Here is a 56,836-nt window from a genome sequence, read left to right on the forward strand (position 1 = left end):
ATAGTGAGGCAGCGGCAGCACGTTATGGTTTATCGGCCTTTGATATTTTGGTGGAGTTAGGTAAGCGTCGTATGGTCGGTGGACAAGAGGACATGATTGTCGATGTGGCGTTAGATTTGGTGCGTAAACAGCAAGGAGTGTAAGGTCATGGATAAAAAAGAAATTGCCCAAAAATTAGATGCTGCTGCTGTTAATGCACAAGCAGTAGAACAGTTTGCGACAGGCTTATTTGACTTAAAAGAAGCCTATGATATTCAACGTGAAGTCATCGCTCATCGAGTCCATCGTGGTTTTCCAATTTGCGGTATTAAGATGGGATTTACTAGTATCGCTAAAATGCGTCAAATGAATGTCCATAGCTTGATTTGGGGCTTGCTCACGACCGATATGTTAATTGAGGATGCGAGTACGATTAAACGTTCTAATTTTGTGCATCCTCGAGTAGAACCAGAGGTCTGCTATTTAATTAAGAAAGATATTGACCGTCCGCTCAATGCCTTAGAAGCCGTTGATTATATTGAAGCGGTAGCGCCAGCCCTAGAAATCATTGACTCTCGTTTCCGTGATTTTAAATTTGATTTAAATAATGTTGTTGCTGATAATTGCTCATCTTCAGGCGTTGTCGTAGGTTCGTGGTCTCGTGATTTTCATCATTTAACGAATGCCTACGTTGGTTTGAATATTAATGGTAAGCCTGTTCAAGCAGGTTCGACAGCGGCGATTTTAGGTAATCCTATGCGTTCAGTAGTGCAGGCCTCTGCTCTATTAGCAGAGCGAGGCGAGGTATTGCCAGCAGGCAGTCTATTGATGGCGGGAGCGGCTACTTCTGCAGAAGCCTTGAATGTTGGTGATTATGTTGAGGTAGAAATTAGCAAATTAGGTAGAGCTAGTTTCTACGTAGGGGAGTAGTGAATGAGTAAAGTAGAAGGTTTAATTGAAGGTTTTGTGAAGCCTCGAGGTAGTTTTCCTCACTTTAAACGTGCTGGTGATTTTATCTTTGTTTCTGGTACAAGCTCTCGCCGACCTGACAATAGTTTTGAAGGTGTTCAAGTTGATGAAATGGGAGTGACTAATCTTGATATTCGTGTTCAGACACGAGCGGTTATCACTAATATTAAAAACATTTTAGAAAAAGCAGGTGCCTCTTTAGAGGATCTTGTAGAAATGAATGTTTACTTAGTCAATATGAATGACTTTGGAGGCTTTAACGAAGTATGGTCGGAGTTCTTTGATTTTAATGGTCCTACACGTACTACGGTGGCTGTTCATCAATTACCGCATCCGCATTTACTGATTGAAATCAAAGCCGTTGCTTATAAGCCGATTGCATCGTAAGGAGATAAGAATGAATTTTAAATTTGGTTTACCTTTAAATTTTAATAAGTGGCTTGATGATAATAGTCATTTATTAAAACCTCCTGTAGGTAATCAGCAGATTTGGCAAAACTCTGATTATATGGTGACTGTTGTAGGCGGTCCAAATAAGCGAACAGACTTTCATGATGATCCTGTGGAAGAGTTTTTTTATCAATTCAAAGGTGAGGCTCATGTATTAGTTTGGGATCGAGGACAATACGAAAAAGTGCATCTACGTGAAGGAGATATTTGGTTAATGGCTCCTCATGTAATTCACTCGCCTCAGCGCCCTAATCCGGGTAGTTTATGTTTAGTTATTGAGCATAAACGTCCTAAAGAAAAACATGACGCTTTGCAGTGGAGTTGCGCATGTTGCGGTACGTTAATTAAACGTTATGAGATGTCTTTACAAAGTATCGTCAAAGATTTACCTCCTGTTTATGAGCAGTTTTATGCAACAACGACAGAAGAAAGAACGTGTCCAAATTGTCAGACAGTTCACCCTGGTCGTGAGTATGTGGAGTGGCATAAGACACTTTATGAAAACTTCAAACATTTGGAGTAAGCCGTATGAAGATAGATATTCATTCACATTTTTTTCCATTGATTTCTGAAGAGCTTGCTAATTCAGTGGATGCCGAACGTGCTGCGTGGATTCGATTAGATGATAAAGATCCTAACAAAGGAATGATTATGCTTAATGGTCGGGAGTTTAGACCAGTTTATCGTGCCTTATGGGATCCTGAGTTTCGTTTAAAAGAATTGGATGAGCAAGGGATTGATACACAAATTGTATGTTCTACACCGGTACTGTTTGGCTATAGTTGGGAAGCACAAAAAGCTTATGATTGGGCACAAAAAATGAATGATGAGGCGGTTGCGTTTTGTCAGAAGTATCCTAATCGCTTTAAAGCATTGTCTCAAGTACCTTTGCAAGATGTTAAGCTAGCCGCTCAAGAGGCATCAAGAGCGAAAGCTTTAGGTTGTGTAGGTGTACAGATTGGTAATCATGTCGGTGATAAGGATCTTAATCACCCTGATTTGATTGATTTTTTAATCCATTGTGCCGAAGAAGATATTCCTGTGTTTATCCATCCATGGGATATGATGGGTGGGCCTAATCGTATGAAGGAATGGATGCTACCTTGGTTGGTGGCGATGCCTGCTGAGACTCAATTGAGCATGTTAAGTCTTATCCTATCAGGTGCTTTGGAAAAGATTCCTGAGAAAGCAAAGATTTGTTTTGCGCATGGAGGAGGTAGCTTCCCTTACCTATTAGGCCGAGTGGATAATGCATGGAAGCATCGTGATATTGTAAGAAAAGATTGCCCAAGACCGCCTTCTGAGTATGCAAAACGATTACATACAGATGCAGCGGTATTCAATCAAGATGCATTAACGATGTTAACTAAGGTGATGGGTGTCGATAATGTGATGATGGGATCAGATTATCCATTCCCACTAGGTGAGCAGCCTATCGGCAGTTTAATTGCGGATAGTGTTTCTCTTAGTGCGGATGATAAGGCTAAATTGCTCTATCAAAATGCAGAGAAATTCTTTAATCTTAAATGATTATTTAGCCTAAAATGGCTTGAATGTCAGGAGACAAAATGATGAAATTAAGTAAATTAATTACTGGTTTAACGTTAGCATTGACTTCGTTAGCCGTAGGACAAGTAGCACATGCGAAAAACTTTCGCCTAGGTTTAGTGACACCTGCCACGCATGTATGGACAAAGGCCGCTGAAAGCTTTTCTAAGGATTTTGAAACGGCGAGTAATGGTGAACATAAAGTGACGGTATTCCCTGCGGGTCAATTAGGCAATGAAGCACAAATGCTTCAACAATTACAAACGGGCGCTTTAGATATGGCATTTTTGACAGCAGCTGAGCTAACTAATCGTCATGTGGATATGGGCATTCTTTTTGCTCCTTATCTCGTTAAGAATGTTGACCAAGTGCCTGCCTTATTGGCTTCTAAGCCTGCTCAAGACTTACTGACTGATTTACCTCGTAAAGCGGGTGTGGTTGGTGTTGCTTATGGTACGGGTGGTTTGCGTCAGATGATTAGTGTTAATGCGGTTCAATCTGTCGCAGATTTAAAAGGCAAGAAAATTCGCATTACACCGCAAGTGCCACTACAAGATTTTTATCGTAATCTAGGTGTTGCTCCAATCTCACTACCTTTATCAGGTGTTTTTGATGCCATGAGCAATAAGCAAGTTGACGGTACGGATATGGATCTGGAAATTATCGTCGGCCTTAAATTGTACGATATTGCGGATACCACATTATTATCCAATCATATGATGTGGCCAGTAGTTGGTGTGGTATCGGCTCGTGTATGGAGTACATTATCTGATTCAGATAAGAAAAATATTCAGGACATAATGAGTAAATATCTTGTCGAAACAGGTAGTATTTATAGTGCAAAAGAGAAAGAGTGGAAACAAGCTTTATTGGCGACAGGCAAAAATACTAAGGAAGTGGGGCCAGAGTTTTTCCAAGATGCTATTAATCAATGGGAGATGAAGTGGGAAAAACAAGCGCCTCTCTTAAAAGCGCTACGAGACGCTTCAAAAGAGATTAGCCAATAATTAATTTTATTCTTTACGCAAAGTAGTTAAGGTAGGGTGTTATGCGTAGTCAATTAAAAAAACTGTCCAATTATTTAGCCTCCTTTGAATTAGCTTTTGCTGGATTCTTGGTTGCTCTCATGACAATTCTGATAGTGATTAATGTGGTTACGCGAGCACTCAACCATGCCCTCTTTTGGGTGGATGAAGCGGCCATATTTGTCATGGTATGGGCCGTATTTTTGGGCTCTATTGTGTTGATGAAACGCCGTCAGATGGTAGCAGTAACACTTATTAAGGATTGGCTACCGCCATCCTTAAAACAGCTTTATGGCGTTATTTATGATTTGAGTATTTTGGTCTTTGCCATTTTATTATTGGTATTTTCTTGGATTTGGTATCAACCATATGATTTATGGTTGCATAACTTTGATGTGATGGAGTTTAGTGCTTCATCAATGAATTTCATTTATCAAGAAATCAGTAATACTCTGCGATGGCCAAAATATGTGGTCTGGTGGATTATTCCTTATATGGGTTTATCTTGTTTATTTCATTCCGCTGTCAATTTACTTAATGATCCGACAGGTAAATATGTGCTTGAGGAGGAAACAAAATGACACTAGTGATTTTTCTAGTATTAATGGCGTTGGCAATCCCTGTTGGTTTAGTGTTAGCGCTCACGGCAGTGTTCTATATTTGGAATAGTGATAATACTATCTTATTTCAGTCGTATGGTAGCCAATTTTTCTCAGCTATTGAGAATTACGGTTTATTAGCCATTCCGCTATTTATTTTGGTAGGCGAGCTGATGAATGAGGGAGGATTAACTCAGCGTTTGATTCAGTTTGCGCGTGTATTTTTTGGTGGTGTACGAGGAGGGTTGGCGTATATCAATTTATTGGCCAATATGATGATGGCAGCAATTTTGGGCTCTGCTGTAGCACAAATTGCCATTATGTCCCAAGCCATGGTGCCAGAGATGGAAAAAGAAGGGTATGACAAAACTGTCGCGACCTCCGTAACAGCGAGTGCTGGTATTCTAGGTGCGATTATTCCTCCTTCTATGATGTTTGTTATTTTTGGTGTGTTGGCACAAGTATCTATTGGGAATATGTTTGTAGCAGGCTTGATTCCGGGTATATTGCTGGGTTTAGGTATGTTGGTGGTGATTTTCTTCATTGGCTTAAAAAATCCCTATCCTAAAGGTCAATGGTTAACGCCAAAAGAAGCATTGAAAGCGACGCTAAATGCAATTCCTGCCTTACTGATTCCTGTGGTAATTATCCTAGGTATTTTGTTAGGCATTACAACACCGACAGAATCTGCTGGCGTAGCATGTTTAATTGCTTTACTCGTTGGATTGTTTGGCTACAAAGAATTAAAGATTTCGACGCTTCCTGCTTTGTTAAAAAGAACAGTCATTAGTACGAGTACAGTCGTATTTTTAATCGCAGCGGCAGGTGTGTTTGGTTGGACCATTACGTATGAGCAAATTCCAGAAAAAGTAGCCATGTGGATTACAGCATCTACCAATAATCCAATTGTCTTTTTATTCTTGGTATGTGCGTTATTAATGGCGATTGGTACCGTGTTGGATGGTATTGCGGCATTAATTTTGGTTGTACCTATCTTATTACCTATTGCAACGATGAATTATGGTATTGATACCTACCATTTTGGTGTTATCATTTGTATCGTGTTAGTTCTTGGCTTATTGACACCTCCCGTTGGCTCAGGTTTATTTGTGGCCTCTTCGATTACAGGGATTAAACCGGGCAAGTTATTCATTGGACTATTACCATTTTTATTGGTTGTCTCATTGATTGTGTGTTTATTGGTGATATTTCCAGTATTGACCACGGGATTGATTTAGTTTTCTTGATATAAGTAAATGGCCAGATATGAATGGTTTATTCATATCTGGCCATTTTATATTAAACGTTAGATTATTATTTCACTCTTAACTGCGCTTTAATATCTGTCTCGCCCGCCTCAAAAAGAGCGCGGGCTTTTTCTGCTTTAATTCGTGCTTCTTCGGCTTTTTGAGCACTAGCTGCCACGCGTTTTTCATAGACATTTAAGCGAGTGGATTGTAGTCTAGACGCATGATATCTGGCGTTGGCTTCGGCCTCTCTAGCTTGTCGAATAGTTATATCATTTGGGTTACGTGCGGCTTCTTAGACTTGGTTGAGTGCTTGTGCTTGTTACGGAGGCATTTAAACCAAGCGCCAGTAGGCAAAATAAACTTAATCGTATAATAACTTCCCAGTATATTTATAGTTTTGAGGGGCGTATTAGCATCACCCCTCTGTGTACACTACATTTTATACAATTGTCATTAGACTCGCATTACCGCCCGCTGCTGCGGTATTGGTACTGATGGATTGTTCATGTACCAAGGCAATTTCTGGGTAGTGTATGCCTTCATGGATAGCCGTGCTGGTTAAGCCGTAGGCGATAATAATAGGTCCCTGACGTTTACTTAAACGTAGATTCAATTCGCGTAATTTATCGCTATCACCTTCAAATAATGCCCCGTCTAATGCAGTCGTATCTATCTCTGTTTCTTTGATAAAACGCATCGATTGACGTAGGTTTGAATCGATGGACTTCATCCATTCACGCACTTCTGCGGTATCCATGAGAACCGCAGTATTTCCTGCTTGCAGTACTTGTTTGAGCTGAAGTGCTAAACCTTGCTCAGTTGCTGGGATAATAAGCATATTGCCACGAGGGATTAGGCGATATACATTGCTTTCACCTGTAGGGCCTGTTAATACGGCTTGTAGGCTATTCTTATCACCGAGCTTAAAAGGAGTAGGTAATGTTTGATTACCTAAGCTTAAGAGGCGGAATAAGTAGAGTGGACCACCTGCTTTAGGGCCTGTGCCTGATAGTCCTTGCCCCCCAAATGGTTGTACACCGACTACCGCGCCGACAATGTTGCGATTGACGTAAATATTACCAGCATGAATACTATTGGTCACGTGTTGAATGGTTTCATCAATACGAGAGTGAATACCAAAAGTCAGTCCGTAACCAGTGCTATTAATATCACTAATTAATTGATTAATATTCTCTCGTTTATAGCGTAATACATGTAAGACAGGGCCAAAGACTTCACGCTCTAAATCCGCTATGCTATTGAGTTCAATCAATGTCGGAGGGATAAATGTACCATTACTTGCGGAGTCTAATAACTGAATCTGCTCTACTTTTAGACCTTTGCTACGCATTTTGTCAATATGTTTTTGGATAATGCCTTGCGCTTGTGCATCAATCACAGGACCAATATCGGTTGATAATACATGAGGATTACCGACGCGAAGCTCTTTCATCGCACCTTTAATCATCGTGAGAACACGGTCAGCACTTTCTTCTTGTAAGCAAAGTACGCGCAATGCTGAACAACGTTGTCCTGCTGAGTCAAACGCAGAGTTTAAAACATCTGAGACCACTTGCTCAGCTAATGCTGATGAATCCACAATCATGGCATTTTGACCGCCTGTCTCTGCGATGAGTGGAATCGATTGCCCATGTTTATCAAGACGGCTTGAGAGTTTGCCGGCAATTAAACGTGCTACTTCCGTTGAGCCTGTAAACATAACTCCGTGGATAGCCTCACTCGAAATTAATTGGTCGCCTACTGTTTCACCTTGACCAGGGAGTAACTGCACGGCGTCAGTAGGAATGCCCGCTGCATGAAGAATAGCGATACCTTGAGCAGCAATTAAAGGCGTCTGCTCAGCAGGTTTGGCGAGTACGACATTACCTGCGGCTAATGCGGCAGCAACTTGTCCCATGAAAATCGCTAATGGGAAATTCCAAGGACTAATACACACCACTGTGCCAAGAGGGCGTTGTTGTTCAATATCAAAATGCTCTTCTATTTGATCAGCATAGTATCGTAAGAAATCAACTGCTTCACGGACTTCAGCAATCCCATTATTAAAGGATTTACCCGCCTCTCGTGTGATAAGACCGAGCAAGTTTTGCATATTTTCTTCTAGCAAGTTACCTGCACGGCGAAGTAGGGCAGCACGTTCGCTAATTGGTGTAGAGCGCCAGATGGGTGAGATTTGCTGTGCTCTTTCGATGGCTATTTGTACTTCTTCGGCTGTGGCTTCAATCACTTCACCGACTTGGTCTTTGTGATTAGCAGGATTTAATACAGTAACGGCACGTGTATTATCCCATTGGGCTAAGGTGCTAGGAGCGGCTTGCCATGTTGTATTGCCACTATTCAAAAGAGAGGCAGCGAGTGAACCAAGACGATGTTCGTTACTTAAATCTAAACCATTTGAGTTGGCGCGTTCACTAGCGCTTGTTTTATATAAATCGCGCGGTAGCGGGATTTTATCGTGTGGTGCACCGAGCGGAGAAATTTTGCTTGCTATATCAAGAGGGCTTTGTACAAGACTATTGAGGTCTACATTATCGCTAGCGATTTGATTAACGAAAGAAGTATTGGCGCCGTTTTCTAAAAGACGACGTACTAGATAGGCCAACAAGGTCTCGTGTGTACCCACTGGTGCATAGATGCGACAAGGGCGATTAAGTTTTTTATCGCCTACAACTTCTTCGTAAAGAGGCTCTCCCATGCCATGTAGGCATTGAAATTCGTATTGACCACGGTAATAATTATTGCCAGCGAGGTGGTAAATAGAAGCAAGTGTTTGTGCGTTGTGTGTAGCAAATTGCGGGAAAATTGCCTCAGGAACGGACAATAATTTTTTAGCACAAGCAAGATAAGAGACATCGGTGTAGACCTTGCGGGTATAAACAGGATATCCCTCTAAACCATCTAATTGTGCACGTTTAATCTCGCTATCCCAATAAGCACCTTTTACAAGACGAATCATGAGACGGTGATTGGTGCGACGTGCGAGGTCAATCACAAAATCAATGACAAAAGGGGCACGTTTTTGGTAGGCTTGAATCACAAAACCAATGCCGTTCCAGCCTTTGAGGGATTCGTGTTGGCATAGACCTTCTAATAAGTCGAGAGAAATTTCTAAGCGATCCGCTTCTTCGGCATCAATATTTAAACCGATATCATATTGACGGCATAATTGAGTGAGCTTTAATACGCGAGGGAAAAGCTCACTCATCACACGTTCATATTGCGCGCGTGAGTAGCGTGGGTGTAGGGCAGAAAGTTTGATAGAAATGCCGGGGCCCTCATAGATACCACGACCAGCAGACGCTTTACCAATGGCGTGAATAGCTTGTTCGTAATCACGATAATAGCGAGCGGCATCTTCTTCCGTCGTGGCAGCTTCACCGAGCATGTCGTAGCTATAACGGAATCCCTTTGCTTCGAATTTTTTACTATTAGCAAGTGCATCAGCGATAGTTTCACCTGTGACGAATTGTTCACCCATCATCCGCATAGCCATATCGACACCTTTACGAATGAGAGGTTCACCGCCTTTGGCAATCATGCGCGTTAGGGCATTAGAGAGATTATTTTCGCTATTGACCGCTACTAGCTTGCCGGTAATCATTAGACCCCAAGTGGCAGCGTTAACAAACATTGATGGCGAACCACCCATATGTGATTTCCAATCACCATGGCTAATTTTGTCGCGAATTAAGGCATCACGAGTGGCCCGGTCTGGAATACGTAATAATGCTTCTGCTAAGCACATTAGCGCTACCCCTTCTTGACTAGAAAGGGCAAACTCTTGAATAAGGCTTTCTACACCACCAGAAGGTGTTTTTTCTTTGAGTGCCTTCACAAGACTTAGAGCTAAGTCGCGAGTTTTTTCGGGTTCATTTAACGTGGCTTGTTGTAGTAAAAAAGGTACACACTCTGTTTCAGGACGACGATAGGCCGACGTAATGGCAGAGCGTAGGACAGATTGTGATTGGATGTCTTGACCGAACTCAAAGAAAGGAGGGTATTGTTGCGGTTCTTCAAGAGTTATGCCAATTTCGCTATTTAAAGAAGGCTCTGTGCTTTCACCTTTTAAATGGGCTAGCTCTTGCGGTAGTGTGCCTCGCTCAATTTGCTCTAAATAGGTTGTTAAGGCTTGTTTATGTAGCCAATGTGGTGTGCAATTGAGCTGTTGGGCACTTTTTTGTAGGCGTTCTTTGGTAGCGGTATCAACTTTGACACCTAGGGTTGTGTAATCGGTCATCACTTGCTCCCGTTGTGGAATATTAAACTTTTGTCAAGATTATGCTGTTTAGGGTTAAATTTGTATTAGGGTTTACCCTATATATTTAAAGTTAACCTATTATTTTTAAATAATTATTTTGATTTGTAAGTAAAAGGAGTGTCTAATGATTACAAACGGTGAAGTTTTAGAGTTGATAAGGTTTTCATGTCGAAAAGCTTGTTAAAATGATTAACTTTCTTATCTTATTTAAATAGTTATGATGTCAATGTCAGTACATCAGTCTGAATCTACAACCATACTTGAATTAGAAGATGTCAGTCTCGGTTATGGAGATAGAACGATTCTTTCTGGTTTAAATGTTCGTGTACGTAAGGGTGAGGTTGTTGCTCTTATCGGGGGTTCTGGCTCAGGGAAAACGACCTTATTGCGTGCGGCAACGGGTCAGATTGCTCCTCAAAAAGGTAAGGTGACTTTATATGGTCAAGACTTATCGAAGGTGACGCCAGAGAAAATGCGCTTATTACGTCAAAGAATGGGGGTTTTATTCCAACAAGGTGCATTGTTTACGGATTTAGGTGTTTTTGATAATGTGGCCTTCCCGCTTCGAGAATTAACTCAGGATAGTGAGGCACTTATTTTTGAAAAGGTTCTGAGTAAATTGGATGCCGTTGGATTGCGGTCAGCGGCACATCTTAAATTATCAGAGATTTCAGGGGGTATGGCACGTCGAGTGGCGTTAGCACGTTCAATAGTGTTGGAGCCTGAGTTGATTTTGTATGATGAGCCATTTGCAGGCCTAGACCCTATCTCTTTAGGTATGACGGCTAAATTAATTCGGGATACGGCGGATCGCTTGCATTGTGGCTCCGTATTGATTACGCATGATATTGAAGAGTCTTTCAATATTGTTGATTATGTCTATATGGTAGGACAGGGGCAGTTGCTTGTGGCGGGTACGCCGGATGAGTTGCGAGCTTCTGATAATCCTTATGTACAACAATTTTTGCGAGGTAGCCCACAGGGACCAGTGGTATTTGAGTATCCTGAGACACCACATTTTCAGCAATGGTATGCGCAACGTAAGGGGCATCTAAATGGTTAATGCGATTGCATTATTAGGACGTTATGTTATTGATGTCATCAGCCGTATCGGCATCTTCTTCAAATTGTTCTTTAGTTTGTTGGCGCAGTCCTTTATTGTTTTTCAACGCCCTCGTTTAGTGACAGAGCAGGTACATTTTATTGGTAATTATTCATTATCCATTATCGCCGTATCGGGCTTATTCGTTGGTTTTGTACTGGGATTACAGGGGTATAATACTTTATCCATGTATGGCTCTGAAGAGGCGCTTGGTTTATTAGTCGCATTAAGTTTGGTGCGTGAGTTAGGACCCGTAGTGACCGCCTTATTATTTGCAGGACGTGCAGGAACGTCAATTACAGCAGAAATCGGTTTGATGAAGTCTGGTGAGCAAATCAATGCCATGGATGTGATGGGAATTAATCCATTGCGTCGCATTTTAGTCCCTCGATTTTGGGGAGGGATTATTGCTATGCCAGTACTTGCTGCGATTTTCTCTGCGGTCGGTATTATCGGTGGTTGGTTTGTGGGCGTCGTATTAATTGATGTTGATACCGGCGCCTTTTGGTCGCAAATGCAATCAGGGGTAGATGTTTTTCATGATGTGCTCAATGGCGTGATTAAAAGTGTCGTTTTTGGTGTTGCGGTCATGTTGGTCTCTCTTTTTGAAGGATGGTACTGTCAGCCGACACCGGAAGGCGTAGCAAAAGCTACTACGCGCACCGTCGTTCGTGCTTCTTTATTAGTTTTGGGTCTCGATTTCATCATGACCGCATTAATGTTTTAATTTTTGATTAGGTTTATATATGCAAAGTAAGAAAACCGATTTTTTAGTGGGTATTTTTGTTTTACTGGGCTTTTTGGCAGTATTGTTTTTAGCATTAAAAGCAGGTAATTTAAGTACTTTTTCTTTTGATAAGACCTATCAGGTTACTGCTAAATTTGACAATATTGGTTCATTAAAAGCACGTGCACCTGTTAAGAGTAATGGTGTTGTAGTGGGTCGAGTGGCGGAAGTAAGTTTTGATAATAACGATTTTCGTGCTATCGTGAAGTTAAATATGGAAGCTAAATATGCCTTTCCTAAGGATAGTTCGGCAACGATTCAAACTGCCGGTTTGATTGGTGAGCAGTATATTGGTATTACGGCAGGTGCTGAAGAGGAAATGCTAAAAGAAGGTAGTGAAATTACATATACGCAAAGTGCTTTAGTGCTTGAGGAATTAGTAAGTAAATTCTTATTTTCAACAGCCGAAAAAGAAGGTAAGGCAAAAGAATAGGGCAATCAGATGAAAAAGATGAAAAAAATAATGGTGATAGGGGTGTTAGGTTTATCGCTTACTGCATGTGCTAGTGTAGACAATCCTAATCCCAAAGATCCTTTAGAGAGTTATAACCGCACAATGTTTAAGGTCAATGAGGCGGTGGATAAAGCTGTCTTGCGTCCCGTGGCTAAAGGTTATCAAGCGGTTGTCCCTAATCCTGTACGAACTTGTGTGCGTAATATTTTTGGTAATCTTGGCGATGTTTGGTCTGGCATTAATAGTCTTTTGCAAGGACGAGGTTTAGATTTTGTCAATACGATGGGACGTGTCATGTTTAATACCACCGTGGGTTTAGGGGGGTGTATTGATGTGGCAACGATGAATGGTGCCAAGAAAATCCCGAATGATTTTGGTACAACGCTAGGGGTTTGGGGCTTAGGAGAAGGCTCTTATGTGGTATTGCCGGTTTTAGGTTCTAGTTCTTTGCGTGATACGATGGGCTTGGCTGGTGATGCCATAGGCGGTTCAGCAACCTTTACAACCCCTTGGGCAATTGAGAATATTCCGCTTAGAAATGCGATTGTCGGCTTACAGGCTTTTGATAAGCGAGAGCAATTATTGACAGCGGATGATATTGCATCGGATGTCGCTTTAGATAAGTATGCTTTTGTACGAGATGCTTACCAACAAAATCGTCATGCTTTATTACGCTCAAAATTTGAAGATGAGATTACCGATGGTACGCCAGCTACCGGACATTTAGCAGAAGATACTACGGAGAGTGGCTTAGTCATTCCAGGTCAAGCACAACGTACGGCATACCGTGAGCAATTGCGTCAAAAACGCTTAGAAAAGCTTAAATCATTTGATCAATTTACAATGCCAGAATATGAGGATCCGGGTGAGTAATACCCTGTAACTTTATTAACAATCCTTTAATTCTTATTCTTGATAAATGCTTTATAGTAGCGGGTAACAAAGTGGTGTTACCTGCTTTCTTTATAGGAATTTTGAAATGACACAAACAATTTTTAAAACAGCGGCAAAAACGGTATTTGGTGCAGCAGTTTTTTTAAGTACGGCAGTTGCCGTACAAGCTGCTCAAGATCCTAATCAATTTATTGAAAACTTAGCGAATCAAACATTAAACGCGATTAAGGCAAATGGTGCGGCACGTAGCGGTAATACCGCAGAAATTAATAAAATTGTTGATCAATATGTGATGCCGTCAACAAACTTAGAAAAAACGACTCGCTTAGCAACAGGAGCTCCTTGGCGTCAAGCCACAGCTGAGCAAAAGCAGCAATTAGTGAGTGCATTTAAAGGCACTTTAGTGCGTACGTATAGTGGCGCATTTAAAAACGTTACGGATAAAACTGCCATTAACGTGCAACCTTTCCGCGGTGATGCTAATGCAAATGATGTCGTTGTGCGCTCCGTCGTGACAGGTGCAGGTTCGCCAGTATCAATTGACTATCGTTTGGAAAAAGCAGGCGATAGCTGGAAAGTCTATGATTTCAATGTTGAAAATATCTGGTTGGTCGAAAACTATCGTAACCAATTTCGCGGCGAAATTAATAAAGGTGGTATTGACGGTTTAATCCGCAGCTTGCAAAAATAATTTCCTCCTTGGATTGTAGAGAGTTTTATTTCTCTTTTTAAAGCCTAGTGAAATAACTAGGCTTTTTTTTGCGTGTTTTTAGTGTATTTCCCTATTGGTTGATAGACAGAGTTTGATGGATAATGTATCTATTATTATCTATTGAGTGAAGGAGGGGCCATAATGATTATTAGTCAAACTTGGGTTGTGGCTGATCCTAAGCTCGTCCTGTATTTTCCATAAGTCCTATAAAGCTGAGTTTCGTGATGGCTCGTATTACTCCTTTTCTGGTGTTGTGCCAAATAGGAGGCTAACGAATGTCTTCTCGGAGAAGATGTTCGTGGATAGTTGATACGTCTTTTAAAAATTCAAAAAATCTCACAGGACTTTATGATGGAAAACTTTAAACATTTGCCAGAGCCTTTTCGTATTCGAGTGATTGAACCGGTCAAACGCACTACACGTGCTTATCGTGAAGAAGCGATTGTTAAAGCGGGTATGAATCCCTTTTTATTAGACAGTGAAGATGTTTTTATTGACTTATTAACGGATAGTGGCACAGGTGCAGTGACGCAGAATATGCAAGCTGCAATGCTACGAGGTGATGAGGCTTACAGTGGTAGTCGTAGTTATTATGCTTTGCGTGATGCGGTTAAGCAAATTTTTGGCTATGACTATACGATTCCTACGCATCAAGGGCGTGGTGCTGAGCAGATTTATATTCCAGTCCTTATTCGTAAGCGTGAGCGAGAAAAGGGTTTAAATCGCCAGAAAATGGTGGTGTTTTCGAACTATTTCTTTGATACCACACAAGGACATAGTCAGATAAATGGAGCAACTGTCAATAATGTCCATGTATCAGAAGCATTTGATACAGGTGTTTACGCAGACTTTAAGGGAAATTTTGATTTAGATAAATTAGAGCAGGGTATTCTAGCGGTCGGTGCTGAGCATGTCCCTTATATTGTTTGTACCATTACGTGTAATTCAGCAGGAGGACAACCTGTTTCCTTGGCGAATATGCGAGCTATGTATGATATTGCACGCAAATATGATATTCCCGTCATTATGGATTCTGCACGTTTCGCAGAAAATGCTTATTTTATTCAACAGCGTGAACCTGAGTATCGAGATTGGACAATTGAGCAAATTACCTATGAAAGCTATAAATATGCTGACATGTTGGCCATGTCAGCTAAAAAGGATGCTATGGTGCCGATGGGTGGTTTATTATGCTTTAAGGATAATAGTCTTGAAGATGTTTATCACGAGTGCCGTAGTCTTTGTGTGGTTCAAGAGGGATTTCCGACCTATGGTGGCTTAGAAGGTGGCGCCATGGAGCGTTTGGCTGTTGGACTTTATGATGGCATGAATCAAGATTGGTTAGCTTATCGTATTCAGCAAGTTGCTTATCTTGTCAATGGTTTAAGTGATATTGGTATCGTGTGTCAGCAAGCAGGGGGGCATGCTGCCTTTGTGGATGCGGGCAAATTACTGCCACATATTCCAGCTTATCAATTCCCAGCGCATGCTTTAGCGTGTGCGTTGTATAAAGTAGGAGGGATTCGTGCGGTAGAAATCGGTTCCCTATTATTGGGTAGAGATCCTAAAACGGGTGAGCAGTTACCTTGTCCTGCAGAGTTGTTGCGTTTAACCATACCTCGTGCTACTTATACGCAAACCCATATGGATTTTATTATTGAGGCATTTGATCAGCTAAAAAGTACGGCGAGTTTAATTCGAGGACTGACTTTTACTTACGAACCGCCTGTGTTACGTCATTTTACCGCTCGCTTAACTGAGGTGTAATGCTAAAAATGAGGGCTTAAAAGAGGGGAGTGAGCGTGTTATAATTTTCCTTTTTCTATCATTGCTTTTCTTTTATGTCCGCTGTTGCCGTCCAAGCACTAAGTAAAGTATATCCCTCTAATGATACGCTTTGGTCTCGCCTTCTAGGTAAAACGAATGAGGAAGGTTTTCAAGCCTTAAAAAACGTGAGCTTTACCGTTAATGAGGGTGAGTTCTTTGGTTTATTAGGTCCTAATGGCGCAGGCAAGACTTCGCTCATTTCTGTCTTGGCAGGTCTATCTAAGCCTACTCAGGGAAGTGCCCAGATTTATGGTTATGATGTTCAACGTGATTATTTACAAGCTAGGCGGTCATTAGGGGTTGTACCACAAGAGTTGGTATATGACCCTTTTTTTACAGTCAGAGAGACTCTGCGTAATCAATCAGGTTACTTTGGTTTGTATCACAATGATGATTGGATTGATGAGGTACTTTTTCATCTTGGGCTGAGTGAAAAGGCTGAGAATAATATGCGTGAACTTTCTGGCGGCATGAAGCGTCGTGTTTTAGTCGCGCAGGCTTTAGTGCATCGTCCACCGGTGATTATTCTTGATGAACCAACAGCTGGTGTGGATGTCGATTTAAGACGTAGTTTATGGCAGTTTATTTCTTCCCTGAATAAAAAAGGGCATACCATTATTTTGACTACGCACTATTTGGAAGAGGCGCAAGACCTGTGTCAACGCTTGGCCTTTTTAAGAAAAGGAGAGCTAATTGCCTTAGATACGACAGCAAATATTCTATCGCAGTATGGAAATCAGGACTTAGAAGAGGTTTTTGTGCAAATTATGCAGTCAGGAGCACAGCATGGCTAAGCAACATCCTTTACAAGAAGAATTGATTTTTGGTTCGGGTTTTTTTGCTCTGTTGCGTAAAGAGGTTGCGCGATTTTATAAAGTGCTGACGCAAACAGTGGCGGCTCCTGTATTGACGGCAATCCTGTATTTATTGGTATTTGCACAAGTGCTAGAGGGTCGTTTAACGGTTTATGAGCAGATTAATTATGTGAGTTTTTTAATTCCCGGTTTAATGATGATGTCGATGATGCAAAACTCTTTTGCTAACTCCTCATCTTCTTTAATGCAAAGTCGTTTAACGGGGAATTTAATTTTTATTTTATTACCTCCCTTATCACCCAAAGAAATCTTTGCCGCGTTTGTGACCGCGAGTATTGTGAGAGGAATTGTTGTGGGTTTGGCGATTTGGGTAGCTGGATTGTTTTTCTCAGGAACTTTACCCGTACACATTGCATGGGTGCTTGTTTTTGCTTTTATGGCCTGTGCTATTATGGGGTGTTTGGGCTTGGTGGCTGGATTGAGTTCAGAGAAATATGACCAATTGGCCGCCTTTCAAAATTTTTTAATTATGCCGATGACATTTTTGTCAGGGGTGTTTTATTCTATCCATAGTTTGCCACCTTTTTGGGAGAAGCTATCGTATTTCAATCCCGTCTTCTATATGATTGATGGTTTTCGTTACGGCTTTTTTGGAATTTCTGATGTTTCCCCATGGCAAAGCTTTTTTGTGGTACTTTTTACATTTGTACTAATCGCAGCGATTGCATTAAGAATACTTGCGAGCGGTTATAAACTTCGGACGTAACATGAACTTACCTACACCAGAACAAATTCGCGAATATATTGTCAGCCAGCTTCCCTGTGAGCATTGTGAAGTAGAGGGCGATGGTTCACACTTTCAGGCTATTATTGTTAGCCCTGCCTTTGAAGGCAAACGTCTTATTGCGAGACATCAGTTAGTTTATACCGCCTTGGGCGATCGTATGCGTGAGGAAATTCATGCGCTATCAATGAGTACCTTAACACCAGAGGAGTATAAGAAAAATGGATAAATTACGTATTATTGGTGGTGCGCCATTGCATGGAGAGATTACCGTATCGGGAGCTAAAAATGCAGCCTTGCCTATTTTATGTGCGGTGTTATTAACTGAGGAGCCGGTTATTTTACGTAATGTACCGGATCTTAATGATGTTAAGACCACGATTCGAGTTCTCGAGCAATTAGGGGTTAAGGCTGAGTGGTTAGCTCCAGAGGTGGTTAAATTACAAGCGGATAATATTACCTCATATGAAGCACCATATGAACTGGTTAAAACGATGCGAGCATCCATCCTTGTTTTGGGGCCATTATTAACTCGTTTTGGTTCAGCTAAGGTAAGCTTGCCAGGCGGTTGTGCTATTGGTCAGCGTCCTGTTGATCAGCACATTAAGGGTTTAGCTACTTTATCTGCTGACATCAAGGTTGAACATGGTTTTGTTGTGGCAGAGGCAAAACGTCTTAAAGGTGCCTCTATCCGTACTGATATGGTGACAGTAGGTGGTACTGAGCAGTTTTTAATGTCAGCAGCGTTAGCAGAAGGGACAACGATTCTTGAAAATGCGGCACGTGAACCAGAGGTGGTTGATTTAGCTGAGTTATTGATTGCGATGGGTGCTAAGATTTCGGGTCATGGTACGGATCGTATCGTGATTGAAGGCGTTGATAAGTTGCACGGCGCAGATTATACCGTGGTGGCTGATCGTATCGAAGCGGGTACTTTCTTGTGTGCCGTCGCTGCTGCAGGTGGTGAGATTACTTTACGCAATGCGGCGCCGCATACGATGGGGGCGACATTAGATAAACTAATCGAAGCGGGCGTGGAGATTGAAACGGGCGATGATTGGATTCGTGCTCGTATGAATAAGCGTCCCAAAGCGGTTAGCATTAAAACACACGAACATCCAGGATTTGCGACAGATATGCAAGCGCAAATGATGGCGTTAAATACGATTTCAGAAGGTACTTCGATTATTGTGGAGAATATTTTTGAAAATCGTTATATGCATGTGCCAGAGCTTATTCGTCTAGGGGCAGATATTGCATTAGATGGTCATACCGCCGTTGTTAATGGTGTTGAGAAACTTTCTGGTGCTAAAGTGATGGCGACTGATTTACGTGCTTCTGCGAGCTTAGTGATTGCGGCTTTAGCTGCCGAGGGCGAGACAATCGTGGATCGTATTTATCATCTGGATCGCGGTTATGCCAAAATGGAAGAAAAATTGAAAGCCGTTGGTGCTAATATCGAACGTATTAAGGGCTAAGAGATGGAAAAGTCGTCATTGATTACTTTGGCTTTATCAAAAGGTCGTATTTTTGAGGATACTGTACCATTGTTGCAGGCGGCGGGTATCGAAGTGCCAGAAAGTCCAGAGAATTCTCGTAAATTGATTTTGCCTACGAGTGATCCCAATTTGCGTTTATTGGTCGTGCGGGCTTCAGATGTACCAACCTATGTGCAATATGGTGCTGCAGATATTGGTATTGCAGGTAAAGATATTCTCTATGAGCATACGAAAGAGCATCCAGGTGGACTTTATCAACCAATTGATTTAGATATTGCAAAGTGTCGTTTGGCGGTGGCTGTTCGTCAAGATTTTGACTACGAAGCAGCGGTAAAGCAAGGAGCACGTTTACGTGTGGCGACAAAATACGTTAATGTAACGCGTGAACATTTTGCACGTAAAGGCGTTTATGTCGATATTATTAAGCTTTATGGTTCTATGGAATTGGCTCCTCTGGTGGGATTAGCAGACGCCATTGTGGATATTGTATCGACTGGCGGTACTTTACGAGCTAATGGTTTGGTTCCGGTCGAAGATGTCGCGCCTATTTCTTCTCGTTTAATTGTTAATCAGGCCTCCTTAAAAACGCGAGCAAAGTACTTGCAACCTTTAATTGACGCTTTTGCAGCGGCTAGTCAAGGAAAATAAGATGGGTGTAATTAATCGTTTAAGTTCAAAAGATACAGATTTTCAGCAAGATTTAACGACTTTATTAGCGTTTGAGTCTAGTCAAGATGAGGCTATTGAAAGTGCGGTAGCAACTATTTTGCGAGAGGTTAGACGAAGTGGCGATAAGGCTGTTGTGGCGTACTCTCAACAGTTTGATAAGGTGCAAGCGCAATCAATGGCTGATTTAGAAGTGCCCTTGGCTGATTGTCAGATGGCATTAGCGAGTTTGCCTGCTACGCAACGACAAGCGTTAGAGGCTGCTGCTGCACGTGTGCGTGCTTATCATGAACATCAAAAAGCGCCGTCATGGAGTTATACCGAAGCAGACGGTACAGTACTTGGACAGAAAATTACACCTATGGACAGAGTAGGCTTATATGTGCCTGGCGGTAAGGCAGCATACCCGTCCTCGGTACTAATGAATGCTATTCCAGCTAAGGTGGCAGGAGTATCAGAAGTTGTGATGGTTACGCCAACACCGCATGGTCAGCGCAATCCATTAGTGCTAGCAGCGGCAGCGGTTGCTGGCGTCGATAGAGTGATTGCTATTGGTGGTGCACAAGCTGTGGCAGCATTAGCCTATGGTACAGAAAGTATCGCACAAGTTGATAAAATCGTCGGTCCAGGTAATGCTTTTGTTGCCTCTGCTAAACGTCGTGTATTTGGCACGGTAGGTATTGATATGGTGGCAGGTCCTAGTGAAATCTTAATCATTGCTGATGGAAAAACCCCAGCGGATTGGATTGCGATGGATTTGTTTTCACAGGCAGAGCATGATGAGCTAGCACAAGCGATTTTATTATGTCCTGATGCTGCCTATTTGGATGCGGTTGAGGCATCTATCATCCGCCAATTAGAGGCCATGCCACGCAAAGATATTATCGCAACAAGCTTGCAAAATCGTGGTGCTTTAATTCAGGTTCGTGATTTAGATGAGGCCTGTGAGATTGCTAACTTTATTGCTGCTGAGCATCTAGAAATTTCTACAGAAAATGCGGCTGAGTTAGTAGATAAAATTCGTCATGCCGGGGCTATTTTTATGGGATCTTATAGCTCAGAGTCTTTAGGTGATTACTGTGCGGGTCCGAATCATGTGTTGCCAACTTCTCGTACAGCACGTTTTTCCTCACCTTTGGGGGTTTATGACTTCCAAAAACGCTCGAGCTTAATTCAAGTCTCGCAACAAGGAGCTCAGACTTTAGGACTTATTGCCAAAGAATTAGCTTATGGAGAGGGGTTACAATCACATGCCCGTAGTGCAGAATATCGTTTAGACTCGATGGAAAAATAATATGCGTACAGCTGAAATTATTCGTAATACCAACGAAACAAAGATTAAGGTTGCCATTAATTTAGATGGTACAGGTAAACAAGCTATCAATACAGGTGTCCCGTTCTTGGATCATATGATTGATCAGATTGCACGTCACGGTATGATCGATATTGAGATTGAGTGTGACGGTGATACGCATATTGATGACCATCATACTGTGGAGGATGTTGGTATCAGTCTAGGTATGGCGGTTGCTAAAGCGGTGGGAGACAAAAAAGGGCTCACGCGTTACGGTCATTCCTATGTGCCACTAGATGAAGCTTTATCACGCGTGGTGATTGATTTTTCAGGTCGCCCCGGTTTGGAGTTTCATGTTCCGTTTACACGAGCGATGATTGGTCGTTTTGATGTGGACTTGGTGCGTGAGTTTTTTCAAGGCTTTGTAAATCATGCCTTAGTGTCTGTTCATATTGATAATTTACGAGGTGTTAATTCTCATCATCAAGCTGAAACGGTATTTAAGGCGTTTGGGCGAGCATTACGTATGGCCGCAACGCCTGACCCGCGTGCCGCTGGCATGATTCCTTCGACGAAAGGTGTACTCTAAAATGAGCACCTCTATTGCGATTGTTGATTATGGTATGGGTAATATTCATTCGGTAGAGCGTGCTTTACGTTATGCAGCACCTGAGGCGAATGTTTATCTAGCTAATACAGTAGAGCTATTGAATAAAGCAGATCGTGTTGTTTTGCCAGGACAGGGCGCAATGCGTGACTGTATGCAAAACCTTGAAAAATCAGGTTTAAAAGAAGCCTTATTGTTAGCCTCAAGAACCAAGCCTTTATTAGGTGTTTGTGTCGGCGAGCAAATGCTATTTGAGCGTAGTCAAGAGGGTGATGTAAGCTGTTTGGGTATTTTTCCCGGCGAGGTTAAAAAGTTCGAAGGCGATGTCTTTGCCAAACCGCATTTTAATGATCACCAAGAGCATTTAAAAGTTCCGCATATGGGTTGGAGTCAGGTCAAGCAGGAGCGTGAGCACCCTGTTTGGAGCGGTATTCCAGACAATAGTTATTTTTATTTTGTGCATAGTTATTATGTTAAACCGAGTGATGACAGTTTAACGATGGGCAGTACGCTATATGGGCATACGTTCACTTGTGCAGTCGCACGAGATAATATTTTTGCTGCGCAATTTCACCCAGAAAAAAGTGCTGAACAAGGTTTACGTTTATATCGTAATTTTGTGGAATGGCAAATTTAATGAACTTACCATGAAAATAGGGTATAAATACAGTTTTACCGTTATACGTTGATAGAGTGTATAACATTTTTAGCAATTTTTATTTTTAAATTTCTATGTTGTTAATTCCTGCAATTGATCTTAAAGATGGACGTTGTGTGCGTTTACGCCAAGGCGAAATGAATGATGCTACGGTATTTGCCGATGATCCAGCGGTTATGGCTAAACAATGGTTGGATAAAGGTGCAAATCGTCTGCACCTCGTGGATTTAAATGGGGCATTTGCAGGAAAACCTAAGAATGCAGACGCCATCAAACGTATTCTGAAAGAAATTGATGATGAAATCCCTGTGCAAATTGGTGGTGGTATCCGTGACATGGATACTGTCGAGGCCTATTTAGATATGGGTTTAGAGTACGTTATTATTGGTACCGCTGCAGTGAAAGATCCTCAGTTTTTACAAGATGCATGTGCAGCTTTCCAAGGACATATCATTGTCGGTTTGGACGCTAAAGACGGTAAAATTGCTACCGATGGTTGGAGTAAGATTACCAAGCATGATGTGATTACGACGGCACAGCGTTTTGAGGACTTCGGTGTAGAAGCGATTATTTATACGGATATTGGTCGTGACGGTATGTTGTCGGGTGTTAATGTGGAAGCAACGCTAAAACTTGCGCAAGCGGTCAATATTCCGATTATTGCATCGGGCGGTGTGCATAATATGAACGACATTCGTGCATTGGCACAACATATTGATGACGGTATTGAAGGCGTTATTCTGGGTCGTAGTATTTATGAAGGTACATTGGACTTTGAAGAAGCTCAACGTTATGTAGATGAATTAGAGGACTGAAATTGAGCGAGTCATTGTCAACATTGACAAAGCGAATTATCCCTTGCCTAGACGTGACAGCGGGTCGCGTGGTCAAAGGAGTCAACTTTGTGGAGCTGCGTGATGCAGGTGATCCAGTAGAGATTGCACGTCGTTACAATGAACAAGGTGCTGATGAATTGACATTTTTAGACATCACAGCAACGAGTGATGGACGCGATTTGATTTTGCCTATTATTGAGCAAGTAGCATCGCAAGTATTTATTCCGTTGACAGTCGGTGGTGGTGTGCGCGAAGTTAGCGATGTACAACGCTTATTAAATGCGGGTGCAGATAAGGTTTCAATGAATAGTGCGGCGGTCAATCGACCTGAGCTCGTGTTAGAAGCTAGCCAATACTACGGTTCACAATGTATTGTGGTTGCGATTGATGCTCGCAAAGTGAGTAAAGAAGGTGAACCTAATCGTTGGGAAGTTTATACCCATGGAGGTCGTAAGCCGACAGGTATTGATGCTGTCGAGTGGGCGATTAAAATGGCTGATTATGGTGCTGGTGAAATTTTATTGACCAGTATGGATAAGGACGGTACTAAATCAGGGTTTGATTTGGCATTGACTCGTGCTGTTTCGGATGCTATTGCTATTCCTGTGATTGCATCGGGTGGCGTAGGTAATTTACAACATTTGGCAGATGGTGTGACTCAAGGTCGAGCCAATGCGGTATTGGCTGCCAGTATTTTTCACTATGGTGAATATACTATTGCTGAGTGTAAAGACTTTATGGCACAACAAGGTATTGCCGTTAGGAGAGCGTAATGAGTGCTTGGTTAAAACAAGTACAGTTTGATGATAATGGTCTGATTCCTGCCATTGCTCAGGATTATCAAACAGGCGCTATTTTAATGGTGGCTTGGATGAATCATGAGGCGCTACAAGAGACTGTAAAATCCCAAGTGGCTGTGTATTGGTCGCGTTCACGCAAAAAACTATGGCGTAAAGGTGAAGAATCGGGTCATACACAAAAAGTACATGAGATTCGTTTAGATTGCGATCAAGACGTGATTTTATTGAAAGTCGAACAAATGGGTGGAGTGGCATGCCATACGGGGCGCCATAGTTGTTTTTACTTGCGTTTGGATACTATTGAGGGCTCAGAAGATTTGCAATGGAATCCGGTTGATCCTGTATTGAAAGACCCTCAGGAAATTTATAAGGGTACACATGAGTAGTTCGAGTGATTTTTTAGCCGTATTGGCCAATACATTGGAAAGTCGCTTACCTAGCAATGGTGGTAATCCAGAGAGTTCTTATGTGGCCAAGCTTTATCATAAAGGACCTGATAGCTTTCTAAAGAAAGTAGGTGAAGAAGCGACCGAATTGGTGATGGCATGTAAGGATGCTGATAAAGAGCGCATTATTGCAGAAACAGCGGATTTATGGTTTCACAGTATGGTTGCTTTGGGCTATTATGGTTTGCGACCAGAGCAGGTGATTACTGAGCTTGCACGCCGAGAGGGAGTGTCAGGATTAGTTGAAAAAGCCTCTCGCAAAGAGTAATTTTAAGCTTAAAGTTTTAAGGAAATAGGAGTAAATAATGGGTGGTTTGAGTATTTGGCATTGGCTGATTGTGTTATTGGTTGTGGTACTTGTTTTTGGTACAAAAAAACTACGTAATGTAGGTGAAGACCTAGGTGGTGCTGTCAAAGGTTTTAAAAAAGGTATGCAAGACGGTGAAGAAAAAGCCGCTTTGAGCCAACAAGAATCTACCACGGTTGATGTAAAAGCCAAAGAAAAGGCAGAGTAAAAGGTAGAGCGTATCGATGTAAAAAGGTACGCTTTATTTATTCGGGATAGATATGTTTGGTTTGAGTTTTAGTGAGCTTTTTGTTATTGGCATTGTGGCTTTGATAGTGTTAGGGCCAGAACGTTTGCCTAAGGTGGCACGTACTGTAGGTCATCTGACAGGGCGAGCGCAGCGCTATATGCGAGATATTAAGAGTGATATTCAGCGTGAAATGGATATTCAAGAGCTTAGTAAGCTTAAAGAGGATGTTAAGTCTGCCGCTACTCAATTAAAGACTGATTTTGAAAATACAGTCTCTGAGATAAAAGACCCCCTTGCTTCGATAAAAGAAGAAATGGGGGATAAGGCACAACAACTTAAACAAGATATCGCCCAAGAGTTGCCAGATTTATCGACTTTAAAGCCTACATCTACTAAGAGTGTAGGAGAAGTAACCAGCTCCAACAATGCTAAGAACGTATCATAATGAGCCAGAATCAACAAGAAAATACAGAGCTACAAGGTGCTAAAGAAGAGACCTTAGTCTCTCACCTCGTTGAGTTAAGAACACGATTACTCTATGCTGTTGTTGCGGTATTAGTCGTTTTTGGGATTTTATGTATTTACCCAGGTAGCAAAGAGCTCTATGACTTTTTAGCCAAACCGATGGCATCTACACTACCAGCAGGGGATAAAATGATTGCTTATGGCGTCATTACCCCTTTCTTAGTGCCACTCAAAGTGACCTTATTGGTGGCTTTTGTGTTGGCATTACCCTTTGTGCTCTATCAAGCATGGGCATTTATCGCTCCTGGGCTGTATAAGCATGAGAAACGCCTTGTCTTGCCTGTCGTCGTATCAAGTTATGTCCTCTTTTTGATAGGTATGGCATTTTGTTATTTCTTTGTTTTCCAGACGGTCTTTCATTTTATTGCGACAGTCTCTCCTGAAAGTATTAATTTCGCCCCCGATATTGAAGCTTACCTTGATTTTGTCATGACGATGTTTATGGCATTTGGGTTGACTTTTGAAGTGCCTGTTGTGGTGCTGGTGTTGGTTGGAACAGGTATGGTGAGTGTCGAGAAGCTTAAAGGGGCACGTAGTTATGTCATTGTGGGTGCCTTTATTATTGCAGCTGTCCTTACGCCTCCAGATGTCATCAGTCAGTTTATGATGGCAGTTCCTTTGATTTTGCTGTTTGAATTAGGACTTGTTGCAGCACGTTTTGTTAAGCCAAAAGCCCAGGATACATTACCGCAAGAATAAACTCTTAAGGACGTTTTCCTAGCGTGACCTTAATTTCTGTAGGTTTGCCTGCACGCAATACCGTTAAACTAAGAGATGCTTCAGGTTTGATGGCAGCAATTTCATTCATAAGTTGATGCACACCAATCACAGGTTTACCATTCATTTCCATAATAATGTCGCCGACAGCTAATTTAGCGGTTTCAGCAGGGCTATTGCGAACGATAGATGCTACGATAACACCACGGGTTTCTTTGAGATTAAAAGCTTTGGCAATATCTGTCGTCACAGCTTGAGGCTCCAGCCCTAACCAACCGCGAGTCACGCGTCCTGTATCAATAATTTCGCGCATAATTTTTAAAGCAGTATCCGCGGGAGTGGCAAATCCAATGCCGAGTGAGCCACTGCCTTGTGTTTCGGAATAAATTGCGGTATTGATGCCGATAAGGTTCCCATTGACATTGATTAATGCGCCACCAGAGTTGCCGGGGTTAATGGCAGCATCAGTTTGAATAAAGTTTTCGTAGGTATTAATGCCTAATCCTGAGCGTCCTAGCGCAGAGATAATCCCCATGGTGGTTGTTTGACCAACACCAAATGGATTGCCGATAGCTAGGACAACATCACCAACGTGGAGTTGCTCTTTTGGATCATAGGCAATAGGCTTAATATCAGAGACTTCAATTTTTAAAACAGCAAGATCGGTATCTGAGTCAGAGCCAATAAAGCGGGCAGCAAATTTGCGGCCATCGTGAAGAGCTACCTCAATAGAGTCTGCGGCTTCTACGACGTGATAATTGGTGAGAATATAACCATCTGTAGTAGCAATAACACCAGAGCCTAAGTCGGTAGGTTCATTTAGTGCTTGGTTTTGTTGCTCTTGAATAAAAGGACGTAATGCGGGAACATCGGTGATGTTTTTAAAGGGAGTTGATACTTTTTTGGTTGTGTAAATATTGACCACAGAAGGTGCTGCCAACGTAACGGCATCTGCATAAGAGGTCACTATGGTAGTGGTCAGGCTAGGTTTCTGATTTGAAGATGAGGGTGTATTTTCTTGAATTTTTACGGTAGCCGTGGGTTGTTTACGTAATGGTGTATCTAATAGGAAACTGTTGACCCAAGCAGGACGTAATGTTGCCAAAATAAAGATAATAGCAAGACAAACAGCGACAGTTTGAGAGAAAATAGACCACACACGTTGCATAAAGGTGATAGTAAATATGAGTTTAGTTAGTCGTCAAACATTAAGCCAGTGGCTTAACCAGTCTTTACAAGTACATAATTTTAAAGATTATGCACCAAATGGATTACAGTTACAGGGCAAACCTACAATTAAAAAGGTTGTTATGGGAGTTACTGCATCTAAAGCCTTTTTAGAGAAAGCTGCGCAAGTAAAAGCCGATGCCGTCATCGTGCATCATGGATGGTTTTGGAAGAATGAGGATCCATGCATAACCAACATGAAGTATGAACGTATCGCTTATGCTATTAAACAGGAATTAAATGTCTTTGGCTATCATTTACCATTAGATGCTCATCCAGAATGGGGCAATAATGCACAATTGGCTAAGGTCTTGGACTTTGGTGTAAATAGGGTGGAAGGTCAGGTGGAAACTTGTGGACAGGGCAATCTTGTTTGGTTAGGATCACCACCAAAAGGGAAAGAGGAACTTGGTGCATTATTGCAACATATTGAGACAATTTTACAACGCTCAGTGTTGTTTATTGGAGACAAAACTAAACGAGTTTCTCGGATTGCATGGTGTACTGGTGGAGCACAGGGGTATTTTGATGCCGCTATTGCTGCAGGAGCAGAGTTGTTCCTCACAGGAGAGGCTTCTGAGCAGGTTTTTCATATGGCACAAGAAAATGGAGTGGCTTTTATGGCAGCTGGACATCATGCAACAGAACGTTATGGAGTACAAGCTTTGGGAGAGGCATTAAAAGCACAATTTCCTGAATTAGACGTGGAATTTATTGATATTCCGAATCCTGTATAAAATGATAAAACCCCAGTATTACTGGGGTTTTGCGTCAATTCTTTAAATATTAAATGAACTAAATTATTTCTTTAAAGAATCACGGATTTCGCGTAATAACACGATATCTTCTGGATCTGGTTCTGCTGCTTTTTCTGCTTCGAAACGAGAGCGTGCTGTAGCGATTGATTTAACGATTAAGAATACAACAAACGCTAATAAGATAAAGTTAATGAGGATAGTGATAAAGTTACCGTAAGCAAATACTGTCGCACCAGCGTCGCGTAAAGCGGTCAGTGTTTGTGCGCCAGCATAACCTTCTGGTTGAGATAACACGATGAATTTATTAGAGAAATCAACGTCACCACCAAGGATAAAGTTGACTAGTGGCATGATGATATCTTTTACTAAAGAGTCAATAATCTTACCGAATGCTGCACCGATAATCACACCGACGGCTAAGTCAACCATATTGCCTTTAACAGCAAACTCTTTGAACTCGTTTAAAAAACCTTTACTCATAAAAATGTGTCCTTTTTTTCCTTGAATTGAATTGACGGTATATAATAACTGGATAAGTTAAAATAAATCTATTTAAAATACGTTAATTTTTTTACACCTTGGCAGTATCAATAAGGATCGATAATGAGTCAGGATTCAAACTTACATCAAAATGAAGGGCAGTCTTCTCCAGACGTCTTACCACAGGACCCTTCACGCCGTTTTTGGCTAGGCACAGCCTGTGCTGTGGGTGGTGTGGCAGGTGTGGCTACGGTCGTACCGTTCGTTGCATCAATGAGCCCATCAGATCGTGCAAAAGCCGCTGGCGCACCTGTTTCAGTTAATTTAGCAGCTATTCCTCCGGGTACTATGGTGACGGCAGAGTGGCAAGGTAAGCCTGTATGGGTTTTACATCGTACACCTGAAATGATTGCAGGTCTTGAGAAAATGGAAAAATTCCTTGCTGACCCAGCATCAGATCGTCCGGGATTTACGCCTGAGTTCGCTAAGAATAGCTATCGTTCACGTAAAGAACAATGGTTAGTGGTTGTGGGTATTTGTACTCACTTAGGCTGTTCGCCGTCACCTCGTTTTGCTCTGGGTGGTGCAGAGGGTATGCCTGCAGATTGGGAAGGTGGCTTCTTATGCCCTTGCCATGGTTCGCAATTTGATTTAGCTGGGCGCGTATTTAAAAACCAACCAGCTCCAGATAATCTTTTGGTTCCTCCATATTATTTTGTCGATGACAATACAATTATGGTAGGTTTAGAACAAGCAGCAGGCTAGTTTTGCCTCATACTCATTAACTAAGGGAGCCTTTACATGGCCGGCGATAAAGTTGTAGATACAAAGGGATTGTTAGGTTGGATTGACCACCGCTTCCCAGCAAGTAAACTTTGGAAAGAGCATCTTAGTGAGTACTATGCTCCTAAGAACTTTAACTTCTGGTATTTCTTTGGTTCATTAGCACTATTGGTGTTAGTGATTCAAATCGTAACTGGTATTTTTATGGTGATGCACTATAAACCAGACGCTGATTTAGCGTTTGCGTCAGTTGAGTACATCATGCGTGAAGTACCTTACGGTTGGATTATTCGTTATATGCACTCAACAGGTGCGTCCATGTTCTTTGTTGTAGTGTATTTACATATGCTACGCGGCATGCTTTATGGCTCATATCGTAAACCACGTGAGTTGGTGTGGATTTTCGGTGTGGCGATTTTCTTATGTTTGATGGCAGAGGCGTTCTTTGGTTACCTCTTACCATGGGGGCAAATGTCTTTCTGGGGTGCTCAGGTAATTGTAAACTTATTCTCAGCGATTCCTTTCGTTGGTGAAGGCTTATCCGTATGGATTCGTGGTGACTTCGTTGTATCTGACGCAACACTTAACCGTTTCTTCGCCTTCCACGTTATTGCGATTCCATTAGTATTAATTGGTTTAATTGTTGCGCATATTATTGCTTTACACGAAGTAGGTTCTAATAACCCTGACGGTATCGAGATTAAAGCTAAAAAAGATGCCAACGGTCGTCCATTAGACGGTATTCCTTTCCATCCATACTACTCTGTACATGACTTAGTAGGCGTTGCAGGTTTTCTAATCGTATTTGCAGCGATTATGTTCTTTGCACCAACAATGGGCGGTTATTTCTTAGAGTCTAATAACTTCTTACCTGCTGACCCATTCAAAACACCTCCACATATCGCACCAGTATGGTATTTCACACCATTCTACTCAATGTTACGTGCGACAACGGATGAGTTTACATGGGCGTTAGTAGCATTTGCATTATTGTTTGCTGTAGGTATTTTCTTTAGCAAAAACGTTAAAGCACCATGGAAACTTATCTTCCCAGCTATTTTGGTAGCAGTTGCTGTGGCGTTACGAGTGTTTGATGCAAAATTCTGGGGTGTAGTTGTAATGGGTGGTACTGTTGTTATCCTTGGTTTCTTACCATGGTTAGACAAGTCGCCTGTGAAATCAATTCGCTATCGTCCAGGTTGGCACAAATTGGTTTACGCTATCTTTATGATTAACTTTGTGATTCTTGGTATTATCGGTACGAAAGCACCGTCTCCAGTATTAAATATCGTTTCACAAGTGGGTACGATTGTATACTTGGCATTCTTCTTCTTTATGCCAATTTGGAGCCGTTTGGGGACATTTAAACAAGTTCCTGAGCGTGTGACTTACCACCCTCACTAAGATACTGTAGGAAATATCATGATTAAAAAGATTTTAGGTGCATTACTTATGGTAGCATCCCTCGGCGGTGGTTCAGCTGTCGCTGCAGGCGGTGGTCACCCTTGGGACGTTGCTCCAGTTCCTGTAACCGATAAAGCAGCGTTACAAAATGGTGCTAAGTTATTTGTTAACTACTGTATGAACTGTCATAGCGCAAGTTTATTGCGTTATAACAATCTAACGCAGATTGGTCTAACCGAAAACCAAATCGTCGAAAACTTACTGTTTACTGGTCAAAAAGTAGGCGATAAGATGTCGATTGCGATGAAGCCACATGATGCGAAATTATGGTTTGGTGCAGCGCCACCTGATTTATCATTAATGGCACGTGCAAAAGCTGAGAACTTAGGTCAGCCGGGTACGGATTATATCTATACTTATCTACGTACTTTCTACCGTGATAAGTCGCGTGATTTAGGTTGGAATAACTTAGTATTCCCAAATGCAGGTATGCCTAATCCGCTTTGGGAGCGTCAAGGTCCAGTAGAAGTGACATTTACCGATGTTCACGAAGTGGAAAAAGATGGTGCAAAACAATGGCATGAAACTATCACTAAAGTTGATGCAGATGGTTATAAATCTGTGGTTAGCGACAAAGTGCTAGCAGATTTTAAAGGTCATGCGTCTAGCCATGCACAAATTGAATATTTAGATAAAGAGAAGCAAGCTCAATTCGACAAAGATATGGCTGATTTAACGGCGTTTATGGGTTGGATGGCAGAACCTCAGCAAGAGTTCCGTAAGACACTTGGTGTATGGGTGCTATTGTTCTTATCTATTTTCTTTGTCGTGATTTGGCAACTGAATAAATCTTACTGGAAACATGTTAAATAGTTTTTAATGTGATACGGTGAGTTCGATAGGGCGAGCTTTATAGCTCGCCTTTTTACTTTAAGTAGAAATTGCTATGGCGTTTCTTGTAGAATAGAACCATTGTTGTTTTTGAATGCGTACTTTTCGCAGATCTTTTCAAGCTTTAGATTATTAGAAGGAATTGCCACATTATGATGGTGCTTTATTCGGGTACAACCTGCCCATTCTCTCAACGTTGTCGCTTTGTTTTATATGAAAAAGGCATGGACTTTGAGATTAAAGATATTGATCTCTTTAATAAACCAGAAGATATTACAGTGATGAATCCTTATGGTACTGTGCCTATTCTTGTTGAACGTGATCTTATTCTTTATGAGTCAAACATCATTAATGAATATATCGATGAGCGTTTTCCGCATCCTCAATTGATGCCTGCAGATCCGATTATGCGTGCTCGTACGCGACTTTTCTTGCATAATTTTGAAAAAGAGCTATTCGTGCATGTCTCTGTATTAGAAGACCGTAGCAAGCGTGCTGATGAGGCCTTATTGAATAAAACGCGTGCCATTATCCGTGATCGTCTTTCTCAGATTGCACCGTTAATGGTAAAAAATCGTTATATGCTTGGCGATGAGTTCTCTATGCTAGATATTACAATGGCACCATTATTATGGCGTTTGGATTACTATGGCATTGAGTTACCTAAGGGCGCTGCACCATTACAAAAATATGCGGAGCGTATTTTTTCTCGTCCAGCCTTTATTGAAGCACTAACACCATCAGAAAAAGTGATGCGTCGCTAGGATAGTCTATGTTACCCAATACTGCTAAACCTTTTTTAGTGCGTGCAATTTATGAGTGGTGTTTAGATCAAGGCTATACACCACATATTATGGTTCGCGTTGATGAGCATTGTCGTGTACCTCGTGCCCATGTGAGAGATAACCATATTGTGCTTAATGTTGGGCCACGAGCGACCCCTGATTTCTTTATGGATAATGAGTGGGTGAGCTTTAATGCACGTTTTTCAGGGGTATCTCAGTTAGTGAGTTTCCCTATAACGGCGATTGCTTGGGTATTTGCTCGAGAAACTGAAGAAGGGATGGGCTTTGAGGTAACCGAATATAAAGGCAATCCATCAGCGGATGACAGTAGCACAAGAGAAGAAACTGATAAACTTGCTCAAAAAACAACACCTTTCCGGTTAGTAGATTAATTTTGTTGTTTTTTAGCACAGGCACTTGTCAAATAAGTGTAGTAAACATATAATTATATTTCTTCGACGCCGGCTTAGCTCAGCAGGTAGAGCAGCTGATTTGTAATCAGAAGGTCACGAGTTCGATTCTTGTAGCCGGCACCAGAATTTAAGCCCCTTGGGATATCCCAAGGGGCTTTTCATTTTGTTTGAAAAACGATTGTCTGATGATGAGGCGCTTCGCAAAGTTGCTAGTACTTAGCAGCTAAATTGACCGATATACATGGACATGGCAAGATTGCCAAAGCAATGTTGTTTTTTATACAAAATGAGGTTTAGTATGGAAAAATAGTAAAAGGTTAACTTTTCATTTTAAAGCCAAAAAATTGAAAGCCATACAATAATTTCTTCTACCAACAAAATTTTATTCTAAATACAACAGTGGGGTATGCTGTTTTTAGCATAGTCCTGTTATTTAACTATTTGAAAAATAAAATAAAAATATTTAATCAAGTATCTGTTATAGTAAAAACCACAATGCGATTTCTACTGATATTCGGTAATGTAATGTTTTGTTACCTTAAGGTGACAAAATATTTCAATAGTGATAAAAGGAGGAAACCATGCGTGAAAAAATTGAGTGTGGCATATTTTTCTTAGAGAGTTTTGGGAGTTGGGTTGATGAGTTTATTGAGGAAACACATCGACAAACCAATAGAATCCAATTATTTAAGATTGATGTACAGCAATTTTTGCCTTGTAATGATTTCGAGGTTGGTGGTCATCAATTCCCACACCCTAATGCTTTGCGAGAATTAGCCATTATCTTTGAGCGCTATGATTGCTTAATTATCCCAGTGTTACCCGAAACATTGGTATGGACTAGAGTGAGTCTCGCTCAAATAACCCACCCGTTACAATTTCCACTGATTGCTCTGCCGCATCATGTTCAACCGCTTGCCTTTATGGATTTGGCAACCTTGGGAATTGGAGAGTATATCTTTGAGCGGGATGATGTTTCTATCATGAGAATTCGCTTATCGAATATTATTGATCGCCATAAAGCCGTCTATACCCCCTTGCATAAGGTGTTACGAAAAAGTCAGGAGTTTTTCACAACACCTATGAATAATGAACATCAAACAATTCCTTTAAATATGGTGATGGCGTCTACTCAAAAGCCTAAAGTCACTCGTAAGCGTAGACGCAACACAAAAAAATCAACGAGTGATAAGGTCATTTATTCGGATCCTTTTCAAATAGCTAAGGCAAAAGTCATTAAAGAATTTGAAAAAAATTATGTTGTCCATGCATTAATAGAAACAAAAGGGAACATTTGTGCTGCAGCACAGCGCTCGCACAAACATAGGCGGGCTTTTTGGGGGTTGATGAGGAAACACGAGATTGATGCAGAAGATTATCGAGTGGAGACCTAATCGTTTTTTAGGGATGGAGTAGAGTTACAGTTATTTTAGTGGGGATGGCTTATAATCTTGTCATCGGAAAATAGGAGAGTAAAGAGATGTTTGCCCCACTAAAAAATGATACTTTCTTGCGTGCACTACAACGTCAAAAGGTAGAGTACACACCAGTTTGGTTAATGCGACAAGCAGGCCGCTATTTGGCTGAATATAATGCGACACGAGCTAAAGCAGGTTCATTTTTAGGGTTGGCAAAAAATCCAGAGTTTGCGTGTGAGGTTACATTACAACCGATTGATCGCTATCCTTTAGATGCAGCGATTTTATTCTCAGATATTCTTATGATTCCTGATGCAATGGGACTTGGTTTAGAGTTTGTTGCAGGTGAAGGGCCTCAATTTAAGCATCCATTACGTACAGCGTCAGATATTGCTAAATTAGCGGTACCTGATATGAATGATTTACGCTATGTTTTTGATGCGGTGACACTTATTCGTAAAGAGTTAAATGGTCGCGTGCCTCTTATTGGCTTTGCGGGGAGTCCGTGGACGATTAGTTGTTATATGATTGAAGGTCAAGGCTCCAAAGAATATCGTACTATCAAAACGATGATGTATGCGCAACCAGAGTTGCTTAAGCAAGTACTTTCGATTGCTGCCCAATCAACGGCACTTTATCTCAATGAACAGATTAAAGCAGGGGCACAGGCAGTGATGATTTTTGATAGCTGGGGTGGTGTACTTGCTAACGGTAAATACCAAGAATTCTCTTTGCATTATATTAAGCAAGTGGTCGATAACTTAATTCGTACTCATAATGGTGAAAAAGTGCCAGCCATTGTCTTTACCAAGGGTGGTGGTTTATGGGTAGATGAGATTGCTAATATCGGCTGTGATGCTGTTGGTTTGGACTGGACGATGAGTTTGGCAAAGGCTCGTCGTTTGACGGGTGATAAAGTGGCTTTCCAAGGCAATATTGACCCAATGGCTTTATTTGGTTCAGAACAAGCGATTCGTCAAGAGGTTCGCCGAGTTATTGATGATTTTGGTCCTGTGAAAGAGGGTGGACATGTCTTTAATCTAGGGCATGGTATTTCACAATTCACACCGCCAGAAAATGTGGCCTATCTTATTGATGAGGTGCATCAATACAGTAAAACGATGCACTTATAAACAAAGTTATCCACAGATGAAAATTAAGAGGTTGGCTGATTTATTTCATGTTGTTTCGCATAAATGATTGCCAATCTATTGATTTTTAATATAAAAATAAAAAACATTTGATTTTATTAAATGAATTGTCATCATCAATAATAAAAACGAAAGTCAATGGTTTAATTTATCCAAAAAGTTATCCACAGGCGTATTAAGCCATTGATTTTTATTGAATTTAGGGTTGTCCCTAGTTGTTGGTGTGGGTTGGCATAGATGAGTTATTATTGGGTGCGTGTAGCACTAGATGTTCCCTTAGAAGCCGTATTTGATTATCGTGTGCCTATCTCTGTGCAAGTGGTGCGGGGGCAGCGGGTTATCGTTCCTTTTGGAACACAAAAACAAATCATCGGTGTCGTAACTGCTGTGTTGACCGAAACGGATATTCCCCCAGAAAAGCAAAAAGATATTATTCAGGTGTTGGATGATTTGCCCCCTTTTTCTGAACGCTGGTTAGCATTATGTGAGTTTGCAGCAAAATACTACTTACGACCAATCGGTGAGGTCATTTTGCCAGTATTGCCGCCACCCCTACGCAAAGTAGCATCGTATATGGGTAAGACAGCAACGAGTCCTGTTGAGCGCTTGGACAAAAAAGCATATAACAAACAACAGAAGCTAGAAAAGGCACTTAAACGTCAAGCAAAACACACTAAGTCTATTGAACAGGTCTCTGGGCAGGCGGTAGAGAGTGTGGCAGAGGCAGGGATAAGGATAGTGAATGTAGATAAGAGTGGCGACAGTGCTGTCTTGGCAAACTCGACTATCACGCTTAATGAGGAGCAGCAATCTGCATTGGATAGCATAGTTAATACGCGAGAATATAAAACTATCTTACTGCATGGGATTACAGGTAGCGGTAAGACCGAAGTCTATTTGCACGCAATTGCCCAGAAACTTGCAGAAGGGAAACAGGTTATTTTTTTAGTACCTGAAATTAATCTCACCCCTCAATTTGCGCGACTATTGGAACAACGCTTTGTTCCTTTATATGGGGAAAAAGCCATAGCCATTATGCATAGTGGACTTTCTGATGGGGAGCGTTTGCAAGCATGGATATATATGCAGCGGCAAGAAACGAAGATTATTCTTGGTACACGAATGTCAATTTTTGCGCCACTAGAGAATCTAGGGCTGATTGTGGTGGATGAAGAGCATGACGCTTCGTATAAACAACAAGATGGTTTGCGATACTCTGCAAGGGATTTGGCAGTATGGCGAGCGCATCAATTACAAATTCCTGTGGTGCTAGGGTCAGCAACGCCCTCATTAGAAACTTGGCAACAAACGGTCAATCAACGGTACACAAAGCTTAGCTTAACACAGCGTGCTAAAGCGACAACCTTGCCGAATATCCGGTTAATTAATATCAAAAAAATGCGTCTTAATCAGGGATTATCGCCTGATTTAATAAGTGCAATTGATGAGAGGTTACAGCGAGGAGAGCAATCGATGATTTATTTAAATCGTCGAGGATTTGCACCAGTGTTACGATGTAGCGCATGTTCGTGGACGAGCACCTGTGTTCGATGTTCAGTGCATACGGTAATGCATCAGTCTTCAGGACAAGCCCCCACATTGCAATGTCATCATTGTGGCTATACCTCACGTATCCCTTTGAAATGCCCTGATTGTGGTAATCAAGATTTAAGTGCCTTGGGTTATGGGACCCAACGAATTGAGGAGGTCTTGGGTAATCTCTTTCCTCAGACAAGCATACAACGTGTTGATGCGGATAGCACTCGTTTAAAAGGGAGTGCAGAGAAACTGTTCGAACATGTTCATAGCGGAGATGTGGACATTATCGTGGGGACACAGATGTTGGCTAAAGGACATGATTTTAAGCGATTGAGTTTAGTAGGGGTATTAAATGCCGATATGATGCTCTTTAGTGGTGATTTCCGAGCGCCAGAACGCTTATTTGCGCAATTAATGCAAGTAGCCGGTCGAGCAGGCCGTCATTTGCCAGACTCTGAAGTGCTATTGCAAACAGAGTTTCCGGAGCATCATCTTTATCAATCTCTTGTTCATCATGATTATGAGCAGTTTGTGGCTAATGCACTAGAGGAAAGGCAGATAGCAGGGCTTCCTCCTTTTGCTTACCATGTGTTGATTTCTGCCCAAGCCAAAGAGTTAAGGGATGCGCTAGATTTCCTAAAAACCATTGTAGCGGATGCTAGACAAGCGCTAGCGGCTTATATTGAGGACATTCGGATTTATGATCCTATTCCTTTAAAAATTGTCCGTGTGGCAAATATTGAGCGGGCACAATTATTGATTGAGGCAGATTCTCGCCCAGTATTACATCGTTTTATGAGTGTGTGGTTGCAACGCGTGTATCATCACTTTAGAAACCATAAAGTGAAGTATTTTGTCGAAGTGGATCCATTAGAGATATGAGTGATATTGATAGTTTAGGTTTAAACCCTTCACAAAAAGAAGCTGTCCTCTATCTTGATGGACCTTGTTTGGTGTTGGCAGGAGCGGGTAGTGGCAAGACTCGCGTTATTACGCAAAAAATTGCTTATCTCATTAATCAATGTGGCTATGAGGCACGTTCAATTATTGCTTTGACGTTTACCAATAAAGCCGCCAAAGAGATGGTGGAGCGTGTCAATCATATTGTGGATAAAAAAAGTAGCAAGGGCTTGACCGTATGTACGTTCCATGCGCTTGGCGTACGTTTTTTAAGGCAAGAAGCTAAAAATTTAAATCTAAAAGATAACTTTTCTATTTTGGATTCCACCGACGCTGGTCAGATTATTCAAGAAATGTTAGCGACGACGGATAAGGTGCGAATTAGAGTGATTCAACAGCAAATATCTCTCTGGAAAAATGATTTATTAGGGCCTGATGATATTGTGCCAACGACACCTGATGAAAAAGAGGCTCAACGGGTTTATCGTAATTATGAAGCCACGCTAAAAGCTTATCAATCAGTAGATTTTGATGACCTTATTCGTTTACCAGTCTTATTGATGAGAGCTAACGAGGAAGTCAAAGAGCGTTGGCAAAAACGCATTAAATATCTATTGGTAGATGAATATCAGGACACCAATGTTTGTCAGTATGAATGGGTAAAATTGCTCACAGGTTGGCATCAAAAATTTACAGCAGTCGGTGATGATGATCAGGCGATTTATGCATGGCGTGGTGCGACGATTGAGAATTTAGCTAAACTCACGCAAGATTATTCAAATTTAAAGATTATTAAGTTGGAGCAAAATTATCGCTCGGTTGAGACCGTACTAAATGCCGCCAATAAAGTCATTTCTAATAATCCTAATCTTTTTCAGAAAACCTTATGGTCTACCTTGGGTAAAGGAGAACCTATTCAAGTCATTAGTATGGAGAATGAAGAGGCTGAGGCTGAAACGGTCGGTATGCGTATTTCCGCTGCTCATTTTAATAAGAAAGCACAATGGAAAGATTTTGCAGTGCTGTATAGAGGCAATCATCAGGCGAGGATTTTTGAGCAAGCTTTTCGCCAATTACGCATTCCTTATAGTATTTCAGGGGGGCAAAGTTTTTTTGATAAAGCAGAAATTCGCGATATTTTGGCGTATATGCGGTTAATTGCGAACGATGATGACGACCCTGCGTTTATTCGTGCGGTGACAACACCCAGACGAGGTGTAGGGCAAACTACCTTAACGCATTTAGGTGAGTTTGCGGTGAGTAAAAAGTGTTCTTTGTTTGGGGCTATTTTTGAACCGGAAATTATAGAGATTATTGCAGAGCGTCAATTAAAGCCCCTAATGGTGTTTGCTCAGTTTATTCAGGGTATCCAAGAGCGTGCGGCTAAACCAGTAGAACAGCAGTCTGCTGCTGAGTTATTGGATGAGTTGATGGCGTATATTCGTTATGAGGATTATCTGTACGAGCATCATGATGATCGCGCCGCTCAAGCTCGTTGGCAGAATGTATTGGATTTGATTGAGTGGCTCAAGCGCAAGGCACAAGATGACGATATGCGATTTATTGATCTGGTGCAGCATATCGCCTTAATTACGATGTTAGAACGTAATGAGCAAGAAGAAGAGCAAGATGCCGTGACGTTAAGTACGTTACATGCATCAAAAGGGTTGGAATTCCCTTATGTGCATATGGTCGGTGTGGAAGAAGGATTACTACCACATATGGGGAAAGAGGATGAGTACGGAGACCCCAATAAGGATAATGAAGAGCTTTATGTACAGCGCATTCAAGAAGAACGTCGTTTGATGTATGTCGGGATTACACGGGCACAATATGAACTGACCCTAACATGGTGTAAGAAACGTAAAAAAGCTCGTGAAGAGCTGATTCGCGAACCCTCACGCTTTATTGCAGAGATGGGTTTGGAAGATAAGCAACAGAAATTGAGCGACCCATTTAAGGGAATGAGTGCGAAAGAAAGATTGGCACAGTTAAAGCAGATGATTAAACCAGTTTAAATTTGAATTAGCTGGCAGAAAAATACCTCTATAATAGTCGAGAGATATTGTCATACTTTAATGGAGAGACAAGATGAATACGTTATTTACACTACCAGCCCCAACACTTTTACCTATTGTTGGCGAAGAAAAGCGTTTTCCTGTGAACCGTGTATTTTGTATTGGTCGTAATTATGCGGCACATGCAGCAGAGATGGGTGCCACAGTGGATAAGCAGAACCAAGATCCTTTTTATTTTTTAAAAGCCTCTTGCCACGTTGTGGGTAATCATCAAAAGATTGCCTTTCCTCTAGGAACCGCTAATCTTCATCATGAAGTCGAATTGGTTGTTGCTTTAGATAAGCCAGCTTTCCAAGTGAGTGAAGCGGAAGCTGCAGACTGTGTTTACGGTTATGCCGTTGGTTTTGATTTAACGCGTCGTGATTTACAAGCTAAGGCTAAAGAAAAAGGTTTGCCTTGGGATGGTGCTAAAAACTTTGAGGATGCAGCGGTTATCGGTGAGATTACGCCTAAAGCGCAAGTGGGCGAGATTGATAAAGCACGTATTGCACTGACGATTAATGGCGAAGTCCGTCAAGACGGTAATACGAGTGATTTGATTTGGACAATTCCTGAGTTGATTGCCTATATTTCTCGTTTTTATCACTTACAAGCAGGTGATTTGTTGATGACAGGCACACCTGAAGGCGTTGGGGCAATTCAAGCAGGTGATGTATTGGTTGGTCAGGTGGATGGCTTAACATCCTTACATTTAACCGTAGGTTAATGCCTCTTAAGAACGAGTTAAGTTTTTAGTATAAAAATCGGGCTACAATAAATGCTCTTAAATTTTTGCAGGATTTTATGTCAATGTTAAAACCTTATCCTTCACCAACGTATTGTCAGCGCCTAAAAATCGCTTTGCATTATGTGTTGCCGCAGATGGCTATTACGCGATTTGCAGGTTGGTTTGCTGAGCGTGAATGGGGCTTTTTGACGCATACAGGCATTAAATTATTTGCAAAAGCTTATAAGGTGAATTTTGCTGAGGCTGAGAAAGAAAAGCCGAGCGATTATGTAAGCTTTAACGAGTTTTTTATTCGCACATTAAAAGCGGGGGTTCGTCCGATTGTGGAGGGTGATAATACGCTATGTTTGCCAGCAGATGGTCGTGTGAGCGAAGTGGGTAAGATTGATGATAATCAGTTATTTCAAGCGAAAGGTCATCGCTTCTCATTAGAAAGTTTATTAGCGGATGATAAAGAGTTAGCTGAGCAATTTGAAGATGGACAGTTTTTGACGACTTATTTATCACCACGTGATTATCATCGAGTCCATATGCCTTGCGATGCGACATTGCGAAAGATGATTTATGTACCGGGAGAGCTTTATTCGGTCAATCCATTTTTAGCACGCCATATCCCTGACTTATTTGCTCGCAATGAGCGCGTGATTTGTGTATTTGATACAGCATTTGGTCCTATAGTGCAAATTTTAGTCGGTGCGACGGTGACGGCGAGTATGAGTACGGTGTGGGCAGGTGTCATCAATCCTCCACGCAGTCAAGAGGTTAAGGTATGGCATTACCCAAGTGATGGCGATGGTGTAGTGACATTGAAAAAGGGTCAAGAGATGGGTGCTTTCCGTCTGGGCTCAACAGTGGTGAATTTATTCCCTAAAGATAAGGTGGATTTAAATCTAAACTTACGTGAGGGCGAACCTACTAAGATGGGTGAACTGATGGCGACGGTGAAATAAGCCATATCATTTTGTCTCTTGATTCTGAGGCTCTTTGTTATTTTGCAAAGAGCCTTTTCTGTTAAAATCCTTCTATCAGTCGAAATCCCTTCGATTGACTTGCTTATAGATATTTAACTTATGAAATCTCCTGAACTACTCTTGCCAGCAGGCGGCTTAGAGCGTATGCGTGCTGCCTTTGATTTTGGGGCAGATGCGGTATATGCCGGTCAACCTCGCTATTCTTTACGTGCTCGTAATAATGAATTTGTCCGCTTTGAAAAAATGAAAGAAGCGATTGATGAGGCTCATGCACGTGGTAAAAAATTCTTTGTGGCGAGTAATATTCTTCCACATAACTCTAAATTAAAAACCTATTTGGATGACCTCGTTCCGATTATGGAAATGAAGCCAGATGCCTTGATTATGGCTGACCCTGGTTTAATTATGAAAACTAAAGAGCGTTGGCCAGAAGCGGTGATTCACTTATCCGTACAAGCGAATACAACGAATTATTGGGGTGTACAATTCTGGCAGAAGATGGGAGTGGAGCGCATTATTTTGTCGCGTGAGCTTTCATTAGACGAGATTGAAGAAATTCGCCAAGAATGTCCTGATATGGAGCTTGAGGTATTTGTGCATGGTGCGCTCTGTATCGCTTACTCTGGTCGTTGCTTACTATCAGGTTATTTTAATCAGCGTGACCCTAACCAAGGCACCTGTACCAACTCATGCCGTTGGGACTATAAAGTACATCATACGCAAGAAAGCGATGCCGGTGATGCACAGCTATTAAGTGGTTTTGACTTTAATAAGATGCAAGAAGAGGCGAATGCTAACTTTGCTGCTTGTGGTGGTGCGGAGCGCCATCCTTTAGCCGATCAAGTTTATTTGCTTGAAGAGGGTAATCGTCCAGGGCAATATATGCCAATTATGGAAGATGAGCACGGCACTTACATCATGAACTCTAAGGATTTGCGTGCGATTGAGCAGGTAGAGCGCTTAGTTAAAATCGGTGTGGACTCCTTAAAAGTCGAGGGTCGTACGAAGTCGATTTATTATGTTGCTCGTGTCGCACAAGCGTATCGTAAGGCGATTGATGATGCTGTCGCTGGTCGTCCATTTAATCCTGAATTATTAGCGGATTTAGAGGGTTTAGCTAATCGTGGTTATACACCAGGTTTCTTAGAGCGTCATCAGACTCAAGAATATCAAAACTACCTACATGGGTACTCTATCTCTAAGCAAAGCCAGTTTGCCGGTATCGTGACAGATGTCGATGCTGATGGTTGGGCAACGGTGGATGTGAAGAATCGCTTTGCGATTGGTGATACTCTAGAAATTATTCATCCTAAAGGTAATCAACTGATGAAAGTTGAGGTCATTGTCAAAGAGGGTGAAAATATCGAAGTCGCACCGGGCAATGGTATTCAAGTACGTATCCCTAATATGCAGGGCAAGGAAAAAGCAATCTTAGCGCGTATCCTTGATGCACAAGCCAAAGCGAAAGTTGAAGAGTTGATTGCGGGCAAATAACGGCCAGTTTTTAACGAACATACTTCCCCATAGATAGGAAAGATTCCTATCTATGGGTTTTTTCTTAAGTATTGAATTCTTGTGTTGAATGATGAGTGTGATGTTACGCTTTTTTAAGCGTATTAATCACCAAGCAATCTTCCACATGATGGTTATCACATTGCGACATGCCTTGGAGTAAATCTCGGATTTTGATGAGTTCTTGGATTTTCCCTTCAATTAAATGGAGATGCTGTGTGGCTAAGGCATTCGCATCGGTACAGTCTGTTTGCGGATTGGCTTGTAGTCTTAAGAGCGTTTTAATTTCCTCTAAATCAAACCCCAATGAACGGCAAGTTTTGATGAACTTGAGCTCATCAAGCTGCTGCTGTGTAAACTGACGATAGCCATTATCCGCACGTTTTGCGGGTGTAATGAGTCCAGATTTTTCATAAAAACGAATCGTTTCTAGATGAATGCCGCTAGCCTCGCTGAGTGCCTTGATGGTGAGGGTGTTTTTCATTTAGGGCTTGACTCCGTAGTGGTTACAGACTTTATAGTGTACTGATATTGGATATATTCGTAAAGGAAATGATTATGGCATGTACTCAGCATTGTTGTGGTGTGACTGCACAAACGGAGAGATATCGTAAAGTCTTATGGATTGCGTTTACTGTCAATGCGTTGATGTTTATGGTGGAAGTTATTGGCGGCATTCGAGCAGGTTCAGTTTCTCTGCTCTCCGATAGTTTGGACTTTTTAGGGGATAGTGCCAATTATCTCATTAGCTTATTTGTATTGGGTAAAGCAATTTCAATGCGAGCAAAAGCCTCTTTATTTAAGGCCTATACGATGGGAGGTTTTGGTGTATGGATTATAGGAACTACGCTATATCAGTTTTTCTATGGAACGATGCCTAATTATCATGAAATGGGTGTTATTGGTATCATCGCTTTTGCTGCTAATGTGTTGGTTGCGGTATTGTTATATAGTTTTAGAGAGGGGGATAGCAATATGCGTAGTGTATGGCTATGCTCACGAAATGATGCTATGGGTAATCTAGCGGTGATTGCGGCTGCTATTGCTGTGTATTATTGGCAGTCGCCTATCCCTGATTTATTAGTGGCTTTGTTTATGTCTTATTTAGCGATTAAGGCGGCTTGGGACATCCGCCGCCAAGCCGTGATCGAGTTATTGACTAACTGACTTATTTATTACCCAAATACGACGAGTCACTAATAAGAAAAACAGTAGAGCAGCAGAAACAAAGGCGGCACCGACATGGGCAGTATATAGTACACCGAGATGGTCGAGGACTAAGCTGCCCACAAATGCACCACCGCCAATACCAATATTAAAGGTTCCGGAGTAGATAGCGGTAGCGAGGTCGGCCGCATCGGCGGCAGCCTCTAGGACTTTACTTTGTAAACTCATGGCGATGAGGGTGATGGCAATGCCCCAGCCTAGCGCAACAAGGAGCATAGTCCATGCGTAGCTCTGCGCATATTCTAAGCAGAGTAGGCAAGCGAGCAATAAACTTGCCCCAATCGTATAGGTATGTACGACTGTTTTACGAATTAAACGTGTGAAAAGTATGCTGCCTAAAATACCTGCAATACCCATCACAAATAACACCACAATGACAAAGCGATCACCAAATCCACCGATTTCGCGTAGATATGGTGTGATATAGGTATAGGCAGTAAAGTAACCTGTAATGGTCAGTGCAGTTAATAAAAACGCTTGCATCAGGGTAGCACGTTTAATTAATTGAGGTAAGGACTTTAAGTCACCGGCATTTTGACTGGGGGAATGGGGGAGTTTTTTGATTAACAGTAGCATCACTAAAGCGGCAATGGCAGCGATAAGATAAAACGTGATACGCCAGCCGAAGTGCTGTCCAATGGCAGTGCCTAGTGGGACACCTAATACCGTCGCTAAAGAGGAACCTGTCACGATAAAAGCGAGTGCTTTGGCACGATGACCATTAGGTGCTAGACGCATCGCCAGAGGAATGCTGATAGACCAGAAAATAGCATGAGCACAAGCGATTAATAGTCGGCTCATGGTTAGTACATTGTATGACCAAGCCAGTGCGGAGAAGATATGCGCAATGATAAAAATAATAAATAGACTAATCAGTAGTTTCTTGCGTTCCATTGTGCCGACAGCAAGGGTCAATGGAATAGATAAAATGGTCACTGCCCATGCATAGATGGTCATAAGTAGACCAGTTTGTGATTCAGGGACATTGAGAGATTGAGCAATGCTAGGTAATAAACCAATAGGGACAAATTCAGTCGTATTAAAAATAAAGGCAGCAAAAGCAAATAATGCCACCACAAACCAAGATTTGTTTTCCGCTTGGTCGAGTGTAGAAGAGGACATGCTGAAATAGAAAAGCTATAAAACGGTTTATTATAGAACGAGATAGACTTCAAAAATGTGAGAAAGTTTTGCAGCTTATTTTCTTTGCTGAATAGCACGGTTGCGGATATAGCGAACAGCGTGGGGTAACTCACTCGATAGAAGACCTATTTCACCACCTATCTGGCTAGCTAAATAGTCTGCGGCTGCTCCATGCAACCATACACCAGCACAAGTGGCTTGCCAATTATCGATACCTTGGGCACATAAGGCACCAATCACACCACTGAGTACATCACCACTTCCTGCCGTCGCTAAACCAGGATTACCAGAGTGATTTGTGTAGAGGGTATCATTATCAAAAGCATAAACGAGAGAATGATGACCTTTTAATACAACGGTGGCTTGATATTTTTGAGCGATGGCTTTAACGGCAGAATGACGGTCAGCTTGGATGTCAGCTGTAGATATACCCAATAAACGTGCTGCCTCGGTGGGGTGAGGCGTTAAAATGAGGTGAGAATGCTGTTGCGCTAAAGTGGATAGCTGTGGGCGCTGTGAGAGTAAGGTGAGTGCATCAGCATCTAGTAAGAGTGGTGCATTCATGGATTTAGATAGTACTTTTTCTAAAACTATGACAGCATCCTCATCTAGACCTAAACCACACCCAGTAACCCATGCAGAAATATCTTCGCGGATCAGCAATTCATGGGCACAAGCCAACATAATTTCTGGGTGTTGTGCAATGATAGGCATAGGTAAGGTCTTTTGATGAAAGCCAGCCCAGACCTTGCCGCAACCTGTATACACCGCCGCTGTTGAGGCTAAAACAATAGCACCACTCATTCCTTGACTGCCGCCAATAATCGCTAAGGTGCCGAAAGTGCCTTTGTGACTATCAAGAGGGCGAGGCATAAAGACTGATGGGAACATAGATGGTGCGTTCACGCAAATCTCCATGGATAGTGTATATGCCTATTTGGCCCCCCCGACAGGAATCGAACCTGTATCGAGAGCTTCGGAAACTCTAATTCTATCCATTGAACTACGGGGAGGCAGAAGGCTACATTTTACGGTAAAAAGACGTTTGACGAGATAAAAACGTGGCAAAAAAGTAAATAAGCCAAGAAAAAAGAAGTTATTTTGTGTGATATTGTCAATAAACCTTATTTAGTTAGCCGAGTAAAGTTATAATTCTGTAGTTATTTGTAATTTATTTCTAATTTCATACTAGGATTTGTTATGAGCGCGAATAAATCAAGCCAAACATTAACTAAATTGGCTGTTGCCCTTCTTGTTCCTGTTGTGGCTATCATTGCATTAGTGAAGTCTTTTAGTTCTTCAGGTTCGGATCCTGCTCTATTGACAGCGGAAGCTATCGAGAACCGTATCGCACCAGTGGCGCAATATAATACGGGTGCCCCTGCGATTGTGTTAGATAATGGTAAAAAAGAACCTTTATCTGGTGAGCAAGTATATAAAAATATCTGTATGTCCTGTCATGACGCTGGCTTAGCTGGCGCACCTAAAAAAGGTGATAATGGCGCATGGGCACCTCGTATCGCTCAAGGTGAAGCGACTGTATTAAAGCATGCTATTGAGGGCTTAAACGGTATGCCTGCTCGTGGTGGTAATCCTAACCTTAGCGATTTAGAAGTTCACCGTGCGGTTGTATTTATGGTAAATGCGTCTGGTGGTAAGTTTGCCGAGCCAGCTGCAGAAGGTGAAGCTAAAAAAGACGCAGCACCAGCTGAAGCAGCACCTGCACAGACAGCAGCACCAGCAGAAACACCTGCTGCTGCACCTGTAGCAGCTGAAACACCAGTAGCACCTGCGGCAGGCGCAGTTGATGCAGATAAAGCACTTGCTTTAGCGAATGCAAAAGCCTGTATGGCATGTCATGGTGTTGATAACAAACTTGTTGGCCCTGCGTACAAAGAAGTTGCTGCCAAAGGTGAGGGTGCTGAGGTATTAGCGGCAAGCATTAAAAATGGTAGTTCTGGTAAATGGGGTCCAGTACCCATGCCTGCTAACCATGTAACAGACGAAGAGGCTGCGCTTTTAGCAGCGTGGATTGCTTCGTTAAAATAATACAAATCCATTGCTCCCCTTCATAACAAAAGGGGCATCAATGAAATAAAAGGGTCTCATTCTTTATTGAATAAGACCCTTTTTATATGGCGCTAGAGCGAGTGAACGACGAGTGAGCGTCTGAGTATTAGCCATATAAGCTGTATCAGTTGTGCTTGTCCTTATGGTTTGAGTGAGAGTGCCTGCATAAAATTGTTTAGGTATTGCTCAAAGCTAATATTATCCTCTTGTTCAATCTGTATTTGTTTTGCTAGGCTGACTTCGCTTTGTTGTTGGAAGTTCGCTATGGTAGCAATATCCAAAGCATAGTCCTGATTGTGGCGACTATGTAGCTGACTCAAGCTCAAGAAAGCCTCATTAAAGCTTTTTTCTTGTGCTTGTAACATCTCAATGACTTTATGCGATGGGCATAGGGTGACATCCTTTAATTTAGCTTGTTGTACGGCTAGAGCTTCTGCGTAGTCCTTACCTTCATTTGAGGCATCCAACATATCCGCAAAGGGTCTAATCTGTTCAATCAGGGCTAATCCCCACTCTTTAAGCGCAATTGACTGGCCTTCATGGTGTAGCATTAATGCAGGATTGCGTCCTTCGTTGACCACTTTATTAAAGTTATCTTCACTCGTATGGCAAGAGCCAGTAGGGAAGCGGGGACTATTACTGAGTGCGCAAAATAGTAAGAAAGCATCTAAAAAGCGTGCTGTTTTAGGTGAAATTCCGAGCGGCTCAAAAGGGTCAATATCAATACAGCGCACTTCAATATATTGAATACCGTGCTTCATTAAAGCGGTAATAGGGCGCTCACCTCGTCCATGTGTGCGTTTAGGACGGATGGTTGCATAGAATTCATTTTCTATTTGTAGGATATTGGTATTGAGTTGAATCCATTTATCGCCTTGCTTTGTTCCGATTTTTTCATAGTCAGGCCATGATGTCGTCACCGCATCATAAATCTGTTTTGAGAAAGAAGTGAGCTCGTTAAAGCATGACTTAAGATTGGATTGAGCATCATTTTTATAGCCCAAATCACTCATACGTAGACTGGTGGCATAAGGAAGATAATAGCTATCTTGAGCGCTATTGAGAGGCTTTAATAAAGCTTTTTGTTTGTCATCTAAGAAAGTTGCATTCACCACAGGCGAGGCACCAAAGAGATACATGAGTAGCCATGAATAACGCTTAAAATTGCGAATTAATGCCATATAGCCATTATTCTGTTGTTCTTGTGGCGTGTTTCCCTCAAAGTTTAAAGCAGTCCATAACTCGTTGGGTAAGGAGAAGTTATAGTGTAGCCCTGCGATACATTGCATTTTCTTGCCATAACGGACGGCAAGACCTTCACGATAGACGTGGCGTAATTTACCTGAATTCGAGGTACCGTATTCTGCAATAGGAATATCTTGCTCTGCGGGTAAATGGCATGGCATAGATTGTCCCCATAGGCTTTGCTCGGGAACACTTTGTTGTACAAAAGCATGTACTTCTTGTAATTGTTTAAAAAGACTATCCACCGAGGTATGAGGGTCGGTGATGAGCTCTAATAAGGCTTCAGAATAGTCTGTTGTAATATGAGGGTGAGTTAAAGCAGAACCCAGTACCTGTGGATGTCTATCTTGTGAGAATTGTCCAGCTGCATTAAGGCGAATTGCTTCGCGTTCAACGCCTCGTTGAATGTTTTTTAGTAGAGATTGATTTTCTTTAAGTTTGGATAGATTCGGCATAGCAAGCATGGTCAAAGAGAATGTTGAATGCTCTCTATTGTAAAAGAGAATAGCGGTTTAGTGCTTGAAAACCTTACGATTTATAGCTTTATAGTGGTAAAATCCAAGCATTATTATTTCCTCTATCACTATGACTCAAGCTTCTATTGGTGCTGTTCAGCCAGTATTTTTGGACTTTGATGAACCTTTGCCATTGGCAAGTGGTCAGACTATCAATCACTACACCTTGGCAGTTGAAACGTATGGGACATTAAATGCCGATGCGAGTAATGCCGTATTAATTTGTCATGCTTTAAATGCCTCTCATCATGTAGCAGGTATCTATGACGATACGCAAGAAGAAGGCTGGTGGGACAATATGGTGGGTCCTGGGAAGCCATTGGATACGAATAAGTTTTTTGTCATCGGTATCAATAATCTAGGCTCTTGCTTTGGTTCGACAGGTCCTGCGAGCATTAATCCTACGACGGGTAAGCCATGGGGGGCGAGTTTCCCGGTAGTGACAGTAGAGGATTGGGTAAATGCACAAGCTCGAGTGGCTGACTATTACGGTATTAAGCGTTTTGCCGCGGTAATGGGTGGTTCGCTTGGCGGTATGCAAGCGTTGAGTTGGGCAATTCAATGGCCTGAGCGAGTAGCACATTGTATTGTGATTGCAAGTACCCCGGGTTTATCTGCACAGAATATTGCTTTTAATGAAGTGGCTCGTCGCGCCATTATTACCGATCCCGATTTCTTCCAAGGCAATTATTACGAACATAATACTGTGCCACAGAGAGGGCTTTCGGTCGCACGTATGATTGGTCATATTACGTATTTGTCGGATGATGATATGGCAGAGAAGTTTGGTCGTGATCGTCGTAATAAGGCAGAGGATGGTCGTTACCAGTATGGCTATGATGTAGAGTTTGAAGTAGAGTCTTACTTACGCTATCAGGGTGAGAAATTTTCAAAATATTTTGATGCGAACACGTATTTATTGATTACGCGCGCTTTAGATTATTTTGACCCTGCACGTCAATATGGTGCTGGTGATTTAAGTAAGGCCTTGGAAAAAGTGAAGGCCAAATTTTTAGCTGTTTCTTTTACGACGGATTGGCGTTTTCCTCCCGAACGTTCGCGTGAATTGGTGGAAGCATTACTTAAAAATAAACATCAAGTGACTTATGCTGAAATTAATGCGCCTCATGGGCATGATGCATTTTTGTTGGATGACCCGACCTATCATCGAGTGGTCAAAGCGTACTTTGATCGTATTGCTGAGCAAGGGGGGTTAGTATGAGTTTTAATCATTCTATTTTACGCCCTGACTTACAGCGTATTGCGGCTTGGATTGAACCCGGTTCTCGAGTTTTAGACTTGGGTTGTGGCACAGGGACATTACTTAAGCACCTCCAAGAGAGTAAACAAGTGGATGGTGTCGGAGTTGAGATTGATAATGAGCGCATGATTGCGTGTGTCGCCAATGGTGTCAATGTTATCCAACAGAACTTGGAAGATGGGTTGGCATTATTTGACGATAAACAGTTCGATGTGGTTGTGCTATCGCAGACTTTGCAGGCCATGCTAAATACAGAACATATCCTCAAAGAAATGGCTCGGGTAGCTAAAAGAGGTATTGTTTCTTTCCCCAACTTTGGGCATTGGACACATTGGTGGTCAATTTTTAATGGGCATATGCCTGTGACGGGTCAAATGCCATACGAATGGTACAACACACCCAATATCCATTTATGTACATTGAGTGATTTTGAAGCTTTAGCGAATAAGCTGGGCTTGTCTATCCTAACACGTTGTACTTTTAAAGAGGGTGAGGAAATTTCCTTTATGCCGAGTTGGCGTAGTACGCTAGCACTCTATCATTTCCAATCATAATTACGGGTTAATCCATGTCATTTAAACAATATCTCAGCCCTCGTGTTTATCCTTTATTGGTATTGGGGGTGGCGAGTGGTTTACCGCTTGCATTGACGGGTGGCACTTTTCAGGCATGGGCAACAGTTGCAGGTGTATCGTTAAAGCAAATTGGTTTTTTAACTTTAGTGGGTATTGCGTATACCTTTAAGTTTTTATGGGCTCCCTTGATTGATCGCTATGCGCCACCGATACTTGGACGTCGTCGAGGCTGGATGGTCATTGCCCAAGTATTATTAGGCGTGGCCTTAATAGCAATGGGTGTATTGAATCCTGTGCAAGATCTAATTTGGTTAGCTTTATTAGCCACTTTGGTGGCCTTTTTATCTGCGACTCAGGATATTGCTTTTGATGCATATAGTACGGAGGTGCTCGACAAAGATGAGCGTGCAGCTGGGGCGGCCATTCGTACCTTAGGCTATCGTATCGGTATGGTGTTGTCTGGTGGCTTTGGTATGGTGATGGCAGAGCGATGGCTAGGTTGGGGTGGCATGTATATGGTGATGGGGGCATTAATGTTCCTTTTTGCTTTTGTTAGTATGCTTTCACCAGAACCAAAAGAAAGCCAAGCTCCTCGTACTTTACAAGAGGCCTTTGTCGTTCCTTTTAAAGACTTCTTTTCTCGCCCAGAGGCATGGGCAATTTTATTGCTGATTATCCTCTATAAATTGGGAGATGCTTTTGCTGGTGCCTTATCCACTACTTTTTTAATTCGGGGGGCAGGTTTTTCTGCAGAAATCGTAGGGTGGATGAATAAAATCTTGGCGGTTATTGCGAGTATTCTTGGTGCTTTGTTCGGTGGTGCCTTGATGAATAAGCTAGGACTTTATCGCTCCTTAATGTTGTTTGGTATTTTGCAAGCTTTGTCTAACTTAGCGTATTGGTTGGTAGCGGTAGTGCCACAAAACCTACCTGTTATGGCATTAGCAGTTGGTTTTGAAAATATCTGTGGTGGTATGGGTACGGCAGCGTTTGTTGTGCTAGTGATGGGCTTATGTAATGTTAAATATACAGCGACACAGTTTGCGTTATTGACGGCATTATCATCTGTAGGGCGTGTCTTTTTAGCAGGTCCTTTAACCCCTCCTATTGTTGAGGCATTGGGTTGGCCAAGCTTTTTCCTATTGACGGTGGCGATTGCCTTGCCGGGATTGGTGTTATTGCGTTGGCATAAAGCACGGATTGAAGCCATTCAATAACGAGTAAGCTATGTAAATTCTGTTTGATAATGATGACTCTTGATATTGATTAAGGATTGCGATAGGAAAGTCTGCGACAATAGAAGGATGTCCTCATGATAAATATTGGTATTCATGACGATGTCATATTTTTGAGTAAAAATAATTGGGTATACATAAAGAGGCGATTATGTCAGAGAATTTTCAACCCCTTTCACGCATTAAATGTTCAGCACTACATGCAAAGGTGATGACGGCAGAAGAAGCGGCATCATTAATTCCTTCTGGTGCAACGGTTGGCATGAGTGGTTTTACGGGTTCAGGTTACCCTAAAAAAATACCGGGTGCTTTAGCTCAACGTATTCGTGCTGAGCATGATAAAGGTAAGCCATTTAAAATTAATGTCTGGACGGGGGCTTCGACGGCGCCAGAGTTAGATGGTGCTTTGGCAGAGGCTGATGGTATTAATATGCGTTTGCCTTACCAATCTGACCCGACGTGTCGCCAAAAGATTAATACCGGTCAAATGCACTATATGGATATTCACTTATCACATGTGGCGCAATATGCTTGGTTTGGTTTTTTGGGTAAATTAAATATTGCAGTGATTGAGGTAGCAGGTATCCGTGAAGACGGTACATTAATTCCAGCGGCTTCTGTGGGCAATAATAAGACATGGATTGATCAAGCGGACAAAGTAATCATTGAAGTGAATTATGCATTGAGTGAAAAACTCGAAGGTATGCATGATATTTATTACGGTACGGCATTACCTCCTCATCGCAAACCGGTCTTAATTAATGAGCCGGATGAGCGTATTGGCACACCTTACTATACCTGCCCTGCGGATAAAATCATCGGTATTGTTGAAACATATGATCATGATCGTGTTAATCGTTTTAGTGAGCCTGATGATGTGGCGAAAAAAATTGCCACGCATATTCTTAACTTCTTGAAAGAAGAAGTTCGCAAAGGAACATTACCACCAAATTTATTGCCTTTACAATCAGGTGTTGGTGATGTGTCCAATGCGGTGATTTCTGGTCTTCAATATGGTGAATTTGATAATTTGACAGCCTATACAGAAGTGATTCAAGACGGTATGTTGGGTTTGATTAAATCAGGCAAATTAAAAATGGTATCAGCGACCTCATTATCCTTAAGTCCTGAGGGTGTGGAAGAACTCAATGCGAATATTGATTTCTATCGCGAGCGCATTATTTTACGTACCCAAGAAATGAGTAATCACCCTGAAGTTATCCGTCGCTTAGGTATTATTGCGATTAATGGCATGATTGAGGCGGATATCTATGGTAATGTGAATTCAACCCATATTATGGGAAGTGGCATTATGAATGGTATCGGCGGTTCAGGAGATTTTGCTCGTAACTGTTTCTTGTCATTCTTTGTGCGTCCATCGCTTGCTAAAGATGGTGATATTTCTGCGATTGTGCCAATGGTTTCGCATGTGGATCATACTGAGCATGATGTACAAATCATCGTCACAGAGCAAGGTCTAGCTGATTTACGAGGTCTATCGCCACGTCAACGTGCTGAGAAAATCATTGAAAATTGTGCACATCCTGACTACAAAGATAAGTTGCGTGACTATTTTGAGCGTGCGCAACAACAAGGTGCTCAACATACCCCGCATATCTTATCTGAGGCGTTAAGTTGGCACGATAAGTACCTTAAAACAGGCTCTATGAAATAAGAATAGGACATTGAGAAGTCGATGTTGATTTCTTATGAAAGGCAGAGGGTGGTTCTATCTTCTGCCCTTTTTCATTGTGAGAGAGCTGAGGGAGCCTATCTTAGCTGTTTAACGCATAAGATAGGTAAGAGGATTTATAAACTTACATCATAATCAATAGTGAGTGGTGCGTGATCAGAAAATCGCTCATCCTTATAAATATAAGCCGCACGGGCTTTAGCAGCAACTCCCGGTGTAGCGATGTGATAGTCAATACGCCAACCTACGTTTTTTGCCCATGCTTGACCACGATTGCTCCACCATGTGTATTGGTCTGCTTCTTGATTGAGGACTCGGAAGACATCGACAAAACCTCTTTCTTCAAAGAGTTGTGTCATCCATGCACGCTCTTCAGGTGTAAAACCTGAATTTTTGAGATTGCCTTTCCAGTTTTTTAAGTCAATTTCTTTGTGTGCGATATTCCAGTCACCGCAGATGATGTATTCATGACCCGTTTCGCGGTGATGTTTCATCATAGCATCAATCCATGGTCCAAATTTATCTAAAAAGCGGAATTTGGCTTCTTGACGTTCAGGACTGCTTGATCCAGAGGGTAAGTAGGCGCTGATAACGGTTAATTTACCAAAGTTGGCCACAATTAAACGTCCTTCGGCATCAAATTCATCACAGCCCATGCCTATCGAATATTCGGCGGGGAGATTCGTATAAATACCTACGCCACTGTATCCTTTTTTGACGGCATGATTAAATTGTCCTTGGTAATGTAATGGATGGCGTAATTCATCCGTTAAATCCGCATCGCTGATTTTAATTTCTTGTAAGCAGACAATGTCCGCTTGATGTTTATCTAACCATTCAAAAAAACCTTTTTTAGCGGCTGAACGGATACCATTCACATTAACAGAAGTAATTCTTAACACGAGTTTATATTCCTAAGTTTAGTGGGAAGATTGTTTTTCTTGAGGATAGATGGCCGCACCAATAATCAATATTCCCCCAATAATCATTTTTAGCGTTGGCTCTTCATTAAATAATAACCAAGCCACTACGATAGCATAAACAGGCTCGAGAGAAATAATAAGACCGGTTGTGCGAGCACTAATATATTGGACACTACTAACGAATAAATAATGCGAGAATGCAGTACAGATAATCCCTAAAACCGCCAACCAGAGGAGGTCGTTCGTATGGATAGTCATGTCCATAAAAAAGATAAAGGGTAGAGTGACAATAGCGACAATCAAATTTTGCCAAAAAGCAATGCTAATCGGATGTAGTCGCTGACCAATAGTACGATTGACCACCGCAAGGCTACCAAAGCAAAATCCTGACAAAATTCCCCATAGCAAACCTTCAGTATTGGTATTTCTTAAATCAAATTCTGGTGAGACAAGAATCAAACCAACCATCACGATGGTAACGAGTATCCAAGAGGTAAGACTAATTTTATCCTTTAGAACAAAGCGTTCAATAAGAGTGATAAAGGCGGGAAAACTCGCAAAACCCAAGGTCGCCATGGCAACACCACCGACTTTAATGGAGAGGAAAAAGGTACCCCAATGTACGGCAAGTAATATGCCTGATAAGAGGAGAGCGCGAGTTAACGTAGGGGAAATATTCTCGCGTAATGATAGTTTGAGTAAAACAGCGCTTAATCCCAAACTGATAAAGGCAAAGCTAGCTCGACCAAAGGTGATAAAGCTAGCGTCTGCTTGAATAAGAGCGCCCAGAATACCTGTCATGCCAAATAGTATGGCAGCCAGATGTGCAAAGGTTAGCCCTTTTTGATGGTTCGTCATAGAGAGTAAACTAAGGTGAAAGAAACAATACTCCCTAGATTAGCATAAGTTGATGTATTAAGGTAAGGCGTTTAATGAATGGCTCAAAGACTTAACGGCTAAATTTAAATCCACTGACTGTTACCCCACCCATTGTATGGTCTTCATGGTAGTGAATGGTGACGGTGTCCTCACCAGCGGCACCAACCGCTACCATTAAGGGGATAAGATGGTCTTCATTGGTGTGTACAATACGTGCTGAAGGAGCTTGCTCCCAATGAACTAATGCGTCTATGCGTTGCGCTTGAGGTTTATGTAATTGCTGTTGTAACCATTGGTCAAATTCCATCGATGGACGGTGACCTTGCGGATTAAATAGACGCATATTATGAAAGCTCAAACCACTTGCGATGATGAGAATACCTTCATCGCGTAAAGGGGCAAGAGTTTCTCCCAAGCGGATATGGTAAAGTGGGTCAAATGAACGCTCAATAGAGAGCTGGATAATGGGAATATCTGCTTTTGGAAAGGCAAGAGCGAGAGGAACAAATGCCCCATGATCAAATCCACGCTCATTATCTTCTGTGATAATAAATCCGGCTTTTGTGAGACGATGGCTTATTTCCCGAGCAAGTTTAGGGTTGCCGGGAGCAGGATATTGGATATGATAAGTATGCTCTGGAAAACCATAATAGTCATAGAGCATACTGGGTTGAGGGCTGCTCATAATGGCAAGTTGCCCTTTCGTTATCCAGTGTGCTGAAATCATTAAAATGGCTTTGGGGCGCTCTGGGAGTTCCAAAGGAATTTGCTCAATAGCGTGTCGGAGCGTTTTATAGTCGCTATTCCATTCGGGTATCCACGGCCAAGGACCGCCTCCGTGAGAAATAAAGTAAATAGGTTGTTTCATAGAAATCCTTTCATGGGTCGTAAAAGACGAGAAGAGATGATCTATTGTAAGAGAGTGTTTTCTCTAGATAAAGGTTAGTTTAGGCGATGCTGTGTTTCCTAGTAGGA

57 protein-coding genes, 2 tRNA genes and 1 pseudogene are annotated in these 56,836 nt (G+C 41.8%); 49 read left to right on the forward strand and 11 right to left on the reverse strand.

The features are described from left to right. The 8 genes and pseudogenes from HKX39_RS08785 to HKX39_RS08820 form a co-directional block, all read left to right on the forward strand. Positions 1–143: pseudogene (locus tag HKX39_RS08785) on the forward strand (4-hydroxy-2-oxovalerate aldolase); the annotation flags it as partial. A 4-nt stretch (positions 144–147) separates the two neighbouring features. Then, positions 148–909 carry a 2-keto-4-pentenoate hydratase gene (locus HKX39_RS08790; RefSeq protein WP_171680954.1) on the forward strand — a complete coding sequence of 254 codons (762 nt, stop codon included), beginning with the start codon at positions 148–150 and terminating at the stop codon, positions 907–909. A 3-nt stretch (positions 910–912) separates the two neighbouring features. After that, the gene (locus HKX39_RS08795; RefSeq protein WP_171680955.1) at positions 913–1,335 is read left to right on the forward strand and encodes a RidA family protein; all 423 of its coding nucleotides are present in this window, start codon (positions 913–915) and stop codon (positions 1,333–1,335) included. A gap of 10 nt (positions 1,336–1,345) precedes the next feature. Then, on the forward strand, positions 1,346–1,921 hold the full coding sequence (locus HKX39_RS08800; RefSeq protein ID WP_171680956.1) for a 3-hydroxyanthranilate 3,4-dioxygenase: 576 nt from the start codon (positions 1,346–1,348) through the stop codon (positions 1,919–1,921). 5 nt (positions 1,922–1,926) lie between these two features. Further along, on the forward strand, positions 1,927–2,928 hold the full coding sequence (locus HKX39_RS08805) for an amidohydrolase family protein (protein WP_171680957.1): 1,002 nt from the start codon (positions 1,927–1,929) through the stop codon (positions 2,926–2,928). A 38-nt stretch (positions 2,929–2,966) separates the two neighbouring features. Then, the gene (locus HKX39_RS08810; RefSeq protein ID WP_246226145.1) at positions 2,967–3,953 is read left to right on the forward strand and encodes a TRAP transporter substrate-binding protein; all 987 of its coding nucleotides are present in this window, start codon (positions 2,967–2,969) and stop codon (positions 3,951–3,953) included. 41 nt (positions 3,954–3,994) lie between these two features. Beyond that, entirely contained in the window at positions 3,995–4,552 is a 558-nt protein-coding gene (locus HKX39_RS08815) for a TRAP transporter small permease (protein WP_171680958.1), read from the forward strand. Beyond that, positions 4,549–5,808, forward strand: coding sequence for a TRAP transporter large permease (locus HKX39_RS08820; protein ID WP_171680959.1), 1,260 nt, complete (start codon positions 4,549–4,551; stop codon positions 5,806–5,808). Before HKX39_RS08815 ends, HKX39_RS08820 begins: the two co-directional genes overlap by 4 nt. A 451-nt stretch (positions 5,809–6,259) precedes the next feature. On the opposite strand, the gene putA is transcribed toward HKX39_RS08820, so the two are convergent. Next, entirely contained in the window at positions 6,260–10,078 is a 3,819-nt protein-coding gene (putA, locus tag HKX39_RS08825; RefSeq protein ID WP_171680960.1) for a trifunctional transcriptional regulator/proline dehydrogenase/L-glutamate gamma-semialdehyde dehydrogenase, read from the reverse strand. Between the two features lie 247 nt (positions 10,079–10,325). Between putA and HKX39_RS08830 the strand changes: the two genes are divergently transcribed. From HKX39_RS08830 to tatC, 21 genes are all read left to right on the forward strand, one after another. Next, a complete protein-coding gene (locus HKX39_RS08830; protein WP_171680961.1) occupies positions 10,326–11,162 on the forward strand; it encodes an ABC transporter ATP-binding protein in 837 nt (278 codons plus the stop codon). Beyond that, positions 11,155–11,928 (forward strand): lipid asymmetry maintenance ABC transporter permease subunit MlaE, encoded by a 774-nt coding sequence (gene mlaE / locus HKX39_RS08835; protein WP_171680962.1) that lies wholly within the window; start codon positions 11,155–11,157, stop codon positions 11,926–11,928. Before HKX39_RS08830 ends, mlaE begins: the two co-directional genes overlap by 8 nt. A gap of 19 nt (positions 11,929–11,947) precedes the next feature. Next, the gene (mlaD, locus tag HKX39_RS08840; protein WP_171680963.1) at positions 11,948–12,421 is read left to right on the forward strand and encodes an outer membrane lipid asymmetry maintenance protein MlaD; all 474 of its coding nucleotides are present in this window, start codon (positions 11,948–11,950) and stop codon (positions 12,419–12,421) included. Between the two features lie 9 nt (positions 12,422–12,430). After that, positions 12,431–13,315: an MlaA family lipoprotein gene (locus HKX39_RS08845; RefSeq protein ID WP_171680964.1), complete on the forward strand. Its 885-nt coding sequence runs from the start codon at positions 12,431–12,433 to the stop codon at positions 13,313–13,315. A gap of 106 nt (positions 13,316–13,421) precedes the next feature. Beyond that, on the forward strand, positions 13,422–14,027 hold the full coding sequence (locus HKX39_RS08850) for an MlaC/ttg2D family ABC transporter substrate-binding protein (protein WP_171680965.1): 606 nt from the start codon (positions 13,422–13,424) through the stop codon (positions 14,025–14,027). A 372-nt stretch (positions 14,028–14,399) separates the two neighbouring features. Further along, positions 14,400–15,815 (forward strand): tryptophanase, encoded by a 1,416-nt coding sequence (gene tnaA / locus HKX39_RS08855; RefSeq protein ID WP_171680966.1) that lies wholly within the window; start codon positions 14,400–14,402, stop codon positions 15,813–15,815. Positions 15,816–15,889: 74 nt separating this feature from the next. After that, the gene (locus HKX39_RS08860) at positions 15,890–16,669 is read left to right on the forward strand and encodes an ABC transporter ATP-binding protein (RefSeq protein ID WP_171680967.1); all 780 of its coding nucleotides are present in this window, start codon (positions 15,890–15,892) and stop codon (positions 16,667–16,669) included. Next, complete coding sequence (locus tag HKX39_RS08865; RefSeq protein WP_171680968.1) at positions 16,662–17,456, forward strand: ABC transporter permease; 795 nt, start codon at positions 16,662–16,664, stop codon at positions 17,454–17,456. The genes HKX39_RS08860 and HKX39_RS08865 overlap by 8 nt, the downstream gene beginning before the upstream one ends. Position 17,457: 1 nt before the next feature. Further along, the gene (locus tag HKX39_RS08870; RefSeq protein WP_171680969.1) at positions 17,458–17,703 is read left to right on the forward strand and encodes a BolA family protein; all 246 of its coding nucleotides are present in this window, start codon (positions 17,458–17,460) and stop codon (positions 17,701–17,703) included. Then, positions 17,696–18,952, forward strand: a complete 1,257-nt coding sequence (murA, locus tag HKX39_RS08875) for a UDP-N-acetylglucosamine 1-carboxyvinyltransferase (protein WP_171680970.1) — start codon at positions 17,696–17,698, stop codon at positions 18,950–18,952. Before HKX39_RS08870 ends, murA begins: the two co-directional genes overlap by 8 nt. A gap of 3 nt (positions 18,953–18,955) precedes the next feature. Further along, positions 18,956–19,621: an ATP phosphoribosyltransferase gene (gene hisG / locus HKX39_RS08880; protein ID WP_171680971.1), complete on the forward strand. Its 666-nt coding sequence runs from the start codon at positions 18,956–18,958 to the stop codon at positions 19,619–19,621. A gap of 1 nt (position 19,622) precedes the next feature. Further along, a complete protein-coding gene (hisD, locus tag HKX39_RS08885; protein ID WP_171680972.1) occupies positions 19,623–20,933 on the forward strand; it encodes a histidinol dehydrogenase in 1,311 nt (436 codons plus the stop codon). Position 20,934: 1 nt separating this feature from the next. Next, positions 20,935–21,522 carry an imidazoleglycerol-phosphate dehydratase HisB gene (gene hisB / locus HKX39_RS08890; protein WP_171680973.1) on the forward strand — a complete coding sequence of 196 codons (588 nt, stop codon included), beginning with the start codon at positions 20,935–20,937 and terminating at the stop codon, positions 21,520–21,522. 1 nt (position 21,523) lies between these two features. Continuing rightward, positions 21,524–22,177: an imidazole glycerol phosphate synthase subunit HisH gene (gene hisH, locus HKX39_RS08895; protein ID WP_171680974.1), complete on the forward strand. Its 654-nt coding sequence runs from the start codon at positions 21,524–21,526 to the stop codon at positions 22,175–22,177. Between the two features lie 95 nt (positions 22,178–22,272). Continuing rightward, entirely contained in the window at positions 22,273–23,013 is a 741-nt protein-coding gene (hisA, locus tag HKX39_RS08900; RefSeq protein ID WP_171680975.1) for a 1-(5-phosphoribosyl)-5-[(5-phosphoribosylamino)methylideneamino]imidazole-4-carboxamide isomerase, read from the forward strand. A 2-nt stretch (positions 23,014–23,015) separates the two neighbouring features. Then, positions 23,016–23,807 carry an imidazole glycerol phosphate synthase subunit HisF gene (hisF, locus tag HKX39_RS08905; protein ID WP_246226147.1) on the forward strand — a complete coding sequence of 264 codons (792 nt, stop codon included), beginning with the start codon at positions 23,016–23,018 and terminating at the stop codon, positions 23,805–23,807. Then, a complete protein-coding gene (hisI, locus tag HKX39_RS08910; RefSeq protein WP_171680976.1) occupies positions 23,807–24,220 on the forward strand; it encodes a phosphoribosyl-AMP cyclohydrolase in 414 nt (137 codons plus the stop codon). The genes hisF and hisI overlap by 1 nt, the downstream gene beginning before the upstream one ends. After that, complete coding sequence (locus tag HKX39_RS08915) at positions 24,213–24,548, forward strand: phosphoribosyl-ATP diphosphatase (protein ID WP_171680977.1); 336 nt, start codon at positions 24,213–24,215, stop codon at positions 24,546–24,548. The genes hisI and HKX39_RS08915 overlap by 8 nt, the downstream gene beginning before the upstream one ends. Positions 24,549–24,585: 37 nt before the next feature. Further along, positions 24,586–24,795 carry a Sec-independent protein translocase subunit TatA gene (gene tatA, locus HKX39_RS08920; RefSeq protein WP_171680978.1) on the forward strand — a complete coding sequence of 70 codons (210 nt, stop codon included), beginning with the start codon at positions 24,586–24,588 and terminating at the stop codon, positions 24,793–24,795. A gap of 52 nt (positions 24,796–24,847) precedes the next feature. Next, the gene (gene tatB, locus HKX39_RS08925; protein ID WP_171680979.1) at positions 24,848–25,261 is read left to right on the forward strand and encodes a Sec-independent protein translocase protein TatB; all 414 of its coding nucleotides are present in this window, start codon (positions 24,848–24,850) and stop codon (positions 25,259–25,261) included. Next, the gene (tatC, locus tag HKX39_RS08930; RefSeq protein ID WP_171680980.1) at positions 25,261–26,040 is read left to right on the forward strand and encodes a twin-arginine translocase subunit TatC; all 780 of its coding nucleotides are present in this window, start codon (positions 25,261–25,263) and stop codon (positions 26,038–26,040) included. The genes tatB and tatC overlap by 1 nt, the downstream gene beginning before the upstream one ends. Before the next feature lie 4 nt (positions 26,041–26,044). On the opposite strand, the gene HKX39_RS08935 is transcribed toward tatC, so the two are convergent. Next, positions 26,045–27,226 (reverse strand): trypsin-like peptidase domain-containing protein, encoded by a 1,182-nt coding sequence (locus tag HKX39_RS08935; protein ID WP_171680981.1) that lies wholly within the window; start codon positions 27,224–27,226, stop codon positions 26,045–26,047. 16 nt (positions 27,227–27,242) lie between these two features. On the opposite strand from HKX39_RS08935, the gene HKX39_RS08940 reads away from it, so the two are divergent. Continuing rightward, on the forward strand, positions 27,243–28,022 hold the full coding sequence (locus tag HKX39_RS08940) for a Nif3-like dinuclear metal center hexameric protein (protein ID WP_171680982.1): 780 nt from the start codon (positions 27,243–27,245) through the stop codon (positions 28,020–28,022). Positions 28,023–28,085: 63 nt separating this feature from the next. On the opposite strand, the gene mscL is transcribed toward HKX39_RS08940, so the two are convergent. Continuing rightward, positions 28,086–28,523: a large conductance mechanosensitive channel protein MscL gene (gene mscL, locus HKX39_RS08945; RefSeq protein ID WP_171680983.1), complete on the reverse strand. Its 438-nt coding sequence runs from the start codon at positions 28,521–28,523 to the stop codon at positions 28,086–28,088. A 123-nt stretch (positions 28,524–28,646) separates the two neighbouring features. On the opposite strand from mscL, the gene petA reads away from it, so the two are divergent. From petA to trhP, 13 genes are all read left to right on the forward strand, one after another. Further along, complete coding sequence (gene petA / locus HKX39_RS08950) at positions 28,647–29,288, forward strand: ubiquinol-cytochrome c reductase iron-sulfur subunit (RefSeq protein WP_171680984.1); 642 nt, start codon at positions 28,647–28,649, stop codon at positions 29,286–29,288. Between the two features lie 36 nt (positions 29,289–29,324). Then, positions 29,325–30,710, forward strand: coding sequence for a cytochrome b (locus HKX39_RS08955; RefSeq protein ID WP_171680985.1), 1,386 nt, complete (start codon positions 29,325–29,327; stop codon positions 30,708–30,710). Between the two features lie 18 nt (positions 30,711–30,728). Continuing rightward, the gene (locus HKX39_RS08960; protein ID WP_171680986.1) at positions 30,729–31,583 is read left to right on the forward strand and encodes a cytochrome c1; all 855 of its coding nucleotides are present in this window, start codon (positions 30,729–30,731) and stop codon (positions 31,581–31,583) included. 170 nt (positions 31,584–31,753) lie between these two features. Further along, positions 31,754–32,365 (forward strand): glutathione S-transferase N-terminal domain-containing protein, encoded by a 612-nt coding sequence (locus HKX39_RS08965; protein WP_171680987.1) that lies wholly within the window; start codon positions 31,754–31,756, stop codon positions 32,363–32,365. Between the two features lie 8 nt (positions 32,366–32,373). Beyond that, positions 32,374–32,778: a ClpXP protease specificity-enhancing factor gene (locus HKX39_RS08970; protein WP_171680988.1), complete on the forward strand. Its 405-nt coding sequence runs from the start codon at positions 32,374–32,376 to the stop codon at positions 32,776–32,778. Between the two features lie 68 nt (positions 32,779–32,846). Beyond that, a tRNA-Thr gene (locus tag HKX39_RS08975) sits at positions 32,847–32,922 on the forward strand. A gap of 458 nt (positions 32,923–33,380) precedes the next feature. After that, the gene (locus tag HKX39_RS08980) at positions 33,381–34,193 is read left to right on the forward strand and encodes a hypothetical protein (protein WP_171680989.1); all 813 of its coding nucleotides are present in this window, start codon (positions 33,381–33,383) and stop codon (positions 34,191–34,193) included. 86 nt (positions 34,194–34,279) lie between these two features. After that, positions 34,280–35,350, forward strand: coding sequence for a uroporphyrinogen decarboxylase (gene hemE / locus HKX39_RS08985; protein WP_171680990.1), 1,071 nt, complete (start codon positions 34,280–34,282; stop codon positions 35,348–35,350). A 255-nt stretch (positions 35,351–35,605) separates the two neighbouring features. After that, a complete protein-coding gene (locus HKX39_RS08990) occupies positions 35,606–37,789 on the forward strand; it encodes a primosomal protein N' (protein ID WP_171680991.1) in 2,184 nt (727 codons plus the stop codon). Beyond that, on the forward strand, positions 37,786–39,825 hold the full coding sequence (locus HKX39_RS08995; protein ID WP_171680992.1) for a UvrD-helicase domain-containing protein: 2,040 nt from the start codon (positions 37,786–37,788) through the stop codon (positions 39,823–39,825). The genes HKX39_RS08990 and HKX39_RS08995 overlap by 4 nt, the downstream gene beginning before the upstream one ends. Before the next feature lie 73 nt (positions 39,826–39,898). Then, positions 39,899–40,591 (forward strand): fumarylacetoacetate hydrolase family protein, encoded by a 693-nt coding sequence (locus HKX39_RS09000; protein ID WP_171680993.1) that lies wholly within the window; start codon positions 39,899–39,901, stop codon positions 40,589–40,591. Positions 40,592–40,674: 83 nt separating this feature from the next. Further along, on the forward strand, positions 40,675–41,562 hold the full coding sequence (asd, locus tag HKX39_RS09005; RefSeq protein WP_216605083.1) for an archaetidylserine decarboxylase: 888 nt from the start codon (positions 40,675–40,677) through the stop codon (positions 41,560–41,562). 120 nt (positions 41,563–41,682) lie between these two features. Next, the gene (trhP, locus tag HKX39_RS09010) at positions 41,683–43,077 is read left to right on the forward strand and encodes a prephenate-dependent tRNA uridine(34) hydroxylase TrhP (protein ID WP_171680995.1); all 1,395 of its coding nucleotides are present in this window, start codon (positions 41,683–41,685) and stop codon (positions 43,075–43,077) included. A 103-nt stretch (positions 43,078–43,180) separates the two neighbouring features. Here the strand turns inward: trhP and HKX39_RS09015 are convergent, their stop codons facing one another. Then, positions 43,181–43,579 (reverse strand): MerR family transcriptional regulator, encoded by a 399-nt coding sequence (locus HKX39_RS09015; protein ID WP_171680996.1) that lies wholly within the window; start codon positions 43,577–43,579, stop codon positions 43,181–43,183. Between the two features lie 74 nt (positions 43,580–43,653). Between HKX39_RS09015 and HKX39_RS09020 the strand changes: the two genes are divergently transcribed. After that, complete coding sequence (locus HKX39_RS09020) at positions 43,654–44,262, forward strand: cation efflux transmembrane domain-containing protein (protein ID WP_171680997.1); 609 nt, start codon at positions 43,654–43,656, stop codon at positions 44,260–44,262. Here HKX39_RS09020 and HKX39_RS09025 read toward each other — a convergent pair. The 3 genes from HKX39_RS09025 to HKX39_RS09035 form a co-directional block, all read right to left on the reverse strand. Continuing rightward, the gene (locus HKX39_RS09025; protein ID WP_171680998.1) at positions 44,248–45,444 is read right to left on the reverse strand and encodes a sugar transporter; all 1,197 of its coding nucleotides are present in this window, start codon (positions 45,442–45,444) and stop codon (positions 44,248–44,250) included. The genes HKX39_RS09020 and HKX39_RS09025 overlap by 15 nt on opposite strands. 75 nt (positions 45,445–45,519) lie before the next feature. After that, on the reverse strand, positions 45,520–46,371 hold the full coding sequence (locus tag HKX39_RS09030; protein WP_343043444.1) for an NAD(P)H-hydrate dehydratase: 852 nt from the start codon (positions 46,369–46,371) through the stop codon (positions 45,520–45,522). A gap of 32 nt (positions 46,372–46,403) precedes the next feature. Beyond that, positions 46,404–46,478: transfer RNA gene (locus HKX39_RS09035), tRNA-Arg, on the reverse strand. Between the two features lie 187 nt (positions 46,479–46,665). Here HKX39_RS09035 and HKX39_RS10770 point away from each other — a divergent pair. Next, entirely contained in the window at positions 46,666–47,514 is an 849-nt protein-coding gene (locus tag HKX39_RS10770) for a c-type cytochrome (protein WP_171681000.1), read from the forward strand. Between the two features lie 161 nt (positions 47,515–47,675). Here HKX39_RS10770 and gshA read toward each other — a convergent pair whose 3' ends face one another. Further along, entirely contained in the window at positions 47,676–49,235 is a 1,560-nt protein-coding gene (gshA, locus tag HKX39_RS09045; protein ID WP_171681001.1) for a glutamate--cysteine ligase, read from the reverse strand. 130 nt (positions 49,236–49,365) lie between these two features. On the opposite strand from gshA, the gene metX reads away from it, so the two are divergent. The 4 genes from metX to scpC all read left to right on the forward strand — a co-directional run bounded on the left by metX (position 49,366) and on the right by scpC (position 54,041). Continuing rightward, positions 49,366–50,517 carry a homoserine O-succinyltransferase MetX gene (gene metX / locus HKX39_RS09050; protein ID WP_171681002.1) on the forward strand — a complete coding sequence of 384 codons (1,152 nt, stop codon included), beginning with the start codon at positions 49,366–49,368 and terminating at the stop codon, positions 50,515–50,517. After that, complete coding sequence (gene metW / locus HKX39_RS09055; RefSeq protein WP_171681003.1) at positions 50,514–51,110, forward strand: methionine biosynthesis protein MetW; 597 nt, start codon at positions 50,514–50,516, stop codon at positions 51,108–51,110. The genes metX and metW overlap by 4 nt, the downstream gene beginning before the upstream one ends. Before the next feature lie 14 nt (positions 51,111–51,124). After that, positions 51,125–52,348: an AmpG family muropeptide MFS transporter gene (locus HKX39_RS09060; protein ID WP_171681004.1), complete on the forward strand. Its 1,224-nt coding sequence runs from the start codon at positions 51,125–51,127 to the stop codon at positions 52,346–52,348. Positions 52,349–52,517: 169 nt separating this feature from the next. Further along, complete coding sequence (scpC, locus tag HKX39_RS09065) at positions 52,518–54,041, forward strand: succinyl-CoA:acetate CoA-transferase ScpC (protein WP_171681005.1); 1,524 nt, start codon at positions 52,518–52,520, stop codon at positions 54,039–54,041. A 134-nt stretch (positions 54,042–54,175) separates the two neighbouring features. Here the strand turns inward: scpC and HKX39_RS09070 are convergent, their stop codons facing one another. The 3 genes from HKX39_RS09070 to HKX39_RS09080 form a co-directional block, all read right to left on the reverse strand. Next, entirely contained in the window at positions 54,176–54,961 is a 786-nt protein-coding gene (locus HKX39_RS09070; RefSeq protein ID WP_171681006.1) for an exodeoxyribonuclease III, read from the reverse strand. Positions 54,962–54,979: 18 nt separating this feature from the next. Then, positions 54,980–55,840 (reverse strand): DMT family transporter, encoded by an 861-nt coding sequence (locus HKX39_RS09075; protein ID WP_171681007.1) that lies wholly within the window; start codon positions 55,838–55,840, stop codon positions 54,980–54,982. A 91-nt stretch (positions 55,841–55,931) separates the two neighbouring features. Then, a complete protein-coding gene (locus HKX39_RS09080) occupies positions 55,932–56,729 on the reverse strand; it encodes a DODA-type extradiol aromatic ring-opening family dioxygenase (protein ID WP_171681008.1) in 798 nt (265 codons plus the stop codon). Positions 56,730–56,836: the final 107 nt, after the last annotated feature.

The sequence above is a fragment of the Pelistega suis genome (assembly GCF_013133795.1).
GTDB lineage: Bacteria > Pseudomonadota > Gammaproteobacteria > Burkholderiales > Burkholderiaceae_B > Taylorella > Taylorella suis.

What these genes read in the sequence shown, in the direction of transcription:
- HKX39_RS08790 (WP_171680954.1), top strand. Translation starts at nt 148, where the DNA reads ATGGATAAAAAAGAAATTGCCCAAAAATTAGATGCTGCTGCTGTTAAT.
- HKX39_RS08795 (WP_171680955.1), top strand. Translation starts at nt 913, where the DNA reads ATGAGTAAAGTAGAAGGTTTAATTGAAGGTTTTGTGAAGCCTCGAGGT.
- HKX39_RS08800 (WP_171680956.1), top strand. Translation starts at nt 1,346, where the DNA reads ATGAATTTTAAATTTGGTTTACCTTTAAATTTTAATAAGTGGCTTGAT.
- HKX39_RS08805 (WP_171680957.1), top strand. Translation starts at nt 1,927, where the DNA reads ATGAAGATAGATATTCATTCACATTTTTTTCCATTGATTTCTGAAGAG.
- HKX39_RS08810 (WP_246226145.1), top strand. Translation starts at nt 2,967, where the DNA reads ATGATGAAATTAAGTAAATTAATTACTGGTTTAACGTTAGCATTGACT.
- HKX39_RS08815 (WP_171680958.1), top strand. Translation starts at nt 3,995, where the DNA reads ATGCGTAGTCAATTAAAAAAACTGTCCAATTATTTAGCCTCCTTTGAA.
- HKX39_RS08820 (WP_171680959.1), top strand. Translation starts at nt 4,549, where the DNA reads ATGACACTAGTGATTTTTCTAGTATTAATGGCGTTGGCAATCCCTGTT.
- putA (WP_171680960.1), bottom strand. Translation starts at nt 10,078, where the DNA reads ATGACCGATTACACAACCCTAGGTGTCAAAGTTGATACCGCTACCAAA.
- HKX39_RS08830 (WP_171680961.1), top strand. Translation starts at nt 10,326, where the DNA reads ATGTCAGTACATCAGTCTGAATCTACAACCATACTTGAATTAGAAGAT.
- mlaE (WP_171680962.1), top strand. Translation starts at nt 11,155, where the DNA reads ATGGTTAATGCGATTGCATTATTAGGACGTTATGTTATTGATGTCATC.
- mlaD (WP_171680963.1), top strand. Translation starts at nt 11,948, where the DNA reads ATGCAAAGTAAGAAAACCGATTTTTTAGTGGGTATTTTTGTTTTACTG.
- HKX39_RS08845 (WP_171680964.1), top strand. Translation starts at nt 12,431, where the DNA reads ATGAAAAAGATGAAAAAAATAATGGTGATAGGGGTGTTAGGTTTATCG.
- HKX39_RS08850 (WP_171680965.1), top strand. Translation starts at nt 13,422, where the DNA reads ATGACACAAACAATTTTTAAAACAGCGGCAAAAACGGTATTTGGTGCA.
- tnaA (WP_171680966.1), top strand. Translation starts at nt 14,400, where the DNA reads ATGGAAAACTTTAAACATTTGCCAGAGCCTTTTCGTATTCGAGTGATT.
- HKX39_RS08860 (WP_171680967.1), top strand. Translation starts at nt 15,890, where the DNA reads ATGTCCGCTGTTGCCGTCCAAGCACTAAGTAAAGTATATCCCTCTAAT.
- HKX39_RS08865 (WP_171680968.1), top strand. Translation starts at nt 16,662, where the DNA reads ATGGCTAAGCAACATCCTTTACAAGAAGAATTGATTTTTGGTTCGGGT.
- HKX39_RS08870 (WP_171680969.1), top strand. Translation starts at nt 17,458, where the DNA reads ATGAACTTACCTACACCAGAACAAATTCGCGAATATATTGTCAGCCAG.
- murA (WP_171680970.1), top strand. Translation starts at nt 17,696, where the DNA reads ATGGATAAATTACGTATTATTGGTGGTGCGCCATTGCATGGAGAGATT.
- hisG (WP_171680971.1), top strand. Translation starts at nt 18,956, where the DNA reads ATGGAAAAGTCGTCATTGATTACTTTGGCTTTATCAAAAGGTCGTATT.
- hisD (WP_171680972.1), top strand. Translation starts at nt 19,623, where the DNA reads ATGGGTGTAATTAATCGTTTAAGTTCAAAAGATACAGATTTTCAGCAA.
- hisB (WP_171680973.1), top strand. Translation starts at nt 20,935, where the DNA reads ATGCGTACAGCTGAAATTATTCGTAATACCAACGAAACAAAGATTAAG.
- hisH (WP_171680974.1), top strand. Translation starts at nt 21,524, where the DNA reads ATGAGCACCTCTATTGCGATTGTTGATTATGGTATGGGTAATATTCAT.
- hisA (WP_171680975.1), top strand. Translation starts at nt 22,273, where the DNA reads ATGTTGTTAATTCCTGCAATTGATCTTAAAGATGGACGTTGTGTGCGT.
- hisI (WP_171680976.1), top strand. Translation starts at nt 23,807, where the DNA reads ATGAGTGCTTGGTTAAAACAAGTACAGTTTGATGATAATGGTCTGATT.
- HKX39_RS08915 (WP_171680977.1), top strand. Translation starts at nt 24,213, where the DNA reads ATGAGTAGTTCGAGTGATTTTTTAGCCGTATTGGCCAATACATTGGAA.
- tatA (WP_171680978.1), top strand. Translation starts at nt 24,586, where the DNA reads ATGGGTGGTTTGAGTATTTGGCATTGGCTGATTGTGTTATTGGTTGTG.
- tatB (WP_171680979.1), top strand. Translation starts at nt 24,848, where the DNA reads ATGTTTGGTTTGAGTTTTAGTGAGCTTTTTGTTATTGGCATTGTGGCT.
- tatC (WP_171680980.1), top strand. Translation starts at nt 25,261, where the DNA reads ATGAGCCAGAATCAACAAGAAAATACAGAGCTACAAGGTGCTAAAGAA.
- HKX39_RS08935 (WP_171680981.1), bottom strand. Translation starts at nt 27,226, where the DNA reads ATGCAACGTGTGTGGTCTATTTTCTCTCAAACTGTCGCTGTTTGTCTT.
- HKX39_RS08940 (WP_171680982.1), top strand. Translation starts at nt 27,243, where the DNA reads ATGAGTTTAGTTAGTCGTCAAACATTAAGCCAGTGGCTTAACCAGTCT.
- mscL (WP_171680983.1), bottom strand. Translation starts at nt 28,523, where the DNA reads ATGAGTAAAGGTTTTTTAAACGAGTTCAAAGAGTTTGCTGTTAAAGGC.
- petA (WP_171680984.1), top strand. Translation starts at nt 28,647, where the DNA reads ATGAGTCAGGATTCAAACTTACATCAAAATGAAGGGCAGTCTTCTCCA.
- HKX39_RS08955 (WP_171680985.1), top strand. Translation starts at nt 29,325, where the DNA reads ATGGCCGGCGATAAAGTTGTAGATACAAAGGGATTGTTAGGTTGGATT.
- HKX39_RS08960 (WP_171680986.1), top strand. Translation starts at nt 30,729, where the DNA reads ATGATTAAAAAGATTTTAGGTGCATTACTTATGGTAGCATCCCTCGGC.
- HKX39_RS08965 (WP_171680987.1), top strand. Translation starts at nt 31,754, where the DNA reads ATGATGGTGCTTTATTCGGGTACAACCTGCCCATTCTCTCAACGTTGT.
- HKX39_RS08970 (WP_171680988.1), top strand. Translation starts at nt 32,374, where the DNA reads ATGTTACCCAATACTGCTAAACCTTTTTTAGTGCGTGCAATTTATGAG.
- HKX39_RS08980 (WP_171680989.1), top strand. Translation starts at nt 33,381, where the DNA reads ATGCGTGAAAAAATTGAGTGTGGCATATTTTTCTTAGAGAGTTTTGGG.
- hemE (WP_171680990.1), top strand. Translation starts at nt 34,280, where the DNA reads ATGTTTGCCCCACTAAAAAATGATACTTTCTTGCGTGCACTACAACGT.
- HKX39_RS08990 (WP_171680991.1), top strand. Translation starts at nt 35,606, where the DNA reads ATGAGTTATTATTGGGTGCGTGTAGCACTAGATGTTCCCTTAGAAGCC.
- HKX39_RS08995 (WP_171680992.1), top strand. Translation starts at nt 37,786, where the DNA reads ATGAGTGATATTGATAGTTTAGGTTTAAACCCTTCACAAAAAGAAGCT.
- HKX39_RS09000 (WP_171680993.1), top strand. Translation starts at nt 39,899, where the DNA reads ATGAATACGTTATTTACACTACCAGCCCCAACACTTTTACCTATTGTT.
- asd (WP_216605083.1), top strand. Translation starts at nt 40,675, where the DNA reads ATGTTAAAACCTTATCCTTCACCAACGTATTGTCAGCGCCTAAAAATC.
- trhP (WP_171680995.1), top strand. Translation starts at nt 41,683, where the DNA reads ATGAAATCTCCTGAACTACTCTTGCCAGCAGGCGGCTTAGAGCGTATG.
- HKX39_RS09015 (WP_171680996.1), bottom strand. Translation starts at nt 43,579, where the DNA reads ATGAAAAACACCCTCACCATCAAGGCACTCAGCGAGGCTAGCGGCATT.
- HKX39_RS09020 (WP_171680997.1), top strand. Translation starts at nt 43,654, where the DNA reads ATGGCATGTACTCAGCATTGTTGTGGTGTGACTGCACAAACGGAGAGA.
- HKX39_RS09025 (WP_171680998.1), bottom strand. Translation starts at nt 45,444, where the DNA reads ATGTCCTCTTCTACACTCGACCAAGCGGAAAACAAATCTTGGTTTGTG.
- HKX39_RS10770 (WP_171681000.1), top strand. Translation starts at nt 46,666, where the DNA reads ATGAGCGCGAATAAATCAAGCCAAACATTAACTAAATTGGCTGTTGCC.
- gshA (WP_171681001.1), bottom strand. Translation starts at nt 49,235, where the DNA reads ATGCCGAATCTATCCAAACTTAAAGAAAATCAATCTCTACTAAAAAAC.
- metX (WP_171681002.1), top strand. Translation starts at nt 49,366, where the DNA reads ATGACTCAAGCTTCTATTGGTGCTGTTCAGCCAGTATTTTTGGACTTT.
- metW (WP_171681003.1), top strand. Translation starts at nt 50,514, where the DNA reads ATGAGTTTTAATCATTCTATTTTACGCCCTGACTTACAGCGTATTGCG.
- HKX39_RS09060 (WP_171681004.1), top strand. Translation starts at nt 51,125, where the DNA reads ATGTCATTTAAACAATATCTCAGCCCTCGTGTTTATCCTTTATTGGTA.
- scpC (WP_171681005.1), top strand. Translation starts at nt 52,518, where the DNA reads ATGTCAGAGAATTTTCAACCCCTTTCACGCATTAAATGTTCAGCACTA.
- HKX39_RS09075 (WP_171681007.1), bottom strand. Translation starts at nt 55,840, where the DNA reads ATGACGAACCATCAAAAAGGGCTAACCTTTGCACATCTGGCTGCCATA.
- HKX39_RS09080 (WP_171681008.1), bottom strand. Translation starts at nt 56,729, where the DNA reads ATGAAACAACCTATTTACTTTATTTCTCACGGAGGCGGTCCTTGGCCG.